The sequence below is a fragment of the Luteimonas colneyensis genome, from assembly GCF_014836665.1.
GTDB classification, from domain to species: Bacteria; Pseudomonadota; Gammaproteobacteria; order Xanthomonadales; family Xanthomonadaceae; genus Luteimonas; species Luteimonas colneyensis.
On record NZ_JACSQJ010000002.1, the window covers coordinates 228,313 to 283,127 of the forward strand.

Annotated in this window: 60 protein-coding genes (2 of these 60 only partly in view); 47 read left to right on the plus strand and 13 right to left on the minus strand. The window is 65.3% G+C overall.

Translation table 11 applies throughout. The annotated features are described in order from the left end of the window. The 3 genes in view from yidC to rpmH are tightly spaced (at most 50 nt apart) and all read right to left on the minus strand, a layout consistent with a single transcriptional unit that may run on beyond the window. Positions 1-763, minus strand: the beginning of a protein-coding gene (gene yidC, locus H9645_RS05115; protein WP_191728656.1) for a membrane protein insertase YidC. It extends 1,007 nt beyond the left edge of the window; 763 of the gene's 1,770 nt are visible here — the first part of the coding sequence; it begins with the start codon at positions 761-763; its stop codon lies off the left edge, out of view. Between the two features lie 13 nt (positions 764-776). After that, positions 777-1,193 carry a ribonuclease P protein component gene (gene rnpA, locus H9645_RS05120; RefSeq protein WP_191728657.1) on the minus strand — a complete coding sequence of 139 codons (417 nt, stop codon included), beginning with the start codon at positions 1,191-1,193 and terminating at the stop codon, positions 777-779. A gap of 50 nt (positions 1,194-1,243) precedes the next feature. Beyond that, a complete protein-coding gene (gene rpmH / locus H9645_RS05125; RefSeq protein WP_027083663.1) occupies positions 1,244-1,384 on the minus strand; it encodes a 50S ribosomal protein L34 in 141 nt (46 codons plus the stop codon). Between the two features lie 219 nt (positions 1,385-1,603). Between rpmH and dnaA the strand changes: the two genes are divergently transcribed. The 10 genes from dnaA (at position 1,604) to H9645_RS05175 (ending at position 12,970) form a co-directional block, all read left to right on the plus strand. After that, positions 1,604-2,938 carry a chromosomal replication initiator protein DnaA gene (gene dnaA, locus H9645_RS05130; RefSeq protein WP_191728658.1) on the plus strand — a complete coding sequence of 445 codons (1,335 nt, stop codon included), beginning with the start codon at positions 1,604-1,606 and terminating at the stop codon, positions 2,936-2,938. A 255-nt stretch (positions 2,939-3,193) separates the two neighbouring features. Then, positions 3,194-4,294, plus strand: coding sequence for a DNA polymerase III subunit beta (dnaN, locus tag H9645_RS05135; RefSeq protein ID WP_191728659.1), 1,101 nt, complete (start codon positions 3,194-3,196; stop codon positions 4,292-4,294). Between the two features lie 85 nt (positions 4,295-4,379). Next, positions 4,380-5,453 (plus strand): DNA replication/repair protein RecF, encoded by a 1,074-nt coding sequence (gene recF / locus H9645_RS05140; protein ID WP_191728660.1) that lies wholly within the window; start codon positions 4,380-4,382, stop codon positions 5,451-5,453. Positions 5,454-5,778: 325 nt separating this feature from the next. Next, on the plus strand, positions 5,779-8,232 hold the full coding sequence (gyrB, locus tag H9645_RS05145) for a DNA topoisomerase (ATP-hydrolyzing) subunit B (RefSeq protein WP_191728661.1): 2,454 nt from the start codon (positions 5,779-5,781) through the stop codon (positions 8,230-8,232). 68 nt (positions 8,233-8,300) lie between these two features. Beyond that, positions 8,301-9,116: a M48 family metallopeptidase gene (locus tag H9645_RS05150; RefSeq protein WP_191728662.1), complete on the plus strand. Its 816-nt coding sequence runs from the start codon at positions 8,301-8,303 to the stop codon at positions 9,114-9,116. 119 nt (positions 9,117-9,235) lie between these two features. Continuing rightward, positions 9,236-10,432: a tetratricopeptide repeat protein gene (locus tag H9645_RS05155; protein ID WP_191728663.1), complete on the plus strand. Its 1,197-nt coding sequence runs from the start codon at positions 9,236-9,238 to the stop codon at positions 10,430-10,432. A gap of 143 nt (positions 10,433-10,575) precedes the next feature. Next, positions 10,576-11,241 (plus strand): energy transducer TonB, encoded by a 666-nt coding sequence (locus H9645_RS05160; RefSeq protein WP_191728664.1) that lies wholly within the window; start codon positions 10,576-10,578, stop codon positions 11,239-11,241. A 93-nt stretch (positions 11,242-11,334) separates the two neighbouring features. After that, a complete protein-coding gene (locus H9645_RS05165) occupies positions 11,335-12,081 on the plus strand; it encodes a MotA/TolQ/ExbB proton channel family protein (RefSeq protein WP_189499154.1) in 747 nt (248 codons plus the stop codon). A 31-nt stretch (positions 12,082-12,112) separates the two neighbouring features. Beyond that, positions 12,113-12,538, plus strand: a complete 426-nt coding sequence (locus H9645_RS05170) for an ExbD/TolR family protein (protein ID WP_191728665.1) — start codon at positions 12,113-12,115, stop codon at positions 12,536-12,538. 18 nt (positions 12,539-12,556) lie between these two features. Further along, a complete protein-coding gene (locus H9645_RS05175; protein ID WP_189499159.1) occupies positions 12,557-12,970 on the plus strand; it encodes an ExbD/TolR family protein in 414 nt (137 codons plus the stop codon). A gap of 384 nt (positions 12,971-13,354) precedes the next feature. Here the strand turns inward: H9645_RS05175 and H9645_RS05180 are convergent, their stop codons facing one another. The 3 genes from H9645_RS05180 to cls all read right to left on the minus strand — a co-directional run bounded on the left by H9645_RS05180 (position 13,355) and on the right by cls (position 15,997). Next, positions 13,355-14,095, minus strand: a complete 741-nt coding sequence (locus tag H9645_RS05180) for a pyridoxine 5'-phosphate synthase (protein WP_191728666.1) — start codon at positions 14,093-14,095, stop codon at positions 13,355-13,357. A 30-nt stretch (positions 14,096-14,125) separates the two neighbouring features. Further along, positions 14,126-14,401, minus strand: coding sequence for a hypothetical protein (locus H9645_RS05185; protein WP_191728667.1), 276 nt, complete (start codon positions 14,399-14,401; stop codon positions 14,126-14,128). 156 nt (positions 14,402-14,557) lie between these two features. Continuing rightward, positions 14,558-15,997, minus strand: a complete 1,440-nt coding sequence (cls, locus tag H9645_RS05190; RefSeq protein WP_191728668.1) for a cardiolipin synthase — start codon at positions 15,995-15,997, stop codon at positions 14,558-14,560. 59 nt (positions 15,998-16,056) lie between these two features. Here cls and H9645_RS05195 point away from each other — a divergent pair, with 59 nt between their 5' ends. Genes H9645_RS05195 through H9645_RS05205 form a run of 3 tightly spaced genes read left to right on the plus strand, consistent with a single transcriptional unit; the run spans position 16,057 to position 18,503 of the window. Continuing rightward, the gene (locus H9645_RS05195; protein ID WP_191728669.1) at positions 16,057-17,190 is read left to right on the plus strand and encodes a PA0069 family radical SAM protein; all 1,134 of its coding nucleotides are present in this window, start codon (positions 16,057-16,059) and stop codon (positions 17,188-17,190) included. A 60-nt stretch (positions 17,191-17,250) separates the two neighbouring features. Next, positions 17,251-18,069: a sensor histidine kinase gene (locus H9645_RS05200; protein ID WP_191728670.1), complete on the plus strand. Its 819-nt coding sequence runs from the start codon at positions 17,251-17,253 to the stop codon at positions 18,067-18,069. Continuing rightward, the gene (locus tag H9645_RS05205; RefSeq protein ID WP_191728671.1) at positions 18,066-18,503 is read left to right on the plus strand and encodes a response regulator; all 438 of its coding nucleotides are present in this window, start codon (positions 18,066-18,068) and stop codon (positions 18,501-18,503) included. Before H9645_RS05200 ends, H9645_RS05205 begins: the two co-directional genes overlap by 4 nt. Positions 18,504-18,542: 39 nt before the next feature. On the opposite strand, the gene H9645_RS05210 is transcribed toward H9645_RS05205, so the two are convergent. Both H9645_RS05210 and H9645_RS05215 read right to left on the minus strand, forming a co-directional pair. Further along, on the minus strand, positions 18,543-19,247 hold the full coding sequence (locus H9645_RS05210) for a 2OG-Fe(II) oxygenase (protein WP_191728672.1): 705 nt from the start codon (positions 19,245-19,247) through the stop codon (positions 18,543-18,545). A gap of 359 nt (positions 19,248-19,606) precedes the next feature. Beyond that, positions 19,607-20,659: a class 1 fructose-bisphosphatase gene (locus tag H9645_RS05215; RefSeq protein WP_225218019.1), complete on the minus strand. Its 1,053-nt coding sequence runs from the start codon at positions 20,657-20,659 to the stop codon at positions 19,607-19,609. 68 nt (positions 20,660-20,727) lie between these two features. On the opposite strand from H9645_RS05215, the gene H9645_RS05220 reads away from it, so the two are divergent. Beyond that, on the plus strand, positions 20,728-21,966 hold the full coding sequence (locus H9645_RS05220; protein ID WP_191728673.1) for an MgtC/SapB family protein: 1,239 nt from the start codon (positions 20,728-20,730) through the stop codon (positions 21,964-21,966). A 6-nt stretch (positions 21,967-21,972) separates the two neighbouring features. On the opposite strand, the gene H9645_RS05225 is transcribed toward H9645_RS05220, so the two are convergent. Beyond that, positions 21,973-22,605, minus strand: a complete 633-nt coding sequence (locus H9645_RS05225; RefSeq protein ID WP_191728674.1) for a response regulator transcription factor — start codon at positions 22,603-22,605, stop codon at positions 21,973-21,975. Then, complete coding sequence (locus H9645_RS05230) at positions 22,602-23,705, minus strand: sensor histidine kinase (RefSeq protein ID WP_191728675.1); 1,104 nt, start codon at positions 23,703-23,705, stop codon at positions 22,602-22,604. Before H9645_RS05230 ends, H9645_RS05225 begins: the two co-directional genes overlap by 4 nt. A 168-nt stretch (positions 23,706-23,873) precedes the next feature. Between H9645_RS05230 and H9645_RS05235 the strand changes: the two genes are divergently transcribed. After that, positions 23,874-24,569, plus strand: coding sequence for a DUF2306 domain-containing protein (locus tag H9645_RS05235; RefSeq protein ID WP_191728676.1), 696 nt, complete (start codon positions 23,874-23,876; stop codon positions 24,567-24,569). A gap of 44 nt (positions 24,570-24,613) precedes the next feature. Next, positions 24,614-25,051 (plus strand): DUF2141 domain-containing protein, encoded by a 438-nt coding sequence (locus H9645_RS05240; protein WP_191728677.1) that lies wholly within the window; start codon positions 24,614-24,616, stop codon positions 25,049-25,051. Positions 25,052-25,090: 39 nt separating this feature from the next. On the opposite strand, the gene H9645_RS05245 is transcribed toward H9645_RS05240, so the two are convergent. Then, on the minus strand, positions 25,091-27,199 hold the full coding sequence (locus tag H9645_RS05245; protein ID WP_425490213.1) for a TonB-dependent receptor family protein: 2,109 nt from the start codon (positions 27,197-27,199) through the stop codon (positions 25,091-25,093). Between the two features lie 184 nt (positions 27,200-27,383). After that, positions 27,384-28,286: a phenylalanine 4-monooxygenase gene (gene phhA, locus H9645_RS05250; RefSeq protein WP_191728679.1), complete on the minus strand. Its 903-nt coding sequence runs from the start codon at positions 28,284-28,286 to the stop codon at positions 27,384-27,386. A gap of 179 nt (positions 28,287-28,465) precedes the next feature. Here phhA and H9645_RS05255 point away from each other — a divergent pair, with 179 nt between their 5' ends. Then, positions 28,466-28,948, plus strand: coding sequence for an Lrp/AsnC family transcriptional regulator (locus H9645_RS05255; RefSeq protein WP_191728680.1), 483 nt, complete (start codon positions 28,466-28,468; stop codon positions 28,946-28,948). A gap of 40 nt (positions 28,949-28,988) precedes the next feature. Here H9645_RS05255 and H9645_RS05260 read toward each other — a convergent pair whose 3' ends face one another. Beyond that, the gene (locus H9645_RS05260) at positions 28,989-30,041 is read right to left on the minus strand and encodes an integron integrase (protein ID WP_225218020.1); all 1,053 of its coding nucleotides are present in this window, start codon (positions 30,039-30,041) and stop codon (positions 28,989-28,991) included. Positions 30,042-30,225: 184 nt separating this feature from the next. Here H9645_RS05260 and H9645_RS05265 point away from each other — a divergent pair, with 184 nt between their 5' ends. From H9645_RS05265 to H9645_RS05405, 30 genes are all read left to right on the plus strand, one after another. Further along, positions 30,226-30,702, plus strand: coding sequence for a hypothetical protein (locus H9645_RS05265; RefSeq protein ID WP_191728682.1), 477 nt, complete (start codon positions 30,226-30,228; stop codon positions 30,700-30,702). Positions 30,703-31,130: 428 nt separating this feature from the next. Next, positions 31,131-31,457 carry a hypothetical protein gene (locus tag H9645_RS05270; RefSeq protein ID WP_191728683.1) on the plus strand — a complete coding sequence of 109 codons (327 nt, stop codon included), beginning with the start codon at positions 31,131-31,133 and terminating at the stop codon, positions 31,455-31,457. Positions 31,458-32,402: 945 nt separating this feature from the next. Next, positions 32,403-32,672, plus strand: a complete 270-nt coding sequence (locus tag H9645_RS14335; protein ID WP_225218021.1) for an excalibur calcium-binding domain-containing protein — start codon at positions 32,403-32,405, stop codon at positions 32,670-32,672. A gap of 746 nt (positions 32,673-33,418) precedes the next feature. After that, a complete protein-coding gene (locus H9645_RS05280; protein ID WP_225218022.1) occupies positions 33,419-33,718 on the plus strand; it encodes a DUF7668 domain-containing protein in 300 nt (99 codons plus the stop codon). A 34-nt stretch (positions 33,719-33,752) separates the two neighbouring features. Then, positions 33,753-34,247 carry a DUF6896 domain-containing protein gene (locus H9645_RS05285; protein WP_225218023.1) on the plus strand — a complete coding sequence of 165 codons (495 nt, stop codon included), beginning with the start codon at positions 33,753-33,755 and terminating at the stop codon, positions 34,245-34,247. A gap of 133 nt (positions 34,248-34,380) precedes the next feature. After that, positions 34,381-34,674 (plus strand): MafI2 family immunity protein, encoded by a 294-nt coding sequence (locus H9645_RS14435; protein WP_484497235.1) that lies wholly within the window; start codon positions 34,381-34,383, stop codon positions 34,672-34,674. 57 nt (positions 34,675-34,731) lie between these two features. Continuing rightward, positions 34,732-35,094 carry a hypothetical protein gene (locus H9645_RS05290; RefSeq protein WP_191728686.1) on the plus strand — a complete coding sequence of 121 codons (363 nt, stop codon included), beginning with the start codon at positions 34,732-34,734 and terminating at the stop codon, positions 35,092-35,094. A 553-nt stretch (positions 35,095-35,647) separates the two neighbouring features. Then, the gene (locus H9645_RS05295) at positions 35,648-36,076 is read left to right on the plus strand and encodes a hypothetical protein (RefSeq protein WP_191728687.1); all 429 of its coding nucleotides are present in this window, start codon (positions 35,648-35,650) and stop codon (positions 36,074-36,076) included. 99 nt (positions 36,077-36,175) lie between these two features. Further along, complete coding sequence (locus H9645_RS05300; protein ID WP_225218060.1) at positions 36,176-36,826, plus strand: DUF998 domain-containing protein; 651 nt, start codon at positions 36,176-36,178, stop codon at positions 36,824-36,826. A gap of 979 nt (positions 36,827-37,805) precedes the next feature. Beyond that, positions 37,806-38,138 carry a YegP family protein gene (locus H9645_RS05305; protein WP_191728688.1) on the plus strand — a complete coding sequence of 111 codons (333 nt, stop codon included), beginning with the start codon at positions 37,806-37,808 and terminating at the stop codon, positions 38,136-38,138. A gap of 561 nt (positions 38,139-38,699) precedes the next feature. After that, on the plus strand, positions 38,700-39,038 hold the full coding sequence (locus H9645_RS05310; protein WP_191728689.1) for a tRNA-binding protein: 339 nt from the start codon (positions 38,700-38,702) through the stop codon (positions 39,036-39,038). Between the two features lie 72 nt (positions 39,039-39,110). Further along, positions 39,111-39,794 (plus strand): hypothetical protein, encoded by a 684-nt coding sequence (locus H9645_RS05315; protein WP_191728690.1) that lies wholly within the window; start codon positions 39,111-39,113, stop codon positions 39,792-39,794. Positions 39,795-39,904: 110 nt separating this feature from the next. Continuing rightward, positions 39,905-40,579, plus strand: a complete 675-nt coding sequence (locus H9645_RS05320; RefSeq protein WP_191728691.1) for a DUF5677 domain-containing protein — start codon at positions 39,905-39,907, stop codon at positions 40,577-40,579. 59 nt (positions 40,580-40,638) lie between these two features. Continuing rightward, positions 40,639-41,094: a DUF4262 domain-containing protein gene (locus tag H9645_RS05325; protein WP_191728692.1), complete on the plus strand. Its 456-nt coding sequence runs from the start codon at positions 40,639-40,641 to the stop codon at positions 41,092-41,094. 67 nt (positions 41,095-41,161) lie between these two features. Next, a complete protein-coding gene (locus H9645_RS05330) occupies positions 41,162-41,539 on the plus strand; it encodes a hypothetical protein (RefSeq protein ID WP_191728994.1) in 378 nt (125 codons plus the stop codon). Positions 41,540-42,119: 580 nt separating this feature from the next. Further along, a complete protein-coding gene (locus H9645_RS14390; RefSeq protein ID WP_484497233.1) occupies positions 42,120-42,530 on the plus strand; it encodes a GFA family protein in 411 nt (136 codons plus the stop codon). Positions 42,531-43,083: 553 nt separating this feature from the next. Continuing rightward, positions 43,084-43,431 (plus strand): hypothetical protein, encoded by a 348-nt coding sequence (locus H9645_RS05340; protein WP_191728693.1) that lies wholly within the window; start codon positions 43,084-43,086, stop codon positions 43,429-43,431. A gap of 1,507 nt (positions 43,432-44,938) precedes the next feature. Then, positions 44,939-45,772 (plus strand): hypothetical protein, encoded by an 834-nt coding sequence (locus H9645_RS05345; RefSeq protein WP_191728694.1) that lies wholly within the window; start codon positions 44,939-44,941, stop codon positions 45,770-45,772. Between the two features lie 500 nt (positions 45,773-46,272). Continuing rightward, complete coding sequence (locus H9645_RS05350) at positions 46,273-46,701, plus strand: hypothetical protein (protein ID WP_191728695.1); 429 nt, start codon at positions 46,273-46,275, stop codon at positions 46,699-46,701. A gap of 103 nt (positions 46,702-46,804) precedes the next feature. Further along, on the plus strand, positions 46,805-47,125 hold the full coding sequence (locus H9645_RS05355; protein WP_182825446.1) for a hypothetical protein: 321 nt from the start codon (positions 46,805-46,807) through the stop codon (positions 47,123-47,125). Between the two features lie 457 nt (positions 47,126-47,582). Then, a complete protein-coding gene (locus H9645_RS05360) occupies positions 47,583-47,864 on the plus strand; it encodes a hypothetical protein (protein WP_191728696.1) in 282 nt (93 codons plus the stop codon). 181 nt (positions 47,865-48,045) lie between these two features. Next, the gene (locus H9645_RS05365) at positions 48,046-48,888 is read left to right on the plus strand and encodes a hypothetical protein (RefSeq protein WP_225218024.1); all 843 of its coding nucleotides are present in this window, start codon (positions 48,046-48,048) and stop codon (positions 48,886-48,888) included. 207 nt (positions 48,889-49,095) lie between these two features. Beyond that, positions 49,096-50,463, plus strand: a complete 1,368-nt coding sequence (locus tag H9645_RS05370; protein WP_225218025.1) for an amidohydrolase family protein — start codon at positions 49,096-49,098, stop codon at positions 50,461-50,463. A 652-nt stretch (positions 50,464-51,115) separates the two neighbouring features. Then, the gene (locus H9645_RS05375) at positions 51,116-51,550 is read left to right on the plus strand and encodes a hypothetical protein (protein ID WP_191728699.1); all 435 of its coding nucleotides are present in this window, start codon (positions 51,116-51,118) and stop codon (positions 51,548-51,550) included. A 697-nt stretch (positions 51,551-52,247) separates the two neighbouring features. After that, on the plus strand, positions 52,248-52,526 hold the full coding sequence (locus H9645_RS05380) for a type II toxin-antitoxin system RelE/ParE family toxin (protein ID WP_191728700.1): 279 nt from the start codon (positions 52,248-52,250) through the stop codon (positions 52,524-52,526). Then, positions 52,526-52,819: a HigA family addiction module antitoxin gene (locus H9645_RS05385; RefSeq protein ID WP_191728701.1), complete on the plus strand. Its 294-nt coding sequence runs from the start codon at positions 52,526-52,528 to the stop codon at positions 52,817-52,819. Before H9645_RS05380 ends, H9645_RS05385 begins: the two co-directional genes overlap by 1 nt. 127 nt (positions 52,820-52,946) lie before the next feature. Beyond that, positions 52,947-53,363 (plus strand): OsmC family protein, encoded by a 417-nt coding sequence (locus H9645_RS05390; protein ID WP_191728702.1) that lies wholly within the window; start codon positions 52,947-52,949, stop codon positions 53,361-53,363. A 491-nt stretch (positions 53,364-53,854) separates the two neighbouring features. Further along, on the plus strand, positions 53,855-54,127 hold the full coding sequence (locus tag H9645_RS05395; RefSeq protein ID WP_191728703.1) for a hypothetical protein: 273 nt from the start codon (positions 53,855-53,857) through the stop codon (positions 54,125-54,127). Between the two features lie 188 nt (positions 54,128-54,315). Next, positions 54,316-54,648 carry a YnfA family protein gene (locus H9645_RS05400; protein WP_189499433.1) on the plus strand — a complete coding sequence of 111 codons (333 nt, stop codon included), beginning with the start codon at positions 54,316-54,318 and terminating at the stop codon, positions 54,646-54,648. 76 nt (positions 54,649-54,724) lie between these two features. Then, positions 54,725-54,815, plus strand: partial view of a hypothetical protein gene (locus tag H9645_RS05405; protein WP_189499431.1) — the beginning only. Its footprint extends 365 nt past the window's final position; 91 of the gene's 456 nt are visible here — the first part of the coding sequence; the start codon lies at positions 54,725-54,727; its stop codon lies beyond the right edge, outside the window.

Below are 54,815 nucleotides of genomic sequence, written 5' to 3' on the forward strand. Positions count from 1 at the left end.
TGTAGCCCTCGCCCGGGCTGAACCAGGTGGCGCCGTACAGGCTGAAGGACTCGGGGTTGGTCCAGCCGGTCTTGAGCACCTGCGGCAGGCGCACGAGCTGGCGGTAGACGTGGCCCTGCCAGAGCCTGTCGCTCCTGTTGTAGATGGTGTCGCGCACCTCGACCACGTAGCTGCCGCGGGTGAAGACATAGCTGCGGCGGATGCTGACGCCGTCGGCGCCGTGCCAGACGAAGGGCACTTCGAGCGTGTCGGCGTCGGCGGCCAGCGCGTAGTCGGTGCCGGGCGACTCCGGCACGAAGCCGGACTCGTGGCTCGGGGCGGCGCTGGTGGAGCTGACCCAGCCGCTCTGGGCGGCATAGAAGCGCTCGGGCGCGTCGTCGAACATGCGCACCGGCGCGCTGCCCTCGTCACGCGTCTGCGGGAAGCCCAGCAGGTCGGCGCGTGCGACGGCGCCGCCGCGCAGCGCCAGGTCGAGCACGTCCGTGCGCACGTGCACCAGGCCCTCGGCCTGCGGGGCCGCGGCCGCCTGCGCGTTGACGCCCGGCAGCGCCGCGGCCTGCGGGGCATCCGGCACCGCGCCCGGCGTGGCCGCCGCGCCCGGGACGGCCGGGGGCGCACCCGGCACCGTGGCACCGGAATCGGCGACGCTGGTCGTGGCCTGCGCGGCCGGCAGCGGTTCGCGCTGCTCCTTGCCCCATTCCATCCACAGCAGGGTCGCCACCATCAGCCAGGCGAAGATCAGGAAGGTACGGGTCTGGTTCATCGGGCAGGCAGGCTCATTCGCCGCTGGGGCGCGGCGTCGGGACGTGGACGGGGGAAGCGGCGGGCATTGTGACGCCCGCTTCCGGCGCGGGCAACGCACCGGCGCGGCGCAGCGCGTCGTGGAAGGCCTCGCGCAGCGCGACGCGGGTCGCGGTCGCCGCGGCATGGCGCGCCACCACGACATAGGCGGCGGGTGGCAGGCGGTCGCGCAGGGCGCGGAATTCCTCGCGCAGCGCCCGCTTGATGCGGTTGCGGCCGACCGCGCGACGGTCGACCTTGCGCGAGACGGTCAGGCCCAGCCGTGCCGGCTGGCCGTCGCGAAGCAGGTGCAGGGCGAGCAGGGGCGTGCCGGTGCGGCGACCCTCGCTGAAGACGCGGTCGAAATCCGCGCGCACGCGTACGCGCGCTTGACGGGGCAAGCGGCGGTCCATCGGAACTGGGGACGCGACGGGGCGGCCGGCTTGCGCGCCGCCCGCGGTCATCAGGCGGTGAGGCGCTTGCGGCCCTTGGCGCGGCGGCGGGCCAGGATCTTGCGGCCGTCGGCGGTCGCCATGCGGGCACGGAAGCCGTGGTCGCGCTTGCGCTTGAGGTTGCTGGGCTGGTAGGTGCGCTTGGTGGCCATGGCGGTGTGCTCTGAGCGTGACGCGGAGGAAAGAACCGGCGATTCTAGTACGCCGCTCCGCTGCGGGTCAAACCCTGCCGCCCTGCCCCGCCTCCGTCCCGTGCTCCCGCCAGCCTCCGGCGGGGCGCAGGTGGTAGGCTGGCTTCCCCCTTTCCACCCCCCGCCGCACGTGGTCCGCCACGCCGCGCGGCGGGTCCGCCGTCGGTACGTGAACCCTACATGGAAGCCTGGCCCCGCTGCCTCGAACGCCTGGAAGCCGAACTCCCGGCCGAGGATGTCCACACCTGGCTGAGGCCGCTGCAGGCCGCGCGCCGCGAGGACGCGACCGTGCTGTACGCACCCAACGTCTTCATCCGCGACGCGGTGATGGAGCGCTACCTGCCGCGCATCCGCGAGCTGCTGGACCACTTCGGCGGCGGCGGCGACGTCTCGCTGGAGATCGGCTCGCTGCCCGCGGCCCCGGCCCCGGCGCGCGTGACCCCGACGGCGGCCGCCAATGCCGCCTCGGCGACCGCGAGCGCGGCGGCGTTCCACGGCAACCTGGACCCGCACTACACCTTCGACAACTTCGTCGAGGGCCGCAGCAACCAGCTCGGCCGCGCGGCCGCCTGGCAGGCGGCGCAGAAGCCGGGCGACCGCGGCCACAATCCGCTGCTGCTCTACGGGGGCACGGGGCTGGGCAAGACCCACCTGATGTTCGCCGCCGGCAACGAGATGCGCCGCAACAACCCCGGCGCGCGCGTGCTGTACCTGCGCTCGGAGCAGTTCTACAACGCCTTCTTCCGGGCGCTGCAGGAACGCACCGCCGACCAGTTCAAGCGCCAGTTCCAGCAGCTCGACGCGCTGCTGATCGACGACATCCAGTTCTTCGCCGGCAAGGACCGCACCCAGGAGGAGTTCTTCCACACCTTCAACGCGCTGTTCGAAGGCCGGCAGCAGATCATCATGACCTGCGACCGATTCCCGCGCGAAGTGGACGGCCTGGAGCCGCGGCTGAAGTCACGCCTGGCCTGGGGCCTGCCGGTGGCGATCGACCCGCCGGACTTCGAGACCCGGGCGGCGATCGTGCTGGCCAAGGCGCGCGAGCGCGGCACCCACGTGCCCGAGGAGGTGGCGTTCCTGCTGGCCAAGAAGATGCCGTCGAACGTGCGCGACCTCGAGGGCGCCCTGAACACGCTTTCCGCTCAGGCCAACTTCACCGGGCGCGCGATCACCACCGAGTTCGCCCAGGAGACGCTGCGCGACCTGCTACGCGCCCAGCAGGCGGCGATCAGCATCCCCAATATCCAGAAGACCGTGGCAGACTACTACGGCCTCCAGATCAAGGACATGCTGGGCAAGAAGCGGACGCGTTCGCTGGCCCGCCCGCGCCAGGTGGCGATGGCGCTGGCCAAGGAACTCACCGAGCACAGCCTGCCCGAAATCGGGGATGCCTTCGCGGGCCGGGACCACACCACGGTCCTGCATGCCTGCCGACAGATCCGCGCCCTGGCGCAGACCGACGGCAAGCTCCGCGAGGACTGGGACAAGCTCATCCGCAAGCTCAGCGAGTGAGGCCGGTCGAGGGGCGCTGAAACCGGTGGATCGGGTCGGGACAAGCTGTGGACAACTCGGGCTCCCGCCCGGGACCCGAAAGTTGTCCACAGGTTCTCCCACCGCTGGATGCAGCGTTGTCCACGGGGTTGTTTCAAGAAATTCTCGATGTAAATCAACGGCTTGGATGTGTTGTCAACCGAATTTTCCGACACCACCACCACCGCTTTCTGTATTTATCCAATTCAAGAGCTAGGGCAAGGGGATACCACCGGCATGCGTTTCAGTCTGCAGCGAGAAGCCTTCCTCAAGCCGTTGGCCCAGGTGGTCAACGTGGTCGAACGCCGGCAGACCCTGCCGGTGCTGGCGAACCTGCTGGCACTGGTGCAGGACGGCCAGCTCTCGCTGACGGGCACCGACCTCGAAGTCGAAATGGTCGCCCGCTGCGCGGTCGACGATGCCCAGGACGGCGAGGTCACGATCCCGGCGCGCAAGCTGTTCGACATCGTCCGGGCCCTGCCCGACGGCAGCAAGGTGACCGTCAGCCAGTCCGGCGACCGGATCACGGTGCAGGCCGGGCGCAGCCGCTTCACCCTGGCGAGCCTGCCGGCCAACGACTTCCCCTCGATCGACGAGGTCGAGGCGACCGAGCGCGTCGAGGTCCCCGAGGCCGCGCTGAAGGAGCTGATCGAGCGCACCGCGTTCGCCATGGCCCAGCAGGACGTCCGCTACTACCTGAATGGCCTGCTGTTCGACCTGGGCGAGCACCGCCTGCGCTGCGTGGCCACCGACGGCCACCGACTGGCGCTGTGCGAGGCGGCCCTGGACGGCGGCACGCAGGCCAAGCGCCAGATCATCGTGCCGCGCAAGGGCGTCACCGAGCTGCAGCGCCTGCTGGAAGGCGGCGACCGCGTGCTCGAGCTGGAAATGGGCCGCAACCACATCCGCGTGAAGCGCGACGATGTGACCTTCACCAGCAAGCTGATCGACGGTCGCTTCCCGGACTACGAGGCCGTGATTCCGATCGGTGCCGATCGCGAGGTCAAGGTCGACCGCGAGGTCCTGCGCGCATCGCTGCAGCGTGCCGCCATCCTGTCGAACGAGAAGTATCGCGGCGTGCGCATCGAAGTGTCGCCCGGCCAGCTGAAGATCAGCGCCCACAACCCCGAGCAGGAAGAGGCCCAGGAAGAGGTGGAAGCCGACACCTCGGTGGACGGGCTGGCCGTGGGCTTCAACGTGAATTACCTGCTGGATGCGCTGGGCGCGCTGCGCGACGAGACCGTCGTGCTGGCGCTGCGCGACGCCAATTCCTCGGCGCTGGTGCGCGAGGCGGCCAACGAGCGGTCACGCCACGTCGTGATGCCGCTGCGGCTGTGAGCCCGCGAGGGTTCCACGTGGAACAGCGACGCCCGGCTTCGACCGGGCGTTCTGCTTTCCAGGGACCGGTGCGAGGACCTTGGGCATGCATCTGATCCGCCTCGAGCTGCGGAACCTGCGGAATCTGGTCGATGTCGTGCTGGAGCCGGGTGCCGGACTGAACCTGCTGGTCGGGCGCAATGGCGCCGGGAAAACCAGCGTGCTGGAAGGCCTGCACCTGCTGGCCTATGGGCGAAGCTTCCGCGGACGCGTACGGGATGGCCTGGTCCGGACCGGCAGCAGTGTGGTCGAGGTGTTTGCCGAATGGCATGCGGCGACCGGAGAGGGCCGCCATCGCGCCGGCCTGCGGCACGGTGGCAGCAGCTGGGAAGCCAGGATCGACGGCGGTACGGTCGGCCACCTCGGCGAACTCTGCGCGGCCTTCATGGTGGTGACCTTCGAGCCTGGCAGCCATGCGCTGGTGTCCGGGGGAGGCGAGCCCCGGCGCAGATTCGTCGACTGGGGACTGTTCCACGTGGAACAGGGCTTCCTGCAGGTCTGGCGCCGGTATTCGCGGGCGCTGAAGCAGCGCAATGCGCTGCTCAAGTCCGGGGCCGGCGTCGGGCAGATCTCCGCATGGGACCACGAGCTGGCGGTGTCCGGGGAGGAGCTGACCCGACGGAGGGCGCTGTACCTGGAGCGGCTTCAGGAACGGCTGGAGCCCGTGGCCGCGGCGTTGGCGCCCTCGCTGGGGCAGGCCATGCTGGAATTCGAGCCCGGCTGGCGCCAGTCCAGCCTGTCGCTTGCGGATGCGCTGGCGGTCGCGCGGGAGCGGGACCGGACGCTGGGTCATACCAGCGTGGGCCCCCATCGTGCCGACTGGCGCCTGCGGCTGTCCGGGAAAGGCGAGGGCGAGAGCCTGTCGCGTGGCCAAGCCAAGCTGGCGGCGCTGTCCTGCCTGTTCGCGCAGGCGACGGACTGCGCCGTGGAGCGTGGGGACTGGCCCGTGATCGCGCTCGACGACCTGGCGTCGGAGCTGGATGCCGAGCATCGAGGTCGCGTGCTGGCGTTCCTGGGGAACGTGCCGGCCCAGGCGTTCATCACCGGAACCGATCTGCTTCCGCTGGATGAAGGCGGCAGGGTGTTCCACGTGGAACAGGACACCGTGACCCCGCGCTGAGCGGATCAACGCCACAATCGAGGTCTGATTCGCGTTCCACGTGGAACATCATCGTGCTCCGAGGCTCTCGGCCCCAGGTCGGCCGGATGCTGGCGGTGGACCCTTCCCGGGTCATGGCAGGTCCGCTTGCCGGAAGGGGAGGGCCTGCGCATATCGTGCGGAGCCGCCCGCGCTGCCCGCCACGACAAGGCATGCCCGTCCATGAAGCCCTTGCCAACGGGCCTGAAATGCTATAATCGCCGTCTCAAGCCCCTATAAGTAATGTGTCGCGCGCGTCCCCGCGCGCCGGCCATTGCCGGGCGTTTCCACGGCCAGAAGCACCTCGATGACCGAAGAACACGGCAGCACCCCCGAGACCGCCGCCAACACCGGCTACGACTCCAGCAAGATCACCGTCCTGCGCGGTCTCGAGGCCGTCCGCAAGCGCCCGGGCATGTACATCGGCGACGTCCACGACGGCACCGGCCTGCACCACATGGTGTTCGAGGTCGTGGACAACTCGGTCGACGAGGCCCTGGCCGGCCACGCCGACGACATCACCGTGACCATCCACGAAGACGGCTCGGTGTCGGTGTCCGACAACGGCCGCGGCATCCCGGTCGACATCCACAAGGAAGAGAACGTCTCGGCGGCGGAGGTCATCCTCACGGTGCTGCACGCCGGCGGCAAGTTCGACGACAACAGCTACAAGGTTTCCGGCGGCCTGCACGGCGTGGGCGTGTCCGTGGTCAACGCGCTGAGCGAGCACCTCTGGCTCGACATCTGGCGCGACGGCGAGCACCACCAGCAGGAGTATTCGCTGGGCGAGCCGCTGTACCCGCTGAAGGCCGTGGGTCCGGCCGGAAACCGCCGCGGCACCACGCTGCGCTTCAAGCCGGCGCGGGAGATCTTCAGCGACGTCGAGTTCCACTACGACGTGCTGGCGCGGCGCCTGCGCGAGCTGTCCTTCCTCAACTCCGGGGTGAAGATCACGCTGGCCGACGAGCGCGGCGAATCGCGACGCGACGTGTTCCAGTACGAAGGCGGCATCGCTTCCTTCGTCGAGCACCTGGCCCAGCTCAAGACCCCGCTGCACCCGAAGGTGATCGCGGTCGCGGGCGAGGAGAACGGCATCACCGTGGAAGTGGCGCTGCAGTGGACGGACTCCTACCAGGAGACCATGTTCTGCTTCACCAACAACATCCCGCAGAAGGACGGCGGCACCCACCTGCAGGGCTTCCGCGCCGCGCTCACGCGCACGCTCACCAACTACATCGAGCAGAACGGCGTCGCGAAGCAGGCCAAGGTCAGCCTGTCCGGCGACGACATGCGCGAGGGCATGATCGCGGTGCTGTCGGTGAAGGTGCCCGACCCCAGCTTTTCCTCGCAGACCAAGGAAAAGCTTGTCTCGTCCGACGTGCGCCCGGTGGTCGAGCACACCTTCGGCGCCAAGCTCGAGGAGTTCCTGCAGGAGAACCCGAACGAGGCCCGCGCCATCGCCGGCAAGATCGTCGACGCCGCGCGCGCCCGCGAGGCCGCGCGCAAGGCCCGCGACCTGACCCGCCGCAAGGGCGCGCTGGACATCGCAGGCCTGCCCGGCAAGCTCGCCGACTGCCAGGAGAAGGATCCGGCGCTCAGCGAACTCTTCATCGTCGAGGGTGACTCGGCGGGCGGCTCGGCCAAGCAGGGCCGCAACCGCAAGAACCAGGCGGTGCTGCCGTTGCGCGGCAAGATCCTCAACGTCGAGCGCGCGCGCTTCGACCGCATGCTCTCCAGCGCCGAGGTCGGCACGCTCATCACCGCGCTCGGCACCGGCATCGGCAAGGACGAGTACAACCCGGACAAGCTGCGCTACCACCGCATCATCATCATGACCGACGCCGACGTCGACGGCGCCCACATCCGCACCCTGCTGCTGACGTTCTTCTACCGGCAGATGCCGGAGCTGATCGAGCGCGGCCACGTCTACATCGGCCTGCCGCCGCTGTACAAGATCAAGCAGGGCAAGACCGAGCTGTATCTCAAGGACGATGCCGCGCTCGACGCCTATCTCGCCGGAAACGCCGTTGAGGGGGCCAGCCTGGTGCCGGCCAGCGGCGAGCCACCGATCACCGGGGAGGCGCTGGAGAAGCTGCTCCTGGCCTATGCGGCCGCGCGCGACACCATCGCCCGCAACGCCTGGCGCTACGATCCCGAGCTGCTGGGTGCGCTGGTCGACTTCACGCCGCTGGATGCCGCGATCCTGGCCGGCAACGTCGACGAACGCCACGAGCTCGACCAGCTCGAGAAGCGCCTCAACGAATCCGGGCTCGGCAAGCCGCGCTATTCGCTCGAGTTCCAGCCGGGCACCGACACCGTCGGTCCGGCGCTGGTGGTGAAGCGCCGTCACATGGGCGTGGACACGGTGCAGGTGCTGCCGTTCTCCGCCTTCGAGGGCGGCGAGTTGCGTGCGCTCAGGGACGCAGCAGCGCTCCTGCACGGCCTGGTGCGCGAAGGCGCCCAGATCATCCGCGGCAACCGCGCCCAGCCGGTCACCAGCTTCGCCCAGGCCCAGGCCTGGCTGCTCGAGGAAGCGAAGAAGGGCCGCCAGATCCAGCGCTTCAAGGGCCTGGGCGAAATGAATCCCGAGCAGCTGTGGGACACCACGGTGAATCCCGAAACGCGCCGCCTGCTGCAGGTGACGATCGAGGACGCCGTGGGTGCCGACCAGATCTTCAGCACCCTGATGGGCGACGTGGTCGAGCCCCGCCGGGCCTTCATCGAGGACAACGCGCTCCGGGTGTCCAACCTCGACGTCTGAACGGGCGGGTTGACGCCGCCTTCAGCCGGTGCCGCCTACAACGTCTGCAGCCCAACCAGGACGTCGCCATGAGGATATTGCCGATTGCCGCCGCTGCCGCCGCCACCCTGGCGGTTGCGGCCTGCGCCACCACCACCTCGTCCACCGGGCGCACCCAGTACGTCGGCGCGGTGTCCCAGGCCCAGCTCGACCAGATGGGGGCCCAGGCCTTCAACGAGCAGAAGGCGCAGATGCGCCAGACCGGCGACGCCGCGCAGAAGCGCTACGTCAGCTGCGTGGTCAACGCGATCGTCGCCCAGCTGCCCGCGGACCAGCGCCGGATCGCCTGGGAGTCGGCGGTGTTCGTGGACGACAATCCGAACGCGTTCGCGCTCCCCGGCGGCAAGGTCGGCGTGTACACCGGCATTTTCAGCGTGGCGCGCAACCAGGACCAGCTGGCCGCGGTGATCGCGCACGAGGTCGGCCACGTGGTCGAGCACCACCACGACGAGCGCATCACGCGCCAGATGGGCGCGCAGGGCGCCCTGGGCGTGGTCGGCGCGCTGGTGGGCTCGCGCTATGGCGAGGGGGCCACCCAGGCCACCAACCAGCTCGGCGGGGCCGCGCTGCAGACCGCTTTCCTGCTGCCGGGCTCGCGGGTGCAGGAAAGCGAGGCCGACGTGGTTGGCCAGCGCCTGATGGCCGCCGCCGGGTTCGATCCCCGCCAGGCGGTCAACCTGTGGCAGAACATGATCGCCGCCAGCGGCGGATCGCGCCCGCCGCAGTGGCTGTCCACCCACCCGGATCCCTCCGCCCGCATCGGCGAGCTGCAGTCGCGCGCGACCGCGCTGGTGCCGACCTGGGAGCAGGCCCGCGCGGCCGGCCGTCGACCGGCCTGCGGCTGAATCAGCGCGCCATTGGCCGATGGTGCGCTCGCGCCACCGGCCCGGATTCTGTTAGGTTTGGCACCCCCCGTGCGCAGGCCGGCGTCGCCGGCATGCGTCCTGCAGCCAAGAGGTCCTCCATGTCCGCTTCCACTTCCCATCGCCATCTCCTGGTCGTCGCGATTGCCGGCGTGCTCGCCGTGGGCACGGCCGCCGATGCCTTCGCGCAGGCCCGTGGCTCCGCCGAGCGCCGGGGCGCCCGGCAGGAACGCGCCGCCGAGAAGACCGAGGTGGTGAAGGAATATCCGGCCGCGACGCGCGAGGAACCCGGACTCCGCGCCAGCCCGCGCATCGGTCCCCAGATCAACAAGCTGTCGGAAGCACAGCAGGCCGGCGACCTCGCCGCCGCGGAAGCCGCTGCCAAGGAGATCCTGGACAACGACAAGGCCAACGCCTACGAGCGCGCCATCACGCTGCGCCTGCTGGCCGACCTGCTGATCAACGACGACAACGCCCGCGCCGCCGACCTCCTGCGACAGGCGCTGGAACTCGACGGCCTGGGCAACAACGAGCATTACGGCACCATGCTGGCGCTGTCCCAGGTCCAGCTGGTCGAGGAAGACTACGCCGGTGCCCTGGCCACGCTCGACCGCATGGTGGCGGAGACCCGCACCGACAAGGCCGACGTGCAGGTCATGCGCGGCAACGCGCTCTACCGCCTCGAGCGCTATGACGAGGCGATCGCCGCGCTCGAGCCCGTGGTCAAGGGCAATGCGGAAGCCCGCCCCGAATGGACGCAGCTGTTGATGGCGTCGTATGCCGACGCCGGTCGCGCCGGCGAGGCGGCGACGCTGGCCGAGCAGGTCGCGTCGCAGGCGCCGGGCGACAAGCGCGCCCAGCTCAACCTGGCCAACATCTACCTGCAGGCGGACGACCACGCCAGGGCGATCGAAGTCTACGAGCGCCTGCGCCAGGCCGGCCAGCTCGACGAGGACCGCGACTACAGCAACCTGGCGGCGCTCTACCTGAACACCGAGAACGGCGAGCCCAAGGCCATCGCGGTGCTCAACGAAGGCCTCGACAAGGGCATCCTCAAGGGTGACTACCGCACCTATGCCTCGCTCGCGCAGGCCTACTACTTCTCCGACCAGTACGAGAAGGCGATCGAGTTCTACGGCAAGGCGGCGCCCCTGGACGACGACGGCAGCACCTACCTGAACCTCGCGAAGGCGCTGTCCAACGAGGGCCGCGACGCCGAGTCCAAGGCCGCGGCGCAGAAGGCTCTCGACAAGGGTCTGTCCAATCCGGAAGAGGCGCGCAAGCTGCTCGCACGCTGACGCCGCGCGCAAAACATCTCCTTTAATGCGGTGGTACTGCGCCGCACGATTGGGGTAAGCTTGGAAATTCCCGCGCAGAACACGGTCGCGGATCCAGACAACATTCGGGGCGCTCGCCGCCCGGCCAGAATCGAGTTCCCCGCATGACGCAGCACGCCACGACCCTTGACCGGAACAACGACCAGGACGAGGGCCTGAACTGGGCGCGTATCGCCGGCTTCACCATGGTGGTGGCGTTCCACGCCGCCGCCGTCCTGCTCCTGCTGGCGCCGGTGAACCCGCCGAACGCCGCGCAGGAGGAAGAACAGGTCACCCGCGTGGTGATCATCGAACCGCCGCCGCCGCCCCCGCCGCCGCCGCCGCCGCCGCCGAAGCCGCCGGAACCCCAGCCGATCAAGGAGCTGGTGCCGCCGCAGCCCTCGCCGCTGCCGCCGCCGCCGGAAGAGCCGCCGGTGGTCTTCGACGAGCCCTCGCCGATGGACACCCCGGCCCCGCCGCCGGCCCCGCCGGCGCCGCCGGCCCCGGCTCCGAGCATCGGCGCCAGCGTCGACCCCTCGTCCAAGAGCATGAACCCGCCGAAGTATCCGCCGGCCGCGCTCCGCGCCGGCATCACCGGCCAGGTCGTGCTGGTGGTGGACGTGGACGCTTCGGGTAACGTGACCAACGTGTCGGTGGAGAAGTCCAGCCGCAACCGCGACCTCGATCGCGCCGCGATCGACGCCGCCCGCCGCTGGCGCTTCAACCCCGAGGTCCGCGACGGCGTCCCCGTGGCCGGCCGCGTCCGTGTCCCGGTGGACTTCGTCCTCTAAGGGCGCAAGCACGCCGCGAGTGCCGCAAGCTTTGCAACACCGCTCCGCCCGCTCCACCCTTTCCAACATCACAACATCTAGAAGGTAAGCGTCATGCTGCAGGAAACCACTAACGTCCCCGCCGCTGGAGGCAGCAACGCCGCAGCGCTCCAGCAGATGGGCTTCGCGGACATGATCCAACACATGGACGCGGTCGGCTGGGTGGTGCTCATCACCCTGCTGGTCATGTCGGCCATGTCGATCTACTGGATCATCTTCAATGCCATCAAGCACGCCCGCCTGCGCGGCCGCTCGGACCGCGTGATCAACACGTTCTGGGAAACCCAGAACGCGCAGGACGCGATCCGCTCCATGGAAGAAGAAGCGCGCAGCGAGCCCTTCTCGAAGGTCGCCCTCGATGCCGCCCAGGCGGCCGCGCACCACCAGCGCCATGAAGGTTCGCGCCTGGTCGAGTCGCTCAACCGCTCCGAGTTCGTCGACCGCGCGCTGCGCCAGGGCGTGACCCGCGAGTCGCTGAAGCTCGAGGCCGGCCTGACCGTGCTCGCCACCGTCGGCGCGACCGCGCCGTTCGTCGGCCTGCTCGGCACCGTGTGGGGCATCTACCGCGCCCTGATCCGCATCGGCGCCAGCGGCCAGGCCGACATCGGCGCGGTGGCCGGCCCGGTCGGCGAGGCGCTGATCATGACCGCCATCGGTCTCGGCGTCGCGATCCCGGCGGTGCTCGGCTACAACTTCTTCGTCCGCCTCAACCGCGGCGTGAACAACAAGCTCGACACCTTCGCCCACGACCTGCACGACTTCTTCGCCACCGGCTCGCGCGTCGGCGAGCAGAAGCACTAAGCGCAGACGTACGGGTCCGAGGAGAACCGACATGGCTTACAGTTCAAGTGGTAGGGGCCATGACAAGGTCAACGCCACGATCAATATCGTGCCGCTGGTCGACGTGATGCTGGTGCTGCTGATCATCTTCATGGTCACGGCACCGCTGATGGCCCACAAGGTCAAGGTCGAGCTCCCGGAGGCCAACCTGGACGAGCGTCCGGAAACGTCCGGGGCGGCGATGCCGATCACGATCGCGGTGACCGACAACGGCGACATCTTCCTCAACGATTCGCCGGTGACCCTCCAGCTGCTGGAGAGTTCGCTGGCGGTCGAGGCCCAGAAGACGCCGCAGCCGCCGGTGAACGTGCGTGCCGACAGGACCACGAAGTACGGGATGGTGAAGGAAGTCGTCCAGATCGCGCAGCAGCAAGGCATGCGCAAGGTCGGCTTCGTCGCCACCCGAGAGCCCAACTGATCCGGAGTAGTTCGCACCATGGCTTTTTCATCCGATTCCGGTGACGGCCCGATGGCCGACATCAACATCATTCCGCTCTGCGACGTGATGCTGGTGCTGCTCATCATCTTCATGGTCACCGCGCCCCAGCTGTCGTACCCGATCGACATCGACCTGCCGCAGCGTTCGACGAATCCGCCGGTGAACCCGGTGGATCCGCCGGAGCCCATCCGGCTGCGCATCGACGCCGGCGGCCAGGTGTTCTGGAACGACAGCCCGGCCCCGATGTCGGCGCTGCGCAACATGATGGAGAGCGAGGTGCAGCGCGATCCCAACAACCAGCCCACGCTCGAGATCGACGTCAACGCCGAGGCCGATTACGGCGTGCTGGCCAAGGTGCTGGCCGAAGCGAAGAATGCACAGATGATGAAGATCGGTTTCGTGAGGAACTGATCCGCAAGAGTCTCCCGGCGTCGCCTGCAGCGCGTCGCGGAGGAACAACACGCTTGCTTTCTTGCGCCGCCCCACAAGGGCGGCGCTTTTTTGCGTAAGGGTGAAAGAAAAGCGTTTGCCACGGATTTACGCGGATGGCGCGGATTTACACGGATAGGGCAACAGCTTTGCCAGGAGCCGGTAGGAGCAGCTATAGCTGCGACCGGTGTGCTGAACGGCGTAGCAGCCTTGCCTCGCAAACCGTCATTCGTGGGCGCGGCGCTTATGCGATGGTTGTCCGCAGGTATCGGTCGCAGCTATAGCTGCTCCTACACAAGCGAGCTGTGCTTTATCCGCGTGATCCGCGTGATCCGCGTGAATCCGTGGCAAGAGCCTTCTGCGCCGCTACAGAAGAGCGAGGTACCGGCCGACGGTGGTGGACAGGCCGTCGTAAAGGGCTTCGCTGATGAGGGCGTGGCCGATGGAGACTTCCTCGATGCCAGGGACGGCGGCCAGGAAGTCGCGCAGGTTGGACTGGCTGAGGTCGTGGCCGGCATTGACGCCGAGGCCGGCGGCGCGCGCGCGGCGCGCGGTGTCGGCGCAGGCGGCCAGCGCGGCGGCGGCATCGCCTGCGGCGTGGGCGTCGGCGAAGGGGCCGGTGTAGATCTCGATGCGGTCGGCGCCGGTTTCCGCGGCCGACTCGACGGCGCTGCCGGCGTCGGCGAACAGACTGACCCGGCAGCCGAGATCGCGCAGTTCGGCGACCAGCGGGGCGAGGCGGTCGCGGTCGCGTTCGAAGTCGAAGCCGTGGTCGGAGGTGATCTGGCCGTCGTCGTCGGGCACCAGGGTCGCCTGCGCCGGCCGCGCCTTGCGGCAGAGCGCGATGAAGCCGGGATAGCCGGGCCGGGGAGCGGCGAAGGGGTTGCCTTCGAGATTGAGTTCGACGCCACGCTCGCCGGCGAGCGCAGCCAGGGCGATGACATCGTCGGCGCGGGCGTGGCGTGCGTCAGGGCGGGGATGCAGGGTCAGGCCGTGGGCGCCGGCGTCCAGGCAGGTGCGCGCGGCGCGCAGCATGTCGGGCTCGGCGCCGCCGCGCGAATTGCGCAGCACGGCGATCTTGTTGAGATTGACGCTGAGGCGGGTCATGGGGCGGCAGGATACGCGCGGAACGCGACGTCAGCCGCGCGCGGTATCGCCCGGGGCGGTGTCCGTGACTGCGGCCGCGGCGCGGCGGGCCTCGGCCTCGTCGCGCAGGCGCTTCAGCTCCATCGGGTCGAGCATCATGCTGTCGTCGCGCGACTGGTTGCCGACGCGCTGCGCCAGCAGCCCGAGCACCCAGGCCACGGTGCCGGCCAGGGCGACGAGCAGGCAGATCACGGCCAGCGCCATCGAGGATGCGTTCAGCGCCACCGCGAAGGCGGCCACGGCCAGGAGCAGGAACAGCCAGGGCATGGGGTGTCTCCGCGGGGTCGGATGCGCAGTCTAGCCCGCCTGACGCCGCGCCCGCGCGGCCGCCGGACGGCGGGAGCCTGCCGCCGGTCGCGGTTCGGGACACGCAGCGCCCGGCCATGCGTCGCCGGGGACGGCCGGAGCCGGCGGCGCGCCCGCCTAGAGCAGCGGTGACAGCAGGCGGGCGAGGGCCTCCGGCAGGCGGGCACGCAGCAGCGGGCGATGGCGACCGCGCTGGACGCGCGGCGCATTGGCGAGCTCGCCTTCGAGCAGGGTCGCCAATGTGGCGGCGATGCCCGGATCGTCGAACAGCACCGAGACCTCGAAGTTCAGGCGGAAGCTGCGGTGGTCGAAGTTGGCGCTGCCCACCAGCACCAGCTCGTCGTCGACCAGCAGGCTCTTGCTGTGCAGCATGCGCGGCCCGTACTCGTAGATCTTCACTCCGGCCAGCAGCAGGGCGCCGAAGTAGGAGCGCGCCGCCAGCGTCACCAGCTTCGAATCGCTTTCGCGCGGCACCAGCAGGCGCACGTCGAGGCCCGCGGCGGCGGCCGAGGTCAGCGCCATCATCGCGGCCTCGCCGGGCACGAAGTAGGGCGTGGTCATCCACACCCGGCGCTTCGCGGCGTGGATGGCGGACACGTGCATGCGGTGGATGGCCTCCCACGGCGAGTCCGGGCCCGACACCAGCACCTGGGCGCGGATCGGGCCGGGGCCGGTGTCCGGCGGCGTGTCGCGCGCGACGCTGGACAGGAAGTCGCGGCTGCCGGTGGCATAGGCCCAGTCCTCGCAGAACACCAGCTGCAGACGCCGCACCACCTCGCCCTCGAGGCGCAGGTGGAGGTCGCGGTAAGCCTGGTCGCCAAGGCGCTCGTCCTGCTCGTCGGTGACGTTCATGCCGCCGGTGTAGGCGACGCGGCCGTCGATCACCACGATCTTGCGATGGGTGCGCAGGTTGGCCCAGGGCCGGCGCCAGACGTGCCCGAAGCGCATGGGGTGGAACCAGGCGACTTCGCCGCCGGCATCGAGCAGCGGCTGGAAGAAGCGGCGCGAGCGCGCCGACCCGATGGCGTCCACCAGCAGCCGGACCTCGACGCCCGCGCGTGCACGGGCGGCCAGTGCGTCGCGCAGCGCGGCACCGGTGCGGTCGGGCTCGTAGATGTAGTACTCGAGATGGACGTGCTTCGTGGCGGCGGCGATGTCGGCCAGCAGCGCGTCGTATTTCGCCGCGCCGTCCACGAGCAGGCGCACGTCGCGCGCGGTCGACGGTGCGAGCCCGGTGCTGGCCACGGCGAGGCGGGCGAGCTCGGCGGCGTCGGCGTGCGCCGCGTGTTCGAAGGCGGCGCCGGCATCCATCGACTCGCGGCTGCGCGCGCGCCGGAGCCGCTGGCGCCGGATCCGCTGCGGCCCGAACACGTGGTAGACGAAGAAGCCGAGGTAAGGCAGCAGGGCGAGGCCGAGCAGCCAGCTCAGCGTCGCCACCGGCTCGCGCTTCTGCAGCACGATCCAGCCGCCGAGCAGCAGCAGGTAGGCGGCCCACAACGCCAGCAGCCACGTACCCAGGTGGGGGATCGACAGGAGGGCCTGCCAGGCTTCGCGCATCGCGTCCAGACGCTTCCCCCGTCGCAGGGACTGAGACCACCAGCGGCTAGGCTAGCCGTATGCGCGACGATGGCAAAGCACGGCTGGCCGCCCTGGGGCCCCTCAAGGGCCGTGGCGCGGCGTCGCGCGTGACGGGCCGCTTCGAGCAGCGCAGCGCCAGCCGCGAGGACGACGGCTGGGGCTCGGGCCACGATTTCACCGACGCCAGCGGCGAGGCGCTGGAGCCGGGGCCCGCGACCACGGTCACCGTCGAGCGCGCGCGCAGCATCATCAGCCGCAACCAGTCGCCGGACATCGGCTTCAGCCAGTCGATCAATCCCTACCGTGGCTGCGAACACGGCTGCGTCTACTGCTTCGCCCGGCCCAGCCACGCGTATCTCGACCTGTCCCCGGGCCTCGACTTCGAGACCCGCCTGTACGCCAAGACCAATGCCGTCGAGCTGCTGCGCGCCGAGCTGGCGCGCCCGCGCTACGCCTGCGCGCCGATCGCGCTGGGCGTGAACACCGACGCCTACCAGCCGCTGGAGCGCCGCGAGCGCCTTACCCGCGGCCTGCTCGAGGTGCTGGCCGAAACCCGCCACCCGGTGCACCTGATCACCAAGAACGCGCTGGTGCTGCGCGACCTCGACCTGTTGGCGCCGATGGCGGAGCAGGGCCTGGTGCAGGTGTCGCTGTCGGTGACCACGCTCGACAACCGCCTGGCCGCGCGCATGGAGCCGCGGGCCTCCGCGCCGCACGCGCGGCTCAGGGCGATCGCCGGGCTGCATGCGGCCGGCGTGCCGGTCAGCGTCATGGTCGCGCCGGTGATCCCGGCGATCACCGACGGCGAGCTCGAGGCGATCCTCGCCGCCGCGCGCGAGGCCGGCGCGGTGGACGCGTCCTACGTGCTGCTGCGACTGCCGCATGAGCTCAAGGAGGTGTGGCGGGAGTGGCTCGCGCAGCACTATCCCGACCGCGCCGCGCACGTCATGAGCCTGGTGGCGCAGATGCGCGGCGGGCGCGACTACGACAGCGCCTTCGGCACCCGCATGCGCGGCGAGGGACCGTTCGCCCAGCTGCTCGCCGCGCGCTTCGCGAAGGCGCGCAGACAGCTGGGATTCACCCGGCTGCCAACGCTCGACTGCAGCCGCTTTGCCGCACCGGCCAGGCCCGTGCCAACGCCGCCGCCCTCGCCGCAGGGACGCCTGTTCTAGCCTTCCGGCTGCACGTGCCGTACACGCACCGGAGACAGGCCGCTGGTGTACCGTGCCGCGATGAAACAGTTCCACGACCAGCGTGCTGCCGAGGGGGACGCGCCGGCTGCAGCCGCGAATGCGGCTGCCTCGGCCGCCGGCGATCCCTGGCAGAAGCTGCGTGACTGCCAGGCGGAACTCGAGCGGATGACGAGGGACAACGCGCTGGTGTCGCAGGGCATCGCGCACGACCTGCGCGCGCCGCTGCGTGCGATCGAAGGCTTCTCGGCGATGCTGGAGTCCGGGTCCGGTGCGCGCCTCGACGAGGACGGCCGCAACCAGCTCGCGCGCATCCGCGCCGCCGCCCTGCGCATGGCCTCGCTGCTCGACGCGCTGCAGGCGCTGTCGCGCGCTTCCCACGACGCGCTCGAGATCGGCGAGGTCGACGCCAGCCTGCTGGTGGACTGGGCGCTGGTGGAACTGTGCGATGCCGATCCAACGCGCCGCGTGGAGTCGAGCGTGCAGCCGGGCATCCTGGTGCGCGCCGACGAGCGCCAGCTCAAGCTGGTGTTCGACCATCTGCTGCACAACGCGTGGAAGTTCTCCGCCGGCCGCGACGCCGTGCACATCGACGTCGACGCCGGACAGGCGCAGGACATGGTGCGCATCCACGTGCGCGACCGTGGATGCGGGTTCGACACGCGCTACGCCGGCCGCATGTTCGATCCCTTCCAGCGCCTGCACGGCGCGGACGAGGGTGGCGGCCACGGGCTGGGCCTGGCGATCGCGCGCCGAATCACCGAGCGCATGGGCGGCCGCATCGGCGCCGACAGCGTGCCCGGCGAGGGCAGCGTGTTCCACGTCGAACTGCCGGCGGCCCAGGGTCCGGCGTCGCCATGAGCAACCGCCCGATCCTGCTGGTCGAGGACAATCCCGACGACGTCGAGCTCACCCGCATCGCCTTCGCCGAGGCCAAGATCGCCAACCCGCTGCACGTCGTGGGCAACGGCGTGGAAGCGCTGGACTACCTGTTCGGCCGCGGCGCCTGGGCGGACCAGGCGCGCCACGAGCCACCGGCCCTCGTGCTGCTCGACCTCAACATGCCGCGCATGGACGGCCGCGAAGTGCTGCAGGCGATCCGCGCCGACAGCGAGACCCGCAGCCTGCCGGTGGTGGTGATGACCACCAGCGCCGAGCCCTTCGACGTCGAGGCCTGCTATTCGCTGGGCGCGAACAGCTACATCCGCAAGCCGGTGGACTTCGGCCAGTTCATGTGGGCGGTGAAGCAGGTCGGGATGTACTGGCTGGTGCTGAACCACCCGCGCGAAGGCTAGGGCGGACCGCGGCGACGCCGCGGCCTGCGGAGCCCGGGCTCAGCCCCCGGGGAACAGCGCCTCGGCACGCTGGAACAGGATCCAGCTGGTGGCGATGAACTTGTCGCCGCCCTGCGGGCGGTTGCCGCGGTGGGTATGGGTGAAGGCGGTGGGCGCGATCAGCAGGTCGCCGGCACGCGGCGAGACCTTGCGGTCCTGGAACAGGAACTCGGTCTCGCCGGCCTCGAAGCCGTCGTTGAGGTAGAGCGTCCACAGCAGGTGCCGGTGCAGGGTCTCGGCCTGCGGATCGTGCGGATAGAGTTCGCAGTGCCAGTACGGATAGCCGCCTTCGCCGGCCGCGTACCACTGCAGGTTGACCGTGCCCGGACGCAGGCAGGCCATCGCCAGCCGGCCCAGCGCGCGATCGTCCATGGCGGAGATGTCGTCGGCCTGCAGCCGCCGGAGCGCACCGTCGGCACCGGGATGCTGCAGCATCAGCGGCGCGATCAGCGCCTGCGGATACCTGCGCAGGTAGGCCAGCAGCCCGCCGTAGACGGCGACGTTGAGCGCCTGCTCGACGTCGGCCCAATCGGCGCGCCCGGCCAGTCCGATATCGCGGCTCTTCTTCAGCTCCGGAAACACCCCGCTGCCCACGCGCCCGGGCTGCAGCGCATCGCTGCCGCGCATGCGCTCGACGATCGCCGCGCAGGTCGCCGCGTCGAGCGCACCGGGGGTCACTTCGATGAAGTCGGCGGTCGGTGCCATGGGTGCTCGCTGTGGTGGGGGAAGGGGTTTTTGCCACGGATGACGCGGATGGACGCGGATTTACACGGATAGAGCAAAAGCAAGGGAGGGAAGAAGCCGAGAGCTTTTTTGCCGCGAATTTACGCGGGTTACGCGGATCTGGCCGAGGCTAATGCAAGCACTACGCCTGACCTGGCGCCGTTTCCAGTTGTGTTTCTACCTGGCAATCCTGCCTCGGCTGAATCCGCGTAATCCGCGTAAATCCGTCGCAAGAATGCTTTTTCCCAGTCTTCTGCTCTATCCGTGTAAATCCGCGTCCATCCGCGTCATCCGTGGCAAATGCTTTCCTGCCCAGCCGCTCCGTAGCAGCAGCAGCGCGATCAGCCAGCGTCGTGGTCGAGGTGGTAGCGGGTGGCGGCTTCGACTTCGGATTTCGAGCCGAGGAAGACCGGGACGCGCTGGTGCAGCTGGGCCGGTGCGATCTCCATGATGCGCTCGCGGCCGTTGGTGGCGGCGCCGCCGGCCTGCTCGACCAGGAAGGCCATCGGGTTGGCCTCGTACATCAGGCGCAGCTTGCCGGCCTTGCCCGGGTCCTTGCGGTCCCAGGGATAGATGAAGATGCCGCCGCGGGTCAGGATGCGGTGCACGTCGGCGACCATCGAGGCCACCCAGCGCATGTTGAAGTCCTTGCCGCGCGGGCCTTCCTTCCCGACCAGCAGGTCGCGCACGTAGTCCTGCATCGGCGCCTCCCAGTGGCGCTGGTTGGACATGTTGATCGCGAACTCCTTCGTCTCCTCCGGGATGCGGATGGATTCGCGGGTCAGCATGAAGGTGCCGGTCTCGCGGTCGAGGGTGAAGGCGTGGGTGCCGTGGCCGAAGGTCAGCACCAGGGTGGTCTGCGGGCCGTAGACGCAGTAGCCGGCGGCGACCTGGGCGGTGCCCGGCTGCAGGAAGTCGTCGTCGCCGATCGCGGCGACGCCGTCGGGCGCGCGCAGCACCGAGAAGATGGTGCCCACCGAGACGTTGACGTCGATATTGCTGGAGCCATCCAGGGGATCGAACAGCAGCAGGTAGTTGCCGCGCGGATAGGCGTCGGGGATCGGGAAGCAGTGGTCCATCTCCTCCGACGCGCAGGCCGCCAGGTGCCCGCCCCAGGCGTTGGCCTCGAGCAGGATCTCGTTGCTGATCACGTCGAGCTTCTTCTGCGCCTCGCCCTGCACGTTGCCGGTGCCGGCGTCGCCCAGCACGCCGCCGAGCGCGCCCTTGCCGACCGCGATCGAGATGCTGGTGCAGGCGCGCGCGACCACCGCGATCAGCTGGCGCAGGTCGGCGTTGATGCGGCCGGCGCGCTGCTCCTCGATCAGGTGGCGGGTGAGGGAGACGGCATGGCGGGGGCTGGACATGGCGACCTGCGAGGTGTTGGACAGGGCCATTCTCCGGCCTGCCGCCGGGGAAGCAAGCGCATGGCAGACTGCGGCTCCCGTCGATACCGGCCTCCGGCGTGACCGAAGACACCATCGCATTGCTGTACGCGTTCTCCGCCGCGCTGGGCGCCGGCCTGCTGGTCGGGCTGGTGCGCGAGCGCGCCCACGCCACCCATGCCACCGCCGGCCTGCGCACCCACGCGCTGGTGGCGCTGGCGGCGGCGGTCGCGGCCTGGCTTGGCACCGGGGTGTTGCTGGTGGCGCTGGCCGCGGTGGCGCTGCTGGCGGCGATGTCCTACCACGCCAGCCACGAACACGATCCCGGCCTGACCGGCGAGGTCGCGCTGGTCGCCACGGCGCTGCTGGGCGCGCTGGCGGTGCGCTCGCCGGGGATCGCGACCGGGCTGGCGGTGGTGGTGGCGGTGCTGCTGTTCGCGAAGCGGCCGCTGCACACGCTGACGCGCGAGCTGCTGAGCGAGCGCGAGGTCTTCGACGGCCTGTTCCTGCTGGCGTCGGCGCTGGTGGTGCTGCCACTGCTGCCCGACCGCGGCTTCGGTCCTTACGGCGCGCTCAATCCGCGCACGCTATGGCTGCTGGTGGTGCTGGTGATGGCGGTCGGGGCCGTGGGCCACGTGGCGCTGCGGGTGATCGGCAACCGCTGGGGGCTGGCGGTGTCGGGCTTCTTCGCCGGCTACGTGTCCTCGACCGCGGCGGTGCTGGGCTTCGGCCAGCGCGCCAAGGAGTCGCCGCAGCTGATGCGCTCGGCGGTGGGCGCCGCGCTGCTGGCCAACCTGGCCTCGCTCACCCTGGCCGTGCCGGTGCTGGGCGCGCTGTCGCCGGCGCTGGTCGCCGAACAGCGCTGGATCCTGGCCGCCGTCGGCGCGGTGCTGCTGGCCGGCGGCCTGCTGGGGCTGCACGCCGGGCGCGAGGACGCGGTGGCGCCGCCGACCGCGCAGACGCGGATGTTCCGCTTCGGCCACGCGCTCGGCTTCGCGGTCCTGGTCGGCGGCATGGTGCTGCTGGCGGCGGCGCTGAACCGGTGGATCGGCGCCGGCGGCGCGATGGCGGCCGCGGTGATCGCCGCCGCCGCCGAGCTGCACGCGTCCATCGCCACCCTGGGCAGCCTGCGCGTGGGCGGCGCGATCGATCCGGCGCAGGGGCGCTGGCTGATGGTCGGTCTGCTGGCCGCGAGCCTGGGCGCGAAATCGGTGCTGGCGGTGGCCAGCGGCGGACGCGGCTACGGGCTGCGGGTGGCGGCGGGGCTGCTGGCGGCGCTGGCGGCCGGCATCGCCGCGGCCGCGCTGGCGCCGGGCTGACGGCGTTCAGATCACGCGCAGGGTGATCGCCTTGAGCACCGCGCGGGTGCGGTCGCGGGTGTCGAGCTTCTCGAGGATGCTGGACACGTAGTTCTTCACCGTGCCCTCGGCCAGGAACACCGAGCGCGCGATCTCGCGGTTGGAATAGCCGCCGGCCATCAGCCGCAGGATCGCAACCTCGCGCGCGCTGAAGGGTTCGCGCGGCGCGTCGGTGGCGTGGAAGGCGTAGCGCGCGCGCACCGGCCCGGTGCTGACCGGCTGCAGCAGGGTCTCCCCGGCGGCGAGGCGCACGATGGCATCGCGCAGGTCCTCGGGCGCGGCGTCCTTGAGCAGGAAGCCCTGGGCGCCGGCCCCGGTGGCGCGCAGCAGCAGGTCGCTGTCGTCGAAGGTGGTGAGCAGCAGCACCGGCGTGGCATCGCCGCGCGCGCGCAGTCGGAGCAGGGCGTCGATGCCGTCGGTGCCGGGCATGCGGATGTCGCTGAGCACGACGTCGACCGGAGTGGTGGCGAGGCCTTCGAGCAGGGCGGCGCCGTCCTCGGCCTCGAAGGCGATGGCGATGCCTTGGCCCTCGAGCAGGGCGCGTAGTCCCGCGCGCACCAGGGCCTGGTCGTCGGCAAGCGCGATGCGCGGCGCACTCATGCCGGCAGGCTCGCGTCGATCTTCAGGGCGCCACGCGGCGAGGCCGACAGCGCCAGGCTGCCGCCGGCCTCGGCCAGGCGCTCGCGCATGCCGGCCAGGCCGTTGCCTTCGCGCAGCGGCGCCTGCAGGCGACCGTCGTCCTCGATGCAGACGACGATGCGCGAGCCTTCGCGGCGGATGGCGACGTCCAGGTGGCGGGCCTGGCCATGGCGGGCGCTGTTGGTCAGCGCTTCCTGGACCATGCGCAGCAGCGCTTCGGCCACCTGCGGGTCGCCGATGCGCACGTCGTCGGCGATGTCCAGGCGCAGGGCCGGGCGCGGCATCGGGGCGGCCAGCGCGTGCAGGGCGGTGGCCAGGTCCAGGCCGCGGTCCTCGCGCAGCTGCTGCACCACCTGGCGCAGGTCGCCCATGAGCTCGCCGGCAAGCTGGCGGGCGACGTCCAGCCCGGCGTGCCCGGCCAGGCCCGGCTCGGCGGCCAGCGCGCGCAGGTTGAGGGTCAGGGCGGTGAGCTTGTGGCCGGCCACGTCGTGCAGCTCGCGCGCCACGCGCAGGCGCTCGGCGTCGCGCGCGCTGTCGGCCAGCAGCGCGCGGGTGGCGAGCAGGTCGGCGTTGACCAGGGCCAGACGGTCGCGCGCGCGCTCGGCGCTGCGGGCGTAGTGCGCCACCAGCGCGGCAAAGGCCTGGAAGCCGAGGTAGAGCGTCACCTTGAGGCCCGGCGCGGGATGACTGGCCGCGGCGAGCAGCAGGTAGAGCGCGATGTTGAGCGCCGCGGCCACCAGCAGCACCCGCCCGGGCGGGTAATCCATGGCCAGCGCCGCGAGCAGGATGACCAGGATCACCGGTGAAGTGCCGGTGCGTGGCGCGAGCGCGACCACGCCCAGGGCCAGCAGGGCCAGCACGCCGTAGCAGGCCGCGCGCAGCCAGGGCCGCGCGGCGATCGGTTCGAGCAGCAGGAACAGCAGGCTGAAGGCGGCCAGCAGGGTCCAGCCCAGCGGCCGTGCATCGCCGAGCTCGCCATGGATGGAGAGCGCGACCGTGCCCAGGGTCAGCAGGGCGGCGAGATTGAGCGGTTGCAGCGCCGCCTGCAGATAGCCGCGCATGGCCGGTCTCCGCGAAGGGGGTTCCATGCTGCGGCGGGCGGCGTGGGCAATGCAACGCGCGCGGCGGAGAAAGTGACTTCCGGCACCGCGGATCGGTGACCGCCGGGACTGCGGTCGCCGCCGCGCGGGCGGCACGCTGGCAGCACGTCCACGCAAGGCCTGACGCCAATGACCGGATACGCCGCCTTCGTCACCCTGCACATCGCCGCCGGCACGGTGGCGCTGATCACCTTCTGGCTGGCCGCCGTGCTGCGCAAGGGCAGTGCGCGGCACCGGCTCGCCGGCCGTGTCTACCTGCTGGCCATGCTGCTGGTGATCGCCAGCGGCGTGCCGCTGACCCTGCAGCGGGTGCTCGACGGGCAGTCGGCCAGCGCGGCCTTCCTCGGCTACCTGCTGCTGCTGGTCACCACTTCGGTGTGGCTGTCGTGGCGGGCGATCCGCGACAAGGCGCAGCCTGCGCGCTACCTCGGCCGCGCCTACCACGCGCTTGCGGTCGCCAACCCGGCGGCGGGCCTGGCGGTGCTGTGGCTGGGACTGGAGCGCGGCAGCCCGCTGCTGGCCGGGTTCTCGCTGGTCGGGATCCTGGTGGGCGCGGACATGCTGCGGCGCCGCCGGGTCATCCCCACGCAGCCGCGCTGGTGGCTGGAGGAGCACTACGCGGCGATGGTCGGCAACGCCGCGGCCACCCACATCGCCTTCCTCGCCATCGGCCTGCCGCGGCTGCTGCCGGCGCTGCAGGGGCCGTCGTGGTTCTACCTCGCCTGGTTCGGGCCGGTGCTGCTGTCGATCGCGGCCAAGGCCTGGCTCGACCGCCGCTACCGCATCGCCGCGCCGGCCCGGCCTGCGCGGACCGCGCACGCCTGAACCCCGAAGCCTGATCCCACCCGACGACGCAAGGAGCACTCCCCATGACGAGGTCCCGCCGAGCGATGCCGCTCATCGCCGCCGCGCTGCTGGCCGCCGTGTTGGCATGGCCGGCCTTCGCGGTCGAACTGACCGTGGACATCGAGCGCGTGGGCGCACAGACCGGGCGCCTGACGGTGTTCCTGTACGACTCGGAAGAGGCCTGGAACGGCAAGCGCGACGCCCTGCGCATGCAGCGCGCCCATCCCGACGGCAGCGACCGGCTGCAGGTGCGCTTCGACGGCCTCAAGGCCGGCCGCTACGGCGTGATGGTGCTGCACGACAAGGACGGCAACCGCCGCTTCGACGTGGGCCCGCTGGGCATCCCGAAGGACGACTACGGCTTTTCCAACAACCCGCCGGTGTTTTCGAAGCCGGGGTTCGAGCGGATCGCCTTCGCGCTGCCGGCCACCGGCATGCGGATCAGCGTGCGGATGAAGTGAACCGGGGCGGGGCGCAGTCCCGGGATCCAACGGCGGCGGTCAGCGGCGGTCGAACGTCCACTCGAGCCCGAGCAGCCAGGTGCGTCCGGCGCCGGGTTCGTAGAAGCGGCCGTTGCCCTCGTTGACGATGACCGAGCCGACGTGGTCGCGGTCGAGCAGGTTGTCGATGCGCGCGAACAGGCGCAGCGGGCCGGTGGCGGTGGGCCAGCTGCGCGAGGCCTCGGCGTGGAGCAGGCCGTAGCCCGCGGCCGTGCCGGTGCCGGCATCGTTCACCACCACGTCGCCCATGGCCTCGGCCTCGAGCGCGGCCGACCAGGCGCCGCCGTCGTTCCACTGCAGGCGTGCGAAGGCGTGGCGCTCGGGGACGCCGGGAATGCGTCGGCCGGCGACGATCGCGCCGGCGTCCGGATCGCCGCCGCGGAACTCCGCTTCCAGCTGCGTGGCCGCCAGCTGCAGGTCCCAAGCGTCGCCGAGCGGCTGCCACCAGGACAGCTCGACGCCCTGGCGGCGCGCGCTGCCGGCGTTGCGGTAGCTGCTGCGTCCGGCGACGTTGGCCGCCACTGCGATCTCGTCGTCGGTGTCGGCGCGGAACAGCGCCGCTTCCAGCCGGCCCCCGGACGGCGTGCGCCACTTCATGCCCAGCTCGACGTTGTCGCTGACCGCGGGGCGCAGGCCGAAGGCGAGGCCGGCGCCGCCGTCGGTGCGATACGACAGCTCGTTGAAGGTCGGCGTCTCGAAGCCGCGACCGGCGGAGGCGTAGAGGCGCAGGTGCTCCGAGGGCGCGAAGGTGATGCCGGCGACCGGCGCGGTCTCGGCGTAGTCGACGCGGCCGCTGTCGTCGGGATTGCCCGCGGTGACGTAGCGGTCGCGCGAGGTGAACGTGGCCTCGCTGCGGCGCGCGCCGAGCAGCAGCGACCAGCGCGGCGCGAACCGCCACCAGGCCTGCGCGTAGAGATCGTCGGACTCGACCTCGTTGCGCTCGTCGCGGCGCAGAGTGCCGCGCACGCCCAGCGACTCGCCGACGAAGTTCTCGAAGCCGCGACGGTGCTGGCGCTGGCGCTCTCCGGACACGCCCGCGGCGAGCTCCAGCGGACGGCCCGCGAGCGCGCCGCTCCAGGACCAGCGCGCGTCGTATCCGGCGTAGCGGTTGTCGAGGTCGATCACGCCGCCGGAATGCAGCGGGTTGCGCTGCGGCGCCGGCGGGATCGGCAGCACCTGGGTGACCTCGCGGTCGCCGCCCCAGGCCGACAGGCGCAGCGCCTGTGCATCGCCGAAGCCCTGCTCGAACACCGCGCCCGCCTGCGACTGGCGCACGCTCTTGCGGGTGTCGTAGACGTAGGCGTTGGCCACGGCCTGGCGCGGGTCCTCGCGCATCTGCGCGGCGGTCAGGCCCAGCGGATCGCGCGCCTCCGGGATGTCGACGTGGTTGAGCACCAGGTCCAGGCGCCGGCGCCCGCCAAGGTCGAAGCCGAGCTTGAGGTTGGCCACGTCGCGACGCGCCGCGGAATGGTCGCGCCAGCCGTCGGTGTCCAGGCGCGAGACGGCGAAGTTGTAGCCGACCATGTCGTTGCCGCCGAGCAGGCGCGCCGCGCCGGTCCAGGTGCCGTCGCTGCCCACGGTGGCGCGCAGCCGCCAGGGATCGCCGGCCTCGCCGTCGGCGCTGTGGATCGAGACCACGCCCCCGGAGGAATTGCCGTGCAGCGCCGAGAACGGCCCGCGCAGCACCTCGATGCGCTCGGCGCCGGCGAGGCTGAAATGCGAGAGCTGGCCCTGGCCGTCCGGCATCGACGCCGGGATGCCGTCGGCGTACAGCCGCAGGCCGCGAACGCCAAAGGTCGCGCGCGCGCCGAAGCCGCGGATCGACAGCTGCGTGTCCTGGGCCAGGTTCTGACGGTCGCGCGCGAGCAGGCCGGGAATGCCGCGCAGCGCCTCGGAAACGTCGGCGTCCGCCGTGGCGCGCGGGCCTTCGAGGTCGATGGTGGCGGTGGAGGCGGGCGTGTCGAAGGCCGGCACGGTGCGCAGGCGGGTGGCTTCGACGACGACGGCATCGAGGGTGGTGGCGTCCTGCGCGAGCGCCGGGGCGGAGGCGAGGGCTGCGGCGATGGCGAACGGGAGGGTGGCCAGCGCGACGGCCGGCATGCGGTGCAGGGGTGAGGCAGTCATGCGGGCATTCTCGCCCGCGGGGTGAACGTGGCGACGTGAGCGCCGGCCGCACCCGCGGAACGGTGTGGGTGCAATGCTGCGGCCCGAAGCTGTCGCGGCTGCAGCCGCTCCTGCAGTGGCGCTGCCCGGGGTCGCGTCAGTTGGGTCCGGCGACGTGTACCGGGCAGGCTCAGACGTCGCCGTCGGTGGCCCAGCCTTCGCCGGTGCCGCGCTGGAAGACGGTGTCGGATTCGAGCACGGTGCCCGCCGGGATCGACGGCTGTTCCGCCAGGCGCGCATAGATCGGCGTGAAGTCGGGCTCCGTCGCCGCCATCAGCTGCTCGAAGCTGTCGATGACGAAGTAGGTCTTCTGGTAGGTGTCGATGCGATAGCGCGTGCGCATGATGCGCTCGAGGTCGAAGCCGACGCGGTTGGGCGCCGCCGACTCCAGCGAATGCACCGACTCGCCGCTGGACGACACGATGCCGCTGCCGTAGATGCGCAGCCCTTCCGCCTCGCGGATCAGCCCGAATTCCACCGTGTACCAGTACAGCCGCGTCAGGTTCTGCAGCGCGTCCGCGCCGATGCCGTGCGCCTTGACCCCGCCGCGCCCGTAGGCCGCCATGTAGTCGGCGAACACCGGGTTCATCAGCAGCGGCACGTGGCCGAAGAGATCGTGGAAGAGATCGGGCTCCTCGATGTAGTCGATCTGGTCGGGGCGACGGATCCACCACGTGACCGGGAAGCGGCGGTTGGCCAGGTGCTCGAAGAAATCGAGCTCCGGCAGCAGGCCCTCGACGCCGATCAGGCGCCAGCCGGTGGCCGGCTCCAGCACCGCGTTGAGGTCGTCGTACTTCGGGATGCGGTCGGGCGTCATGCCCATCGCGTCCTGCGCGCGCAGGAACTCGTCGCTGGCGCGGCCGACCAGCAGCTCGCGCTGGCGCGCGTACAGCGTGGCCCAGGTCGCGTGGTCGTCGGCGGTGTAGCTGTCCCAGGCCTGGTCGACCACGCCGGTGGCATAGACCGGCACCTTGCCCTTGTCGGTGTGCAGGTTCTCGACGCGGCGGGGCTGGGCGGGGCCCTGGGCGGACATGGCGGACTCCGGTGGATGGCGGGAGCGGTGGCGGTGGCGGGCATAAACGCAGTTTTCGTGCGCTCCAACCCGGCAGACAATCGACTTTAGCTGGCCACATGCGCAATATGGTTGCCATTCGTGCGTAGCAATCGCGGATGCACGCAACATTCGTGCACCGCAAGGAGGCAGAACGACCCATGCCCGCCACCGACACCAGCCTCGACCGCATCGACCTGCAGCTGCTGGCCGAACTGCAGCGCCACGGCCGCCTGAGCAACGCCGACCTTGCCGAGCGCGTGCACCTGTCGCCGTCGGCCTGCCTGCGCCGCGTGCAGCGGCTCGAGCGCAGCGGCGTGATCGCCGGCTACCGCGCCGAAGTCGACCCCGAGCGCATCGGCCTGGGCCTGACCGCCTTCGTCCGCATCCGCCTCAACCACCACGACGCCGCCGCCGTCGCCGACTTCGCCCGCGGCGTCAACGAATGGCAGGAAGTGGTGGCCTGCCACGCCCTCACCGGCGACATGGACTACCTGCTGCAGGTGATGGTCACCGACCTCGAGCACTTCTCCCGGTTCCTGCTCGACCGCGTGCTCGCCCGCCCCGGCGTCGGCGACGTGAACTCCAGCTTCGTGCTGCGCACGGTCAAGGCGATGCGCGGCCTGCCGTTGCCGGCGGTGTAGATCGCAGCGGCAGCGGACAGGGCAGGCCGAAGCCCGGACTTCAGTCGCGGTCCAGCGGGCTGAGCACGCCACCGGCGCCGCGGCCCAGCACGTGCGTGTAGATCTGCGTCGTCGCCACGTCCTTGTGCCCGAGCAGCTCCTGCACCGTGCGGATGTCGTGGCCGGACTCGAGCAGATGGGTCGCGAACGAATGCCGCAGCGTGTGGCAGGTGGCCGGCTTGTCGATCCCCGCCGCTACCCGCGCCGACTTGACCGCGCGCTGCAGCACCGCCTCGTCGACATGGTGGCGCCGCCGCGTCCCGCTGCGCGGATCCTCCGACAGGCCAGAGGCCGGGAACACATACTGCCAGCCCAGCTCGCGGCCGGCCGTGGGATATTTGCGCGACAGCGCGTGCGGCAGCCAGACCTCGCCATAGCCCTGCGCCAGATCGCGCCCGTGCAGCACCCGCACGCGCTCGATCTGCGCCTGCAGCGCCGCCTCCAGCCGCCGCGGCAGCGGCACCCGCCGGTCCTTGCCACCCTTGCCGTTGCGCACGACGATCTCCCAGCGTCCGAAGTCCACGTCCTTGACCCGCAGCCGCACGGCCTCCATCAGGCGCATGCCCGCCCCGTAAAGCAGCGACCCCATCAGCGCGGCCTGCCCGTCCAGCAGCGCCAGCAAGGCGCGCACTTCCACCGGCGTCAACACCACCGGCAGCCGCTTCGGGCGCTTCGCGCGCGTGACCGAGCCGACCCAGGGCATCTCCAGCCCGAGCACCTCCTTGTAGAGGAAGAGCAAGGCCGACAGCGCCTGGTTCTGCGTGCTCGCGGCGACGTCGTCGCGCACCGCGAGCGCCGAGAGGAAGGCCTCGACCTCCGCGAGGCCCAGCTCGCGCGGATGCCGGCGACCGTTGGCCAGGATGAAGCGCCGCGCCCAGCCGACATAGGCGCGCTCGGTGCGGATGCTGTAATGCTTCGTCCGGCAGCGGATGCGGATCTGGTCGAGGAGGCGGGGAGGGGCGGCGGCGGGAGCGGGGGCGGTGGCGGGAGCACCGTCGGCGGCGCCCGATGCCTCGTCGAGAGGCCGGGAGGAGCCGGATACCGCTTCGTCCATGCGCCGGTATGACATACCGCCCCATCCGTAAGGTACTTTGCGACAGCATTACCGCCCGTTCGGAGCCGCAGAAGGCTCCAAAGGATTGATTCGGGGTGGGATTTTTCCGAAGGTCGGAGGCAGGCTGAGGGGAAAAGGGACCTGCTACATTCCGTTTTTGGAATCTACTTAGTGTTAGACCTGCATGGAAGATTTAGAAGAGTCCGAGATTCAACGTCTGGTTGCCGCGCTGGACACCAGATCGACCTCAGAGGAAGAGGCTGCTTGGGCAAAGCTCAAACCGCTCGGGTCTGACGTTGTCGATCACCTTGCAGATTTCTATCCAAAGGCAAAAACATGGCAAGGCCGCGCATCCCTTGTCTTTCACTCCATCAGATACGCCCGCCAGTCTGAGGCTGCATTCCAGCTCGGCTTGGCTGCGCTTGCGGACAAGTCAACTGTGGTTCGTTATCGCGCCTGCGGACTCTGCGCCTACTCCCAGCGGCAAGACGCCTTGCCAGGCCTTCGGCTTCTCGTTTCTCACAAAGACACAAGAACTGCGGAGGATGCCGCTGCGGCTATTGACGCAATTGAGTATCAGAACCACCATCTGTTCGTAGACCGTACGCACTCGGGTCGCTCATTCTGGGTCGTTAATGAGAGTGATCGGCAGCAGGTCTAACAATTCATTCAAGCCGACGCCGCTTCGCGGCGCGGCTTAATTCAGGTGTTAGGCCTTGCTTCCCGCACTGTTGTTGCCGGGTTCCAGGCATTCTGCAGCGCCTCGCTTATCCGCAGCGTTTGTACCTCGCGCGCGCGGTGCAGGCATTGGTAGTCAGCCCTGCAGAACCTCGGCTTCGGACAGACGGGACTCTTCGCAAGCTTCGACCTGCCGGGTCGGCTTCGGATAGTGCGCGGTGAGAGTTATTGGCCGCGCGCAGGGTGCGTTCCGGCAGCACCAGGTACGGCGCTTGTTGTACTGTTTGCCTCAGGGGTTGGGCTGCCGCACGTCGGGCGCAGGTGCCAGGGAACGGCGGCCTAACGAGTCGTTCAAGCCGATGCCGCTTCGCGGCACGGCTTAACTCTGGTGTTAGGCCGCAGGAACGAGCTATGCGGATACTCATTTCATTAATTGTCGGCCTACTGCTTTCTGCACTCGTCACTGGGGTGGTGCTCACCACTGATGGTGCTGGCGGCATCTGGCATCAGCTCCGTGACATCTTCATCGATCCACCTTTATGGCTGCTCCGGGACGCGCTTCCTGCGCTGTTCCCATCCTTCGTCATAAAGCCTGGCAGTCCTTACAGTGGCGCATCGTTCTTCTTGCTGTTCTTCGTACTCTTCTGGTGGCTTGTTTGCTCTGTATTAGTGTTTGCTATCCGTCGCCAGCCGCCTAACAATGCGTTGAAGCCGAAGCCGCTTCGCGGCTCGGCTTAACTTGGGTGTTAGGCCGCAATGGAGGAATCTCTGATCCCCAAGCTGATCAAGCAAAGGCGGCGGCTGCTACAAAGCTATCTGGTTCACGTTGCGTGGTTCGCCACCATGATCGTCACCGCAATCACACATTCATCCAGAGCGGTGGTCGCCAGTTCCATCTTCTTGGCGCTCATCACGGTTCCGCCAGTCATCGCTTACGCGGCAGCAGTACACCGCACTTGCCGAGCGATTGACCCGAGCGCTAAGACCATCGGGATCGTTCCAATGATCATCATGACGGTTCTGTTTACCCCATTCGAGTCAGGCTTGGTCGTTCCAGCAAAGAACCTTCTGGTCTCGGGCAGACTGGTCCGAGAGCATCCGGCCGAAGCTATGCGGCCTAACGAGTCATTCAAGCCGACGTCGCTTCGCGACGCGGCTTAATTCTGGTGTTAGGCCTTGTTTCCCGCACTGTCGTTGCCGGGTTCCAGGCGATCTGTAGCGCCTCGCTTAGCCGCAGCGTTGGCACCTCGCACGCGCGGTGCAGGCATCGGTAGTCAGCCCTGCAGCAGCTCGGCTTCGGACTGGCGCTACTCTCCGCAAGATTCGACCGGCCGAGTCGGCTTCGGACAGGGCGCTGTGAGAGTTCTTGGCCGCGCGAGCCGCTGGTTTTGGCTTCGGCCCCGGCAAGTGCCAGCCTCAGGCCGTTCGGCCAGACTTGTTGTAGTGTTCGCCTCAGGGGTTGGGCTGTCGCAAGGTCGGGCGCAAGCTCGGAGTGCGGCGGCCTAACAAGTCGTTCAAGCCGAAGCCGCTTCGTTACGCAAAACACATGGCAGGTAAAGCTTGCCATGCGTTTCGCTCCACTACGCGTCTCGGCTTAACTCTGGCGTTAGGCCGCACGGGGGGTGCATGCCTAGATCAAAGTTCAGCCTTAGCCTGATAGCCGCTCTGTGCTTGGCGCCAGGGATGGCACTTAGCCATCCCGGTGGCCTGAACAGCGAGGGATGCCACAATAACCGCAAGACCGGCGACTATCACTGCCACCGCGCCCCTGCGACAGCTCGCCCAGCTCTCCAGCAGAGCAACTTCGCGCCTGCACCCGCAGCTCCGCGCCAACAAGGCGCTTTCGCCAACTGCGCCGCTGCCCGGGCTGCAGGAGCCGCACCGGTCCGCCGTGGTGATCCGGGATATGGTCCGCATCTGGACCGGGACAATGACGGGGTGGGCTGTGAGTAATGCTGCGGCAGGTGCCGGCCTAACAAGTCGTTCAAGCCGAAGCCGCTTCGTTCCGCAAAGCACATGGCAGATACAGCTTGCCATGTGCTTCGCTCCACTACGCGTCTCGGCTTAACTCTGGTGTTAGGCCGCATGTCTGATTCATCGCAAATTTCAGCACTAGAAGCCTCGCACGTCGCTTACAGCGTGTTTCTCTTCACGCTTGAAGCTCTCGCCGGCCCGGCTGAAGAGCAATGCGAGCTCATGGGTGACTACAACACCGCCTGGGAGCTAAGAGATGACGCTCTCGCGGGCCACTACCTAGTCGGCTCTGGCCTTTTCACGGAGCAACAAGAGACTGCGGTTCTGGAGTTTCTAGCGTCAGTGGATCCGGTACCGGTAAATGACATGCCGGCCGGCTCCGGTCGCGCCGCGAATCTTGCCGCTATGCAAAATCCGGCCTGGGAGCCTGTCCGTGGCCTCGCACAACGTCTTCTGGCTACATTGGCGCCAGTGACTGCAAAAAATCGGGCGTATCTTGGCTTGCAAGCGGATGCGCCCTAACAATTCGTTCAAGCCGAACTTTCTTCGTTACACCAAACACATGGCAGAAAAAGCTTGCCATGTGTTTGGCTCCACTACGCAAGTCGGCTTAACTCAGGCGTTAGGTGCCGCACTGAAATGATCGCAACATGAGCCAACAAAGCCCTAGCGATGAGGCCCAGCGGCCCATCCCACCAGCTTGGCGGCACACGTTCCGAGAGATCGTGTCCGCACTCGTCGCCGCCGACTACCGCCTGGAAGCACAAATTGCAGGCGTCGAGCCTGTCTCAATCGAAACAGCCACCCAGATTCGCGACTACCTGCGCGACTACGGCGCTACGTTGGTAGAACTGCCGGAGGCAACTTGGGAGTCTTCGGTCTGCATCTGGACCGGTAGCCACGGGGATGTCATCGTCGACCTCTGGACGCAAGAGGAAGGTCGGAGCGACTTGGTACTCCACGCGCAGGTGGTTGAGACGCAATCGGACATCTCGGTTACTGTCCATTTGGTCTATGTGCCGTAATGGGGCGGCACCTAACAATTCGTTCAAGCCGAACTTGCTTCGTTACACCAAAGCCATGGCAGAAAAAGCTTGCCATGGCTTTGGCTCCACTACGCAAGTCGGCTTAACTCGGGCGTTAGGCGGCATGGACAGTAATCTCGCTCGTTTGATCTCCGATTACCAAGTCAACGTTCGCGCCGCCGTGGAGCTCATGCGGCAATCCGGTATCCCGTTGCCTGCCACGAATACGGACTGGGCTGCAACGGACATTCCACAGCGTGGAGAGTTAAAAGGTGGCGTTGCCTACTTCAAGCATGGCTACGGATGCGCGGTCAGACTGCCCGCGGGCACAGTAGACTTCGACTTCGGGGAGCACGGCGAGATTTATGGCTTTGACGCATGGCGGCTTGTCGGCTTTGCCGGACCAAGACTGCCGGAGTACGGTTTTGTTAGTGAGGCCTCGTTCAATGAGTGCTTCAAGGCAGAGGTGGCGGCAGGCTCCCTGGTGTACTCGGGGTACATCCTTTACTACATCGCGGATGCCGCCTAACAATGCGTTCAAGCCGACACCGCATCGGGGCGCAAACCACATGGCAGGTGCAGCTTGCCATGTGCTTCACGCCCCGCTGCGGCGCGGCTTAACTTAAGTGTTAGGCCTCATGAGCGACACCTTCGACCGTCCAATGTTGTTGCTCTCACTCCAGCGAGCACTTCTCGGTGAGGTGCACGTTGAGTTGCGCCAAGCCTCAATCGAGGCTGATACAACCTCAAAGACCGTTCGGCTCCGCTTCGAGTACGACGGGCCTCCTTCCGAACGGGCATGGGAGAGTTGCTCTTGCTCCGCTGCCGAGGTCATCGCTGACTTTCCGGCGCAGTGGCAACTAGACGAGCAGCACCTTACTGTTCCCGTGCCTGCACCTTTGGAGCCATTGGCCCATGTTGCATATTGTCGGGCCGAGTCTCAGCATGAGGCCTAACAATTCATTCAAGCCGACGCCGCTTCGCGGCGCGGCTTAACTCAGGCGTTAGGCGCTATGAAACGTTTGCCGCAACTTGCAGCTGCCTTCTTGCTACTCCCTGGCCAGGCCTTGGCAACGAACACGCTGTGCGATTTCGACGGAGCGGATAAATCCGGTCGCTACTCGTTCGAGTTCATCGGCTCGGGTGAGATAGCGATGATCCAAGTCAATGAGCCACGCTCCATGCGCTTGGCGAGCTACGACGTCCATGACTTCAGCTATCGCGAGCGGCGCGTACACATTGTGCATGCGGGATCGGACAAGCAGGGCTTCCTGCCTGCATTCACCCTCAAAGGTTCTGGGGAGCATGTGCTACTCAGCATCGCAGGTCGCAGTATCGTCGGAGAACTAACATGTCAGTGGCAACACGACGCGTAATCGCGCCTAACAATGCGTTCAAGCCGAAGCCGCTTCGTTCCGCAAAGCACATGACAGGTACAGCTTGCCATGTGCTTTGCTCCACTACGCGTCTCGGCTTAACTTAAGTGTTAGGGGCTACTGAAATGGCATCGCAAGCTTTGTACCTCGGTACCGTTCTTCTCGCAGCTGTGCTCGGAGGCTGCGCGAGCGCGCCTGCAGGGCCATGCAGCTCTCTCGGCACTTCAGCCTGCGGAGACCAAGCAGCGAACGTTGCCAGAGACGTTGCGGGTTGGCACAACGCACAGCACCCAACTTGCCCCTATGTACGGCCCATCTCAGCGGAGATCCTCCGGCGTGAGAAGGGTTCAGTCGTAGAACACTGGAAGATAGAGGCATGCGATGCCAAGGAGTTCACCTACCGCGCCTATCTCATGCCGTCGGCGGGTGCGCTCACCGTGATGGTCTCGGACGTGCGCCCCGATGATCGCGCAGCCGCCCCCTAACCATTCATTCAAGCCGACGCCACTTCGTGGCGCGGCTTAATTCAAGTGTTAGGCCTGCGGAGCGAGGTATGAGGCTGATTGTTGCAATAGCTGGTGCCGGGTTGCTGCTGCTTGCCGGGTGCGACGCATATGCTGGACATGCCGCTGACGCTATTGAGCAACAGTTGCGTTCATCCTCGTCTGTTTCGTTCTACTTCGTCTCTCGGACCGAGAACTACGACTACGACGCGCGCACAATCCAGTCTGAAGCAAGCGTTCAAGTTCGGCGATCTTGCGGCGCCAACTGTCACAATTTCATGGAACCCGTTCTGGCCAACCTCCGAGCATCTAAGACATCCAGCTGCCTGCCAGGGCAACAGGATCTTTTGATCACGTTCGGCGAATCGCAGATTATTTACAGCTACAGTGGCCGGCACGTCATGTACCAAGATCAGTGCTATTTCAACCCGGAAAGTGTTCACCAGCTCCTCAAGAGTGATGGGTTCTTTTTTCGGTAGCGTCATGGGCCGCAGGCCTAACAAGTCATTCAAGCCGATGCCGCTTCGCGGCACGGCTTAATTCTGGTGTTAGGCGGCACAGGGACCGCACCACACATGATGTCTCAAAAGAAGATTGGCCTTGTCGCAATAGCCACTCCGGCATGGTTCTTGACCGTCTATTTAGTAATGTCGGCTATGCGGCCGGACTACGTACACACCGACCAGGCTATTAGTGAGCTGGGCAGCTTGGATGCACCCAACCTCTGGGCTTGGAACGTTCTCGGTTACATCCTGCCCGGCCTCGCTATAGCACTCTTGGGCATCGGGCTCCGGCGCGAGTTCGTAGGCCGCGGGCTTCCGGCCACTGCCCCAGCAATGGCATTGGTGGCCGCAGGCCTCCTGATGGCACTGTCCGGCGCGTTTCCCGCCAACATGACGGACTTCAAATCCACTACGACGCTCCTGCACTCGGTAGGCAGCTTTGGCTGCTACATCGCGTTCTTAGTAGCAGGCTTCTGGCTGCCTTCGCTGTTCCGGAAGGTCAACTCATGGCATTGGGCAGCAACGCCGTCGCTCGCCCTCGTAATCGCGTCAATCGCTACTGGGTTTCTGCGCTTCGCTGGCATGGCCAGCATCGGTCAGCGCATCACCTTCTTGTGCTTCTTCCTGTGGGTTGCGCTGGTAGGCTGGGCGCTGTGGCGGGCCAACAGCTCCTCGGTGCCGCCTAACAATTCGTCCAAGCCGACGCCGCTTCGCGGCGCGGCTTAACTCAAGTGTTAGGCCGCACATGAAGAGTCCCGCACCTTTCTGCTTTGTCGCTTTGCTCCTCTTCGGGTGCGCTCATAGCCAGCCGGAGCACCCGCGACCATTTTTTCCTCAGCTAGCTTCCCCGCCTCCTGGACTTGAAGAAGTTTGGCTGACGGCAGCTTTCGAAGGCACTCTCGTAGTCGCGGATGGATGCGTAAAGGTCCGCTCATTCGATGGGCAGTTGGACACAACCGTCCTGTGGTACCAAGGGATAGAGTTGGTGCGCGATAATTCGGGGCGGTCCATCCAGAACATCCACACAGGAGAGACCGCAAGATTCAACGTGCCTGCTAAATTCGGTGGAGGGGACGCTTCGGACGAACATGTACAGCGAAACTATCCGGAGGTGGCGCGCCGTTGTGGCCCTCCTTACGCTGTCGGCTACCCGTCAGATGCGCCCTAACAAATCATTCAAGCCGACGCTGCTTCGCAGCGCGGCTTAATTCTGGTGTTAGGCCGCTCTCGGTACTCCACAGCAAGATCGTTCTTTCGGTTGTTTCTTCGGCCGGGTTCCGGCCAGCACCAGCGGTCGCGTCGTTGAGCATCGCTCTGCCTGCTTCCTTGCGCTGGCCGTTGCATCGCAGCTTGCCGGTATCGGCACTCAGAAGCACAGCTGGCTTCGGGTGGCCCGCCAGTCCAAGCGGCTCACCAGGCCCAGGCGCGGACACCCGCCCTCAGCTAGGTTTGGTCGCCAGTCCGCGGCCAAGTTTTTGTAGTGTTTCGGCTCAGGGGTTGGGCTGTCGCGGGTCGGGCGCAAGTGCCGGGCGTCGGCGGCCTAACAAGTCGTTCAAGCCGAATCCGCTTCGTTACGCAAAACACATGGCAGGTAAAGCTTGCCATGTGTTTTGCTCCACTACGCTGCTCGGCTTAACTCTGGTGTTAGGCGTCTCACACACTTCATCGCAACTCGATTTCCCCACCGCAAGAGAAGGAGAACGGCATGGCAGGTTGGTTCGAACTAGGTAATAGCTCGGATGGGCAGTTCCGCTTCGTCCTGAAGGCTGGCAACGCTGAAACCATCCTTACAAGCGAGCTCTATAAGTCGCGAGATTCGGCAGAGAATGGCATTGCATCTGTGCAGTCAAACTCGGCCGACGCTTCCCGGTACGAGAAGAAGGAGTCGAGCAACGGAAAGTCCTACTTCACGCTTAAGGCTGGCAATCACCAGGTCATCGGAACCAGCCAAATGTATGCGTCGGCAGCCTCCCGCGACGCAGGCATTGCGTCCGTTCAAGCCAATGGGCAAACGTCCAGCGTCAAGGTCGTCGCCTAACAATTCGTTCAAGCCGAAACTACTTCGTTACACCAACAACATGGCAGGTAAAGCTTGCCATGTTGTTGGCTCCACTACGCAGTTCGGCTTAACTCAGGCGTTAGGCCTTGTTTCCCGCACTGTCGGTGCAAAAGTCCAGGCGGACTCCGCATCTCGCTCATCCATTGCTTTTGCACCTCGCACGCGCGGTGAGCGGCGTCGGCGGTCGGCCCTGACGCACCTCGGCTTCGGACAGGCGCGACTCTCCGCAAGATTCGACCGGCCGAGTCGGCTTCGGACAGAGCGCAGTGAGAGTTCTTGGCCGCGCGAGCCGCTGGTCCTGGCTTCGGCCCCGGCAAGCGCCAGCCCCAGGCCGTTCGGCCAGACATGTTGTACTGTTCGGCGCAGGGGTTGGGCTGTCGTAAGGTCGGGCGCAAGCTCGGCGTGCGGCGGCCTAACAAGTCGTTCAAGCCGAAGCCGCTTCGTTACGCAAACCACATGGCAGGTAGAGCTTGCCATGTGCTTCGCTCCACTGCGCGTCTCGGCTTAACTCTGGCGTTAGCCGCTGTGAGAGAGAGCTGCGTGGAAACCATTAGCTTCGACGATTTCCTGAAAGTTGAGCTGCGCGTTGGCCGGGTCGTAAGCGCGTCGGTGTTTGCGGAAGCGCGAAAGCCCGCCTATGTCTTGCACGTGGACTTCGGCAAGAACCTTGGCGTCAAGAAGTCCAGCGCACAGATCACGGCGCTCTACCGACCTGAGGAGCTTGTCGGCAAGCTGGTGGTAGCCGTCGTCAACTTCCCTCGCAAGCAGGTAGGCCCTTTAATGTCCGAGTGTCTGGTGACCGGGTTCCATAATGAGCAGGGGGAGGTCGCGCTCTGCGTGCCCGATCAGGCAGTTCCACTTGGTACGAGGCTGCTGTAGTGGCGGCTAACAAGTCATTCAAGCCGATGCCGCTTCGCGGCACGGCTTAATTCTGGTGTTAGGGGGCCACGAATGAACGAAGCTGACCTCATAAAACTCGTAATCGCCTTAGCATCGGCTTTCGCGGGTTGGATCCTCGCTCAGTTCACTAGTGCAGCTAAGACATGGGCGCAACGACGTAAAGTCGCGAAGCTGCTTATTGAAGAACTTCGTGACATTGAAAAGCAAGTCGGCCGGTTACAAATGTTCTACTCCAGGCAGCTCCAAATCGTCGGTGCACAAGGAGTTGGAAATACAACTTCCACTGGCATCTCGAATCCTATCTACAAGAACTATTACAAAGATGCGCTGCTATCGCTCAATCAAGATCAGCGGCTTTCTTTCCAGATGATTCACAGCCTCGTGGATCAGGTAAATACCGGCGTTGAGGAGCTCAAAATGCTCACGACTGACATACAGAACGAGCACGCCGAGAACGGAATGTCCGAAAGAATTGTCAAAGCCGGCGGCATTTGGGGTGAAAAAGTTAAGGCGGAATACTCTCACTGTGCCTCCTTGCTATGGCAGGTCAAGTACCACTTAGGGAATCAGCAGGGACCCGACCTGTCGCCATTCACTAAGGCACACGAGGATTTTTGTCGCTACCTTGAAGAGGCCGACGGGCAAGCCGACAAGCTTATCGAAGGTGGGAAGACCATCGACCCATCCAAATTCGATCGGAAGTACAACCCTGAAGCGTTCAACACAGCCCCCTAACAATGCGTTCAAGCCGAAATTGCATCGCTACGCCGTCAACATGGCAGAAAGAGCTTGCCATGTTGCCAGCTACGCGCTGCAATTCGGCTTAACTTAGGTGTTAGGGGTGCATGGAAAGTAACGTCGAGGCCATCGCGGAAGATCTGATGCTACGGTCTGGAGCGATGTCGGCCGGAGCATCAATGGATGCGAAAGACAAACTTCACCCGGAAATTGATGCCTTTGTTCGGGAGTCCCTGAAGGCCGGAAGTGAGCTTATGTCCTCATGCGCAAGTCTTGCTGTTGGCCCCCACGAGCTTGCTGTTAATGTCCTTGTGCGCTCTATCATTGAGCTATCGCTCAAGCTCCACTGGGCCACACTTTCCTCTGACAATGCAAAGCATCTCTTGGCTCTCTCTACAGAGCAGGTAAAGACGATCTTCAGAGTCAATGCACGAACTGGAATAGCAAAGATCGTTGATCGGCAAGGAAACGACTTCACTGCCGAGTTCCTTGCGAGCGGGCGCGCAGAGCGTGGACAAAAGCAAGTGTCGCTTGAGGCTATGGCACAACAATCTGGGTTGCATGGCATATACAACTTGTTCTACCGGTTTCAATCTATGCACTCCCACGGCAACAATGTTTCTGGCTCAAGCGCGCTGACCACGACGAATACATTGGGCGTAGTTGGCGTCTTCTCCATCTTGCTCGGGCACTTAGGTGTTCGCTGGCTTGTGCATCGGAGTCGGCCAGACAATGAAGAGATTCGATCGCTGCTTGGGCTGGGTGCTAATGTGCACCCCTAACAATTCGTTCAAGCCGATGCCGCTTCGCGGCACGGCTTAACTCAGGCGTTAGGGCGCTAATGGAAGAGTACGAGCGCAACATACATTCACACATTGAGGAGCACGGTTGCAGTGTCACCTCAGTGTTCGATGCGAAGGGCGACGAGCCGCCCTTCGCGTACTCCATTGGCATCGCCAAAACAGCGATGGCCCCGGAGCTTATCGTCGTCGGCCTCAAGCGAGAGATAGGCCATTGGCTGGTGAACGAGTACAACCGTCGCGTCAAGGCCGGGGAAAGATTCGTACCTGGTGTTCTGTATCTCGGTTTCTTGGAGGGCTTCGCGGTGCAGTTCGGCCCGGTGGCTCGTGAGCATCGCGAGGAGTACATGCGCTCCGCAACTTGGCTGCATGGCGGCCCAGACTTTGAGGCGCTTCAGCTCATCTGGCCAAGCACGGCGGGCGTCTGGCCTTGGGACCAACATGCAAGTGAATGGTTTCGTGCCAATCAGCCACTCTTGACGGGAGACAGCCGGTGACGCGCCCTAACAATTCGTTCAAGCCGAAGCCGCTTCGCGGCTCGGCTTAACTCAGGCGTTAGGCCGCATGAGAGTTTTCCGCAAGATGCTCAGATGGATTCTCTTGACCGCCGGGATTGTCTGGGGCCTTTTGCAGCTCAACGGTGCCATTTTTGCTGCATGGGTCGCGGGCGGGCCGCCTTCACCCAACCCAGGCGGCTGGCTATTTGTCGCAGGCAACCGTTTGGCCTGGGCCGCCGCATCTTTCTTGGCGGGAGTCGGTCTGTTCGTCCTGCTGCGCCGCGATCGCCCTGCCAGCCGCTATGCTGTAGTGGCACTGGTGGCAGCGGTTCTTCTTATAGCCTTTCCATACATCCGCGAGTTCATCGCCTCGGATGCTTGCTTAGACTCAGGTGGTCGCTGGTCGGATCTCCAGTGTGTTCATAGTGATCCGTCTGCGGCCTAACAATTCATTCAAGCCGACGCCGCTTCGCGGCGCGGCCTAATTCAAGTGTTAGGTGCAATGGGAAGACTTCTCGCGCTTGGACTGATTCTTCTAGCATTGCTCTGCGAAGACGCCCGCGCCTGTTCCATTGTGATACAGCCGCCGGAGAAGATGTACCGGGAGAGCCGAGATGTTGTCTTTGCAATCCCTGTTGCTCGCTCGTACCAACCAAAGCAGGCGGCTGTTCCTGGCTATGAGGGTAGCGTCAGAGAGACCATTCTTTGGAGATCAATGATCCGTTGGAAAGGTCAGTACAGTTCTGGTCGTACATTCACCACTAGGCGCTCATTCGAGGTTACAGGCAGAACAACGTGCGGACGTTGGCTTCCTGCCTACCGTGCAAAGGAACCGGTGATACTGTTTCTGGAGGGGAGCGAGCCTCATCAGTTCTTTTTCTCCTACGACTCAGACAGATCTGACTTGTTCGAGTTCTTGGAGTCCACCCGGAGCAAGTAAGCAATGGCACCTAACAAGTCATTCAAGCCGACGCCGCTTCGCGGCGCGGCTTAATTCTGGTGTTAGCCCTCATAGGAGCATCATCGTGACAGAGACAAAGTTCGAGGGCGGATGTCAGTGTGGCGCCGTCCGGTATCGGATCGCGGGCGAGCCGCTTATGACGGCAATCTGCCATTGCTCCATGTGCAGGCGGGCCAACGCAGCACCGGCAGTCGCTTGGGCCATGTTTGAGGAGCCACAACTGACCTTTGTTCAGGGCGAGCCCAAGTTCTACGCTTCATCGGAGGAGGGGAAGCGGGGCTTCTGTGGGGCCTGCGGTACGCAGATCTCCTTCTCCGCAACGTACATTCCTGGTTTGGTGGACATCACCATCGGCAGCTTGGACGAGCCGGCCGCGATCGCACCGCAGTTTCACTTTTGGCATTCCAAGCATCTTTCTTGGGCGGAGTTCGCGGACACTCTGCCCCGTCATGCGGAGTTCCCTCCCGCGGGCTGAGGGCTAACAATGCGTTCAAGCCGAAGCCGCTTCGTTCCGCAAAGCACATGGCAGGAAGAGCTTGCCATGTGCTTTGCTCCACTACGCGGCTCGGCTTAACTTAGGTGTTAGGCCTTGTTTTCCCCACTGTTGTTGCCGGGTTTCAGGCGATCTGTAGCGCCTCGCTTATCCGCAGCGTCTGCACCTCGCACGCGCGGTGCAGGCATCGGCAGTCAGCCCTGCAGCAGCTCGGCTTCGGACAGGGGCGACTCTTCGCAAGATTTGACCGGCCGAGTCGGCTTCGGACAGGGCGCTGTGAAAGTTCTTGGCCGCGCGAATCGCTGGTTTTGGCTTCGGCCCAGGAAAGTTCCAGCCTCAGGCCGCTCGGCCAGACTTGTTGTACTGTTCGGCTCAGGGGTTGGGCTGTCGCAAGGTCGGGCGCAAGCGCGGCGTGCGGCGGCCTAACAAGTCGTTCAAGCCGAAGCCGCTTCGTTACGCAAAACACATGGCAGGTAAAGCTTGCCATGTGTTTCGCTCCACTACGCGTCTCGGCTTAACTCTGGCGTTAGGCCCCATGATCTTTGCCGTCGAGACCGAAGAAAGAGCACTCACCGTCTTCCCAACCGAGAACGAGGCCGTTGCGTATTGTGAGGGGCTCGATGTTGAGGCAGCTACTTGGCTGTTCTGGGCGGCTGACGGATCGCCACTAGAGGCGGAGTTCATTACACCCAACAAACGGGGCTGGTTCTCTGTCCAGAATGGCACTTACCGGCTGGTTCCTGCATTGCCAGAGCATCACGCGGATCTAGCTGAGGCGCTCGATGAAACCCTGCGGCTAGAGCCAAACCCATTCTTTCATTCGCTTCTTCAAGTCCGTGAGCACCTTGCCCAGGTAAGCGCTGGAGCTCAAGATGGTGCCTAACAATTCATTCAAGCCGACGCCGCTTCGCGGCGCGGCTTAATTCTGGCGTTAGCCTCATGACCAGGTTTCTCGCACCCTTTCTCGTGGTTCTCTGCAGCTGTGCTGCCGAAGTAACGGTATCTCCTGAATCAGCAAGTATTGAGCAGCTTGTTCGAGCATCACGCGGCTACAACAACGCCATAGTTGAGGTTCGTGGATTCGCGGTTATGAGGTGGGAAGCGAACTTCATCTGTCAGTCGCTGGATGACATCGACTCAAACCTCAACCGATGCTTGTGGCTCACCCCCACGAGGAAAGACGGCAAGATCAGCCCGCTGGATCCCGCAACGTTCCACCAAAAGGAGCTGGTGATAGTGGGAGTCTTTGATCGGGAGAACAAAGGTCACGGCGGAGCATATCCAGGAGCAATCGCCCCGTTGAGAGTTCGACAAGTCGGGACTCATCACCGGGGTGAAGTACCTCCACCACCGCCCAAGCCGGCGGCTAACAAGTCATTCAAGCCGACACCGCTTCGCGGCGCGGCTTAATTCTGGTGTTAGGGCCCACTGATGCAGAGTCGCAATTGGTCAAAGACGTTTCTCGTCGCTTCCTGGGCTCCCAGCGCGTTCCTAGTTGCCTACATTCTTTGGTACATGCTCATTTTCCGCCCGTCAGGCCAAGAGGTTTGGGGCGACGGTGCAACCATTTTCTACCTCGGTGTACTTGCGTACCCGTTGGCGCTTCTGCTTCTGGCAATTGGCACATACATGAGCTTTCGCTGGCATCGCCGGCATCCCGGTCAACGCACCACAGACCCGGCGTTGTTTGTGGTCTCAGTTGTGCTTCTCGTAGCGCCGTTTGTGGCACTCTTCGCCGGGACTGCTCTGGGTGGGCCCTAACAATGCGTTCAAGCCGAAGCCGCTTCGTTCCGCAAAGCACATGGCAGATACAGCTCGCCATGTGCTTCGCTCCACTACGCGTCTCGGCTTAACTTAGGTGTTAGCGCTCCTTCAAGTGCTCTGAGGACCACAGTGAGCAAACTCAAAGTCGTCGCAACCGCTTGCGTTCTGCTGACGGGTTGCGTTCAAAGTGCTGCAAATCTACGAGCCAACGACGGTGCCGGGTCCGCTACTTGGACCTCTGACAAATCAGTCACCGACGCCTTCGCGATCATCCAATCGAGCGCGGTGCATTGTTGGGCTGATGCGGCCAACTTCATCATTGCTGCCGCCCCGCCTTCCCCTGCAAGGCCTCCCTCCATTCAGATCAACAGCAGCCTGGGCCACCTGATGTCTGTCGTCGATTTTACAAGCACGGGAAGCGGGAGTCGGGTAGACGTCAAGGTCGGCTACTCATTAGGCAACAAGTCTCGGACGCGAGATTGGCAGAGAGCGCTACAGTCTTGGCTCGGCGGGCAGGATGTGAACTACTGCCCCAGGATGCCGTAATGCGCGCTAACAAGTCATTCAAGCCGATGCCGCTTCGCGGCACGGCTTAATTCTAGTGTTAGGTTGCTGGGGGAGCAACTATGGAACTCAAGCAGAATCCATTCTCACTCTACGACTTCTTAGGCTACTTCACGCCTGGGGCTATTCTTCTCTACATCGCCGGATACTTCGGCAAGATCATTTGGCCAGGCGCACCAACGTTCCATGATGTTGCGGCTCAGGCCGGGCTAGAAAAGGCAGAAGCTTACGTGCCGTTTGTCCTGTTTGCCTACGCGATCGGACACCTTCTTAGCTTTGTCTCATCCGTGACAATCGAGCGATACTCAATCTGGGCAATGGGCTATCCATCCAAGTACTTGCTTGGGGTCTCGCAAGCCGGCTACTTCCACTCAGATAGACATCCCGCAGTCAGAGCGGTCATTCGCTCCGCAGTATTCGCTCTGATCCTTCCTATCTCTCTTATGGACCTTGTCCTTGGCAGGTTGCTTGGCATGCGCGACCTCTATGCAAAGCCGCTAGATGATCTGCTTATACAAATCATCAGGGAGAAAGTCTATAAGCTGATTCAAGTTGTAGGTGGCGTTGAGAATCCCGCACAACATGGCAAGGCGTATGGCACCGACTTCTTTCGCTTTGCCTACCACTATGCAGTTGAGAATGCGCCGCACCACCTTCCGAAAATGCAGAACTACGTAGCTCTGTTTGGATTCCTTCGCAACATGTCGCTCATCGTTGTTATTGCGTTCTGGCCCACCGCTTACGCGGTCGTTAAGGGGTTGGTTGCCTGGCCTGCGTTGCTCGCTTTGGCGGTAGTGTCATATCTGTGCTTCATGGCGTTCGTGAAGTTCTACCGCCGTTTCTGTCTTGAAGCTCTTATGGCAACTGCTGTTTCATACAACAGGCCAGCAACCTAACAAGTCATTCAAGCCGACACCGCTTCGCGGCGCGGCTTAACTCTGGTGTTAGACCTCAGATGACTCGAGACGAGCTCTTGAAGGCTCTAAACAACGCACTCGATGAGACCGCGCACGTCGCGGTTCCGCATGTGAAAGATGACCTAGGGGAGGTCCCGAGGTGGCGTGCGGATCTCATGGCCGCATTAGTCGACCCCCCGCAGTTGGTCTTAGCAACAGCCGGCGCGCACGCCAAATCGTGCAAGGTCACGCAAGGTTCCATACAGGCTTATGCTCTAGCGCGTAAGGACTTGGGCTGGAACGACTCTTGGCTGTTGTATGACCCGGAAACAGGCCTCTTCTGGCTGGCCTGGGGAAGGGATCCGAGTTCGCTGGAGCTGTCCGGCTTCGACGGGCATGATCCGCTTGAGGTCTGGCACTCTTGAGGCCTAACAATTCGTCCAAGCCGACGCCGCTTCGCGGCGCGGCTTAACTCAGGTGTTAGGCCTGCGGAGCAAAGTATGAGGCTGCTTGTTGCAATAGCCGGTGCCGGATTGCTGCTCCTCGTCGGGTGCGCTGCACATGCTGGATCTGCCGCCGACGCTATTGAGCAACAGTTGCGTTCATCCTCGTCTGTTTCGTTCTACTTTGTCTCCCGGACCGAGGACTACGACTACGACGCTCGCAAAATCCAGTCCGAGGCTAGCGTTCAAGTTCGGCGGTCTTGCGGCGCCAACTGTCACCACTTCATGGAACCAGTTCTCGCCAGCCTACGAGCATCTAAGGCATCCAACTGCCTGCCAGGGCAACAGGATCTTTTGATCACGTTCGGCAAATCGCAGCTTATCTACAGCTACAGTGGCCGGCAGGTCATGTACGAAGAGCAGTGCTATTTCAACCCGGCAAGTGTTCACCACCTCCTCAAAAGTGATGGGTTCTTCTTTGGGTAGCATCATGGGCCGCAGGCCTAACAAATCATTCAAGCCGATGCCGCTTCGCGGCACGGCTTAATTCTGGTGTTAGGCGCACTACTGCACCGCAAGGAGGCGTGAAGTGAAACTGACAGACTCGGAAATTCGCCACTTCAAGAACGTACTGTGGGGCACCCGCTTCTGGGCGTGGTTCCGCTGGGTTCTGTTGGGTGTCTTGGCCTACACCGCCGTCGCACACTTCAGCGGCTGGAAGCCGCTGACCCGCCCGGACTGGCTGGTTGCCGGGGCTCTCTACATGCTTGTCGCTTGGCCAGGTCTGTGCCGCACCTACGTATTTCACACGCTTCGCCGCGTGGTTGCGGAGGATCCGGAGGCCCGGGCACAGCTCGCTGCGGCTGGCGTTAAGGAGTTCGCGCTTGGCACACCGGCGGGGCGCGCCTAACAATGCGTTCAAGCCGAAGCCGCTTCGTTACGCAAAGCACATGGCAGGTACAGCTTGCCATGCGCTTTGCTCCACTACGCGTCTCGGCTTAACTTAGGTGTTAGCGCCCATGAGAAAGTCGGCATTTGTCCTGATAGCTCTGATTGCAGGCTGCACCTCTGCTCCAAGCCCAGAGGCATCGCGGCCGTTAGCAACGCTTCCAGACGGTTGTTCGCCGCGAGAGATGGCGGAGGCTGAAAGCAAGGCGGCAAGGCTCCAGTCGCTTGTTCCAAAAGCATCCACGTCAGATTCAGACGTGTCCGAGGAGGAGCTACTGGCTGAGGTGGATGCCGGGGCCGACGCAGGAGAAGCTTGGGCTCTTCTGGAAGAGCTGATAGCGCGCTGCGGCAGTGGGCGCTAACAATTCATTCAAGCCGACGCCGCTTCGCGGCGCGGCTTAATTCTGGCGTTAGGCCGCATGACAAACCTCCTTGATCTGCTAGACAAAGGCGTTGGCGGCGTATCTTTCAACCCGAAAGATTTGGCCGTGGAGCTTGTCGCATACGGGGAGCCGGATGTCGCACGGATGTTGCTGGACATGTCGCCGGACACTTACACCCAGATCAGTGTATTGGCTGGCCGCCTTCTATCAGGCAATCTCACCATCGACAAAGCTATTTGCCTGGCTGCCGTCGAGGTGTTTGAGGGGCGGTCTCGTCCGCTGCGTCGCAAGCGTCGCGTTTATCCCAAGGCCGTGTGATGCACCGTCCAGCGCGGCCTAACAATGCGTTCAAGCCGAAGCCGCTTCGTTCCGCGAACCACATGGCAGGAAAATCTTGCCATGTGCTTCGCTCCACTACGCGTCTCGGCTTAACTTAGGTGTTATGTGCGCATGGGGAGTGCGTCGAGATATGGTGCTTGGTCAACGAACGCTCCAGTGCTTGCGCGAAATGATCAACGAGCGAACCCAGTACCGGTCGGGTCCGCAACTCGTGCGATTCTTCAACGCCTTGGGGTGTCAGGACAGCTATGGCCAAGGGTTCCCATCCCGCTGGGTATACACCGATGATCGTCTGGCTAAGCTCAACGGAACGCCGAAACTAGATCAGTGCATCCGCGAGGTTTTTTCACCGGCCAGCTTCGTGGGGCGCTTGAACGAGTTGGATACGCTCGTGGTCGAGTTCAACCAATACCTTGTCTTTGATAAGTGGCGGCTGGAGCGTGATGGGGCCGAGCTTCGCTTCAAGAAGCTCGACAAGATCGAGATTCAGGAGCCGCCCGCGCCGAAGCAGGAGGAAGACGCGTTCCTGAGCCGAGAATTCAACAACGTCACTTTCGGTGGGCTCGGTCTGGAGCCCTCCGTAGTTGGTGTGCTCGAACAACGTCTTAGAGAGATTGAGCGTTGCTACACGTCAGGATCGCCACTAGCCGTCATCCTCCTAGCTGGGAGCACACTTGAAGGCGTTCTACTGGGTCTCGCCACAAGCTACCCGAAGGCCTTTAACACCTCATCGGCGGCGCCAAAGCACGCGGACGGGAAGGTCAAACGCTTCCAAGACTGGTCACTAAGCAGCTTCATCGACGTCGCACGCGACCTGCGCCTAGTCGAGCATGACACTCACAAATTCAGTCACTCCCTCAGGGATTTCCGGAACTATATCCACCCGTTTGAGCAGATGGTTTCCGGCTTCTCGCCTCGCGAGCACACCGCTAAGATCTGCCTCCAGGTGTTGCGCGCTGCCGCAGAAGAACTGCGGTCCAATCTTGCTCGGCTGCGCACATAACAATTCATTCAAGCCGAAGCCGCTTCGCGGCTCGGCTTAATTCTGCTGTTAGGCAGCATCCACCGTTGGCAAGGGACTGACAGGTTTTCCATGAGACGTTTCTTAAGATACCTGCTTGGGATGGTCGCGGGTCTAGTAGCGATTTTTGCTCTGGGCGTTCTTTGGCCATCGGCAACGGCCCCACTGCCCGACGCCGCCGATAGCCGGTTGATCCGCAATGCCCGCATCATCGATGTGGAGCGGGCCATCGCCGGCGAGCCGACCGACGTGTTGATCAAAGGCGGCACCATCAGTCGCATCGGCTACGGCTTGCGTGCAGCACCGGACTTGCCGGTGCTAGAGGCAGACGGCCGCTACCTGCTTCCTGGTTTCTGGGACATGCATACGCATGCGTTCAAGTTATCACCGCAATTGCACCTGCCCCTGGCCGTCGCGAACGGCATCACCGGCACCCGCGACCTGATGGATTGCCCCGGCAGCGATGACACCTTGATTGCCTGCGTTGCCGACAAGCGCCACTGGACCCGCGCCGCTGTCGAGGGCCGTATGGTCAGTCCGCGCTTTGTCGAGGTGGCCAGCTTCTACTTCGAACGGGCCGACATGACGCCCGATCAGGCCGCCAGGCTCGCCGCGGACTATCGCGCGCGCGGGCTGGATGCGCTGAAAGTGTACAACCGCCTGTCGCCGGCCACCTACAAGCGCCTGACCGACGAAGCGCGGCTGTGGGGTATGCCTGTGGTCGGCCACCTGCCCAAGGCTGTGAGCCTGGACAACGCCGTCGCAGCTGGGCAGCGTAGTTTTGAGCATGGCCATGTCTTCGCGCGCCATTGCTTCCGTGATGCAGCAGCATGGCGCAGTGGTGCTTTGGACGCGGAAGTGCCCACCGCACTGGTCGAACGTATGGTCACCCATTACGACGCAGCAGCCTGTGCGCGCGCATTCGCGCAGATGCGTGAGGCGGGTACATCGTTCGTGCCCACACACGTGACACGCGAGGAGGATGCGCGCGCGCGCGATCCCGCCTTCACCGGAGATCCGCGCCTGGCATTCCTAGACCCTCTTTCGCGTTGGGCGTACCGCGACGATCTGAAGTCCACCGTGGTGCGCTATCCCGCCGCGCGCGGCGAGGCCGCCCTGCGGGGCTACTTCGAGCACGGCCTAGCGTTGACGCACGCGGCGTACCGGGCAGGCGTGCCGGTGCTGGTGGGCACGGACACCGCGATCGGCGGTTTTCGCTACCACGACGAAATGGCCCTTCTGGTACGCGCCGGCCTGTCGCCGGCCGAGGTGCTGCGTGCGGCCACACTGGACGCTGCGCGCTATGCCGGGCAGACGCACCGGCACGGCCGCGTGGCCGTCGGCAATGCTGCGGATCTGGTGCTGCTGGAGGCGAATCCGCTGGACGACATCGCCCACACACGTGGCCTCTATGCCGTGCTGCTGGCCGGGCGGCTGTACGATCGCCCGCGCCTCGACGCGCTGCTTGATTTCACCCGTGCCCAGGCTCGCTCACCGGTCAACGCAACCAAGCTGGTTTGGGGGTTCTCGGCCAGTTCTGTCAACGGCGAGCTTTGACTCGGGGCAAAAGATTGGGCAGGTTCGTGAACCCGCGACCGACATGACGTTTCGGGCTCACGACACCGTGGCTCTGGCTCTTTCTCGCCGTGGCGGCAACAGTGGCTGGCGGCAGAACTCCTAGTCACTGCTGCCCAACAGTTCATTCAAAGCCGACACCGCTTCGCGGCGCGGCTTAATTCAGGCGTTAGGCCTTGTTTCCCGCACTGTTGTTGCCGGGTTCCAGGCAACCTGTAGCGCCTCGCTTATCCGCAGCGTTTGCACCTCGCACGCGCGGCGCAGGCATCGGCAGTCAGCCCTGCAGCACCTCGGCTTCGGACAGGCGCGACTCTTCGCAAGATTCGACCGGCCGAGTCGGCTTCGGACAACGCGCAGTGAGAGTTCTTGGCCGCGCGAGTCGCTGGTTCTGGCTTCGGCCCCGGCAAGCGCCAGCCTCAGGCCGTTCGGCCAGACTTGTTGTACTGTTCGGCTCAGGGGTTGGGTTGTCGCAAGGTCGAGCGCAAGCTCGGCGTGCGGCGGCCTAACAAGTCGTTCAAGCCGAAGCCGCTTCGTTACGCAAACCACATGGCAGGTAAAGCTTGCCATGTGCTTCGCTCCACTACGCGTCTCGGCTTAACTCTGGCGTTAGGCCTTCAATGGAGAACATCGCAACATGAAGATCGCATTCGCCGCATGTGGTTTGCTGCTGGTACTTGCAGGCTGCGCCACGCAGAACGTAGCTGGCATTTCGTCCTATCAGCTCGTTTCCGCAGAACGCGTTACAGGCGCAATTGTCGAGCCACCGATCGGGGAGCCTGCCGGCACCATCGTAATCAAGCGCGACCCCGGAATTCTGGGAGCCGCTTTGTCCTCAACTCTTCTAGTCAATGGCAAGCCGGTGGCGCGCGTGAAGCCCGGTGAGTATCTGCAGTTCCGCGCCGCACTTGGCGAGCATCTCTTTGGCGTTTCGTGGTCTGACAATCTCGGTGCGGCTGCAACCTCATCTACTCGCGAGCTGGCCGTAGAAGTACGTGCTGGTCAGACTTACTACCTTCGTATGTTCCCCCAGCCTGGAAGCGGCGTAGTAATTGAGCGCAGCAGCCGGTGAAGGCCTAACAATTCATTCAAGCCGAAACCGCTTCGCGGTTCGGCTTAATTCAGGTGTTAGGGTGCACATGAGACATCTCCTTCGCTTTGGGATTTCCCTCCTCTTCTTGTCGGCAGCGTTTCCATCCTCGGCAACGAGGCCATTGATTGATACGATCGTTGTTGGTGAAGAGAACGGGGAGATCTTCCCCAAGAACTGCTGTTGGATCGAGCTCCCAAAAACGGAAAGCCTTAGAGCCGCAAAACGCGCGGAATCTTGCAGTGCCATAGGTGGCCCTGTGGGTAGGTTTGAGCTAGTCGATGAGAAAATCTGGCTTGTGGGTCTACTTCGGTGCGGGGGCGAAATGCCCTTGAGCTATGTTTACCCTGAGATGCCTGATCGAGTTCTAGCCACATGGCTTAACGGAACCTACTTCGTTCAGCTCTCGCCGAGATGCTTTGGTTCTATGGGCGCTACAAAAAGTCGCAAGCATCTGACACTCAGCGTTGAGGCCGGGATCGCCTCCATTGAGGCGCAAAGGATCGATGAGTCAGAGTGCAGTGGTGCGCCCTAACAATGCGTTCAAGCCGAAGCCGCTTCGTTCCGCAAATCACATGGCATGTACAGCTTGCCATGTGCTTCGCTCCACTACGCGTCTCGGCTTAACTTAAGTGTTAGGCCGCTTGTTGCGTGATGCGCAACATGATACAGTACCGCCATGATCAAGTCGTTCCGGCACAAAGGCCTACGCAAGTTCTTTGAGACCGGTAGCACTTCGGGCGTCCAGGCCAGCCACGTCAAGCGGCTTCGGATGCAGCTGGCTGCCTTGGACACTGCGCAGGCCGTCGAGGACATGGATATCCCCGGCTTCCGGCTACACCCGCTCAAAGGACAAATGCGGGGGCGCTGGTCCGTAACGGTCAATGGCAATTGGCGGCTGACGTTTGAGTTCCAAGATGGGAACGCCTACGTCCTGGACTACGAGGACTATCACTAATGACTATGTACAACCCTCCCCATCCTGGTGAGTTCATTACGGATGTTTACCTGGAGCCCAACGGCATCAGTGGCCGCGAGCTCGCGGAAAATCTGGACGTAGCGGCCTCGACTCTGAGCCGCGTGCTCAAGGGCACTAGTCGGGTCACTCCGGAAATGGCGCTTCGCCTTTCCAAGGCCGTTGGCCGCTCCCCCGAGAGCTGGCTTGCCATGCAGGACGCCCATGATTTGTGGGTGGCTCGGCAGCATGTAGACCTGAAGCGCGTGGGTAAACTTAGGCTGGCCGCGGCCTAACAATGCGTTCAAGCCGACACCGCATCGGGGCGCAAACCACATGGCAGGTACAGCTTGCCATGTGCTTCACGCCCCGCTGCGGCGCGGCTTAACTTGGGTGTCAGGCCGCTCTGGAGGACTTTGCCTCATGGAGATATCTGCACACATCCGAAGCGGCTTGGACGTCCACGAGCTCATCGTTTCAACGGACGGGGCTTCGCGACCGCTGGTCATCTCTGCCAGGCCTTCCGGTCGAGGCAGCGCCGTAAACGGCGGCGAGCTTCTGATGGCTGCACTCGCAACCTGCTACTGCAATGACCTGTACCGGGAAGCCTCCCGACTGGGTGTCCCAATCGCGGGCTGCAAGGTGCGGGTACAGGGTCACTTCAACGGTGTTGGCCTTGCCGCCCAGAGCGTTACGTACTCAGCCGTGGTGGAGTCCTCGGCGCCGGCGGTCGAGGTCGAGGCTTTGCTGTCTGAGACGGATCGCCTGGCCGAGATCCATAACACGCTCAGGCGCGGTTGCGCTGTCGAGCGTGTTGCGTGGCATGGGCCCGCGGCCTGACAATGCGTTCAAGCCGAAGCCGCTTCGTTACGCAAATCACATGGCGGGTACAGCTTGCCATGTGCTTCGCTGCGCTACGCGTCTCGGCTCAGCTTAGGTGCTAGACCGCGTGGGATCGATCCTCGCCATCGTCCAGCTCATTCTCGTGCCGCTCCTGGTCGTGGCCGCCTTGGCTGTCCGCTCTGCCGGAAGTTCAAGGCCCCTCAACATCGTGGACTATGTGCGAGTCACGGATCCTGCTGCACTGCATCGCTGTGCAGGCACACGGCTGCTACTTCTGCCTGCGGTTTTCCTGGTTGGAGGCTTGGCCTCTTTCCGCAGTCCGGAACTGGCGCTCCTGTTTTTCGGTGCTGCAACTGTCGTTTGCCTCTGCGTGGCTGTTTGGGTAGCGCTCGGCGCCGAGAGGTTTCAAAGTGCTGCCTGACAATGCGTTCAAGGCAAACCCGCATCGCGGGTCGGATCAATTCAGGAGTTGGGCGTCGGTGGCAGCAATGCGCAAGTTCATGTCTCCAGGTTTTCTCACTTTCGCGGCTATCGGCGCTTCCGTTGCCGCGGCCGCGGTTCTCTTTACGTATCCCGCGAATCCACTCATCTGGAACGCCGCTACATGGACACTTGTGGCAGGACTGGCCGGTCTACTGGTGGTCGTTCCTGTCTCGGGCTACGTGCTCGCCAGGGATCGCACGGCAAGGACCTGGCAACGGATCGCCACCTTCCTCATTGGCCTGGCATGCCTGGCTGCGGTTGCCGTCGTGTTCTTGTAGGTTGCACGCTTGGACGGGCGGGCACTGCATCCGTCCATGACGGCGCCTGACAGGTGTTGGCTGGCGCATCACCTTCATTCTTCATTCGATGTGACGCATGGAACGCTACAGGCTCGGTGAGTACGTGGCGTTTGCCGCCGGCTTGCACGGGCGGGTCGACGAGGCGCGGGGATCCAGAGGTCCGGATGATGGAACTGTTCAAGGTGCTCGCGCTCTTCATCGCCACGGCGCTCGCCGAGATCGTCGGCTGCTACCTGCCGTACCTGTGGCTCAGAGAAGGCCGTACGCCGTGGCTGCTGGTGCCGGCGGCGCTGAGCCTGGCGGCGTTCGTGTGGCTGCTCACGCTGCATCCGCAGGCGGCGGGTCGCGTCTACGCGGGCTATGGCGGGGTGTACATCACCGTGGCGCTGATGTGGCTGTGGGCGGTCGATGCGGTGCGGCCGTCGCTGACCGACTGGATCGGCGTGGGCCTGTGCCTGGCCGGCATGGCGGTGATCATGCTGGGCGGGCGCCAGGGCTGAGCGCGCGCGGCCGCGCCGGCGCTATCATCCCGCCACGCGCAGGCGAGTCGCCGCGCGCCACTGACAGGGGACACGGATGAGGAAGACCATCATCGGCCTGGCCGCCGGCCTGGCCATGGTCGCGAGCGCGCCTCTGGCCGCGGGCGAGCACCAGGAGCGGCTTGCCA

What these genes read in the sequence shown, in the direction of transcription:
- rnpA (WP_191728657.1), bottom strand. Translation starts at nt 1,193, where the DNA reads ATGGACCGCCGCTTGCCCCGTCAAGCGCGCGTACGCGTGCGCGCGGAT.
- rpmH (WP_027083663.1), bottom strand. Translation starts at nt 1,384, where the DNA reads ATGGCCACCAAGCGCACCTACCAGCCCAGCAACCTCAAGCGCAAGCGC.
- dnaA (WP_191728658.1), top strand. Translation starts at nt 1,604, where the DNA reads ATGGAAGCCTGGCCCCGCTGCCTCGAACGCCTGGAAGCCGAACTCCCG.
- dnaN (WP_191728659.1), top strand. Translation starts at nt 3,194, where the DNA reads ATGCGTTTCAGTCTGCAGCGAGAAGCCTTCCTCAAGCCGTTGGCCCAG.
- recF (WP_191728660.1), top strand. Translation starts at nt 4,380, where the DNA reads ATGCATCTGATCCGCCTCGAGCTGCGGAACCTGCGGAATCTGGTCGAT.
- gyrB (WP_191728661.1), top strand. Translation starts at nt 5,779, where the DNA reads ATGACCGAAGAACACGGCAGCACCCCCGAGACCGCCGCCAACACCGGC.
- H9645_RS05150 (WP_191728662.1), top strand. Translation starts at nt 8,301, where the DNA reads ATGAGGATATTGCCGATTGCCGCCGCTGCCGCCGCCACCCTGGCGGTT.
- H9645_RS05155 (WP_191728663.1), top strand. Translation starts at nt 9,236, where the DNA reads ATGTCCGCTTCCACTTCCCATCGCCATCTCCTGGTCGTCGCGATTGCC.
- H9645_RS05160 (WP_191728664.1), top strand. Translation starts at nt 10,576, where the DNA reads ATGACGCAGCACGCCACGACCCTTGACCGGAACAACGACCAGGACGAG.
- H9645_RS05165 (WP_189499154.1), top strand. Translation starts at nt 11,335, where the DNA reads ATGCTGCAGGAAACCACTAACGTCCCCGCCGCTGGAGGCAGCAACGCC.
- H9645_RS05170 (WP_191728665.1), top strand. Translation starts at nt 12,113, where the DNA reads ATGGCTTACAGTTCAAGTGGTAGGGGCCATGACAAGGTCAACGCCACG.
- H9645_RS05175 (WP_189499159.1), top strand. Translation starts at nt 12,557, where the DNA reads ATGGCTTTTTCATCCGATTCCGGTGACGGCCCGATGGCCGACATCAAC.
- H9645_RS05180 (WP_191728666.1), bottom strand. Translation starts at nt 14,095, where the DNA reads ATGACCCGCCTCAGCGTCAATCTCAACAAGATCGCCGTGCTGCGCAAT.
- H9645_RS05185 (WP_191728667.1), bottom strand. Translation starts at nt 14,401, where the DNA reads ATGCCCTGGCTGTTCCTGCTCCTGGCCGTGGCCGCCTTCGCGGTGGCG.
- cls (WP_191728668.1), bottom strand. Translation starts at nt 15,997, where the DNA reads ATGCGCGAAGCCTGGCAGGCCCTCCTGTCGATCCCCCACCTGGGTACG.
- H9645_RS05195 (WP_191728669.1), top strand. Translation starts at nt 16,057, where the DNA reads ATGCGCGACGATGGCAAAGCACGGCTGGCCGCCCTGGGGCCCCTCAAG.
- H9645_RS05200 (WP_191728670.1), top strand. Translation starts at nt 17,251, where the DNA reads ATGAAACAGTTCCACGACCAGCGTGCTGCCGAGGGGGACGCGCCGGCT.
- H9645_RS05205 (WP_191728671.1), top strand. Translation starts at nt 18,066, where the DNA reads ATGAGCAACCGCCCGATCCTGCTGGTCGAGGACAATCCCGACGACGTC.
- H9645_RS05210 (WP_191728672.1), bottom strand. Translation starts at nt 19,247, where the DNA reads ATGGCACCGACCGCCGACTTCATCGAAGTGACCCCCGGTGCGCTCGAC.
- H9645_RS05215 (WP_225218019.1), bottom strand. Translation starts at nt 20,659, where the DNA reads ATGGCCCTGTCCAACACCTCGCAGGTCGCCATGTCCAGCCCCCGCCAT.
- H9645_RS05225 (WP_191728674.1), bottom strand. Translation starts at nt 22,605, where the DNA reads ATGAGTGCGCCGCGCATCGCGCTTGCCGACGACCAGGCCCTGGTGCGC.
- H9645_RS05230 (WP_191728675.1), bottom strand. Translation starts at nt 23,705, where the DNA reads ATGCGCGGCTATCTGCAGGCGGCGCTGCAACCGCTCAATCTCGCCGCC.
- H9645_RS05235 (WP_191728676.1), top strand. Translation starts at nt 23,874, where the DNA reads ATGACCGGATACGCCGCCTTCGTCACCCTGCACATCGCCGCCGGCACG.
- H9645_RS05240 (WP_191728677.1), top strand. Translation starts at nt 24,614, where the DNA reads ATGACGAGGTCCCGCCGAGCGATGCCGCTCATCGCCGCCGCGCTGCTG.
- phhA (WP_191728679.1), bottom strand. Translation starts at nt 28,286, where the DNA reads ATGTCCGCCCAGGGCCCCGCCCAGCCCCGCCGCGTCGAGAACCTGCAC.
- H9645_RS05255 (WP_191728680.1), top strand. Translation starts at nt 28,466, where the DNA reads ATGCCCGCCACCGACACCAGCCTCGACCGCATCGACCTGCAGCTGCTG.
- H9645_RS05260 (WP_225218020.1), bottom strand. Translation starts at nt 30,041, where the DNA reads ATGGACGAAGCGGTATCCGGCTCCTCCCGGCCTCTCGACGAGGCATCG.
- H9645_RS05265 (WP_191728682.1), top strand. Translation starts at nt 30,226, where the DNA reads ATGGAAGATTTAGAAGAGTCCGAGATTCAACGTCTGGTTGCCGCGCTG.
- H9645_RS05270 (WP_191728683.1), top strand. Translation starts at nt 31,131, where the DNA reads ATGCGGATACTCATTTCATTAATTGTCGGCCTACTGCTTTCTGCACTC.
- H9645_RS14335 (WP_225218021.1), top strand. Translation starts at nt 32,403, where the DNA reads ATGGCACTTAGCCATCCCGGTGGCCTGAACAGCGAGGGATGCCACAAT.
- H9645_RS14435 (WP_484497235.1), top strand. Translation starts at nt 34,381, where the DNA reads ATGTTGTTGCTCTCACTCCAGCGAGCACTTCTCGGTGAGGTGCACGTT.
- H9645_RS05290 (WP_191728686.1), top strand. Translation starts at nt 34,732, where the DNA reads ATGAAACGTTTGCCGCAACTTGCAGCTGCCTTCTTGCTACTCCCTGGC.
- H9645_RS05295 (WP_191728687.1), top strand. Translation starts at nt 35,648, where the DNA reads ATGAGGCTGATTGTTGCAATAGCTGGTGCCGGGTTGCTGCTGCTTGCC.
- H9645_RS05300 (WP_225218060.1), top strand. Translation starts at nt 36,176, where the DNA reads ATGTCTCAAAAGAAGATTGGCCTTGTCGCAATAGCCACTCCGGCATGG.
- H9645_RS05305 (WP_191728688.1), top strand. Translation starts at nt 37,806, where the DNA reads ATGGCAGGTTGGTTCGAACTAGGTAATAGCTCGGATGGGCAGTTCCGC.
- H9645_RS05315 (WP_191728690.1), top strand. Translation starts at nt 39,111, where the DNA reads ATGAACGAAGCTGACCTCATAAAACTCGTAATCGCCTTAGCATCGGCT.
- H9645_RS05320 (WP_191728691.1), top strand. Translation starts at nt 39,905, where the DNA reads ATGGAAAGTAACGTCGAGGCCATCGCGGAAGATCTGATGCTACGGTCT.
- H9645_RS05325 (WP_191728692.1), top strand. Translation starts at nt 40,639, where the DNA reads ATGGAAGAGTACGAGCGCAACATACATTCACACATTGAGGAGCACGGT.
- H9645_RS05330 (WP_191728994.1), top strand. Translation starts at nt 41,162, where the DNA reads ATGAGAGTTTTCCGCAAGATGCTCAGATGGATTCTCTTGACCGCCGGG.
- H9645_RS05340 (WP_191728693.1), top strand. Translation starts at nt 43,084, where the DNA reads ATGATCTTTGCCGTCGAGACCGAAGAAAGAGCACTCACCGTCTTCCCA.
- H9645_RS05345 (WP_191728694.1), top strand. Translation starts at nt 44,939, where the DNA reads ATGGAACTCAAGCAGAATCCATTCTCACTCTACGACTTCTTAGGCTAC.
- H9645_RS05350 (WP_191728695.1), top strand. Translation starts at nt 46,273, where the DNA reads ATGAGGCTGCTTGTTGCAATAGCCGGTGCCGGATTGCTGCTCCTCGTC.
- H9645_RS05360 (WP_191728696.1), top strand. Translation starts at nt 47,583, where the DNA reads ATGACAAACCTCCTTGATCTGCTAGACAAAGGCGTTGGCGGCGTATCT.
- H9645_RS05375 (WP_191728699.1), top strand. Translation starts at nt 51,116, where the DNA reads ATGAAGATCGCATTCGCCGCATGTGGTTTGCTGCTGGTACTTGCAGGC.
- H9645_RS05380 (WP_191728700.1), top strand. Translation starts at nt 52,248, where the DNA reads ATGATCAAGTCGTTCCGGCACAAAGGCCTACGCAAGTTCTTTGAGACC.
- H9645_RS05385 (WP_191728701.1), top strand. Translation starts at nt 52,526, where the DNA reads ATGACTATGTACAACCCTCCCCATCCTGGTGAGTTCATTACGGATGTT.
- H9645_RS05390 (WP_191728702.1), top strand. Translation starts at nt 52,947, where the DNA reads ATGGAGATATCTGCACACATCCGAAGCGGCTTGGACGTCCACGAGCTC.
- H9645_RS05395 (WP_191728703.1), top strand. Translation starts at nt 53,855, where the DNA reads ATGCGCAAGTTCATGTCTCCAGGTTTTCTCACTTTCGCGGCTATCGGC.
- H9645_RS05400 (WP_189499433.1), top strand. Translation starts at nt 54,316, where the DNA reads ATGGAACTGTTCAAGGTGCTCGCGCTCTTCATCGCCACGGCGCTCGCC.